This is a genomic window from Nocardioides epinepheli (assembly GCF_037936805.1).
Taxonomy (GTDB): domain Bacteria; phylum Actinomycetota; class Actinomycetes; order Propionibacteriales; family Nocardioidaceae; genus Nocardioides.
Genome location: NZ_JBBMMC010000018.1, coordinates 1 through 57671 on the forward strand (window position 1 = coordinate 1; position 57671 = coordinate 57671).

Sequence of the window (57671 nt, forward strand, 5' to 3'; positions counted from 1 at the left end):
ACACACCGAACACGCGGAAAGGCCCTCTACCCACCCCGCCACGCCGAGCTGTCACCAACCTCCCTACCCACAACAGCTGGCGCTCGCTTGCTCAACCTCCGGCGGTGGCTGGCGCTCGCTTGCTCAACCTCCGGCCAGCCCGAGTCCTCGGAGGTTGAGCAAGCCGGGTGGGCGAGGAACGAGCCCGGCCGGCGCCGACGAAACCTCGGGACCGTCCTCGGAAACGCTGGCAGCGACGGTCGCCGGGGTTTCGTCAGCGCTCGCTGGCGCTCGCTTGCTCAACCTCCGGCGGCGAGGGAGGTCCAGCTCGACAGGTCGAGACCCCAGTCGCGGGCGAGGCGGTCGGCCTGGGGTTGGTAGAGGGTGCGGAGGGTGTCGCGCAGGCCGGGGGTCCAGTCCCAGTCGGCACGCGAGCTCGAGCTCGACTCCTCCTCCACGTCGTGCAGCGGTACCGGATCGAGGCCGAGCAGCCTCCACAGTCGGTCGAGGGTGGCCTGGGGGTCCTCGCGGACCTGCTCGAACACCAGCACCTGCATCCGCTCCCGGCCTACCGCGGCCGCCCACATGTCGAGCTGGTCGGCGTAGCAGCCGGTCCAGGTCTGCACGGTGATCGGCACCGGATAGGGCCACGACCTGCCCCGCGTGGCGGCCAGCCGCATCGCGGAGCGGAAGCGCTCCACGGGGTCGCGCAGCACGACGAGCACGGGCACCTCGGGCAGCAGCCGGGCCGCGGCCGCCGGTGTCGAGGCGTGGCGCAGGTACTGAGGCGTCCACTCGCCGCGGCGGACGCCGTCGGCGGGGAACAGGTCGAGGTACTCCACCTGCGGCACCAGGCCGTCGCCGACCTTGTGGAGCAGGTGCTGCTCCTTCTTGCCATTGGTACCCAGCCCGACCCCCGGATGCTGGACCAGCAGGTCGGTCAGCCAGGTGGTGCCGCTGCGCTGCGCGCCGATCCCGAGCCATGACGGGCCAGCAGGCGCGCGCCGGGGACGGGGGAATCTCACGCGGGCGAGCGTAGTCGGTGCGATAACGACTGGACGCAGGCATTAGGTTCGGCCGCATGAGTGGTCTCGATCCGAGCTTCACCGCCCTGCCCTATCGCAGCCTGGGGGACGCCGCCCTGGCGCGCGCCCGCGAGCTCGGCGTGAGCCACGCCGACTTCCGCTTCGAGCGGGTCCGCTACCAGAACCTCGCGGTGCGCGACGGCGTCCTCCAGGACGCCAGCGACAGCGAGGACCTCGGCTTCGCCGTGCGGGTGGTCCATCGCGGCTCGTGGGGATTCGCCTCCGGCGTCGTCCTCACCACCGACGAGGCGGTCCGGGTCGCCGAGGCCGCCGTGGCGGTGGCCGAGGTCGCGGCCGCGATGACCAGCCGGCCGGTCGAGCTGGCGGCCGAGCCGGTCTACGACGACGTCACCTGGATCAGCGCCTACGACCTCAACCCCCTCGAGGTGCCGGTGGCCGACAAGGCCGCGGTGCTCATCGACTGGACCGAGCGGCTGCGGGCCGGCGCCGCCGTCGACCACGCCTCGGCGTTCCTCGCCCAGGTGCAGGAGAACAAGTACTACGCCGACCTGGCGGGCACTCGCACGACCCAGCAACGCGTCCGGATGATGCCCGGCTTCGAGGCGATGGGGGCAGGTGCCGACACGTTCGACTCGATGGCGAGCATCGCTCCCCCGGTCGGGCGTGGCTGGGAGTACGTCGCCGGCGACGCCGCCCAGGGGGCCTGGGACTGGGACGCCGAGCTGGCCGAGGTACCGGAGCTGCTGGCAGAGAAGCTCAAGGCGCCGAGCGTCGAGGCGGGCACCTACGACCTGGTGATCCACCCGAGCAACCTGTGGCTCACGATCCACGAGTCGATCGGCCACGCCACCGAGCTCGACCGCGCGCTCGGCTACGAGGCGAACTACGCCGGGACGTCGTTCGCCACCACCGACCAGCTCGGCGTGCTGCAGTACGGCTCCGCGGTGATGAACGTGACCGGCGATCGCACCATCCCCCACGGCCTGGCCACGATCGGCTACGACGACGAGGGCGTGAAGACCCAGGAGTGGGACATCGTCGACGACGGCGTCCTGGTCGGCTACCAGCTCGACCGGCCGATGGGCGTGATGCTGCCCGAGCTCAACCCCGGACCCGACGGCGCCGGCCGCTCCAACGGCTGCGCCTATGCCGACTCCCCCGGCCACATCCCGATCCAGCGGATGGCCAACGTGTCGCTCCAACCCGATCCGAGCCCGGACGCACCGAGCACCGACGACCTCATCGGCCGGGTCGAGCGCGGCCTGTACGTCGTCGGCGACAAGTCGTGGTCGATCGACATGCAGCGCTTCAACTTCCAGTTCACCGGGCAGCGGTTCTACGCCATCAAGGACGGCGAGCTGTCCGGCCAGGTCCGCGACGTCGCCTACCAGGCGACGACCACCGAGTTCTGGAACTCCATGGAGGCCGTCGGCAGTCGAGACACCTGGGTGCTCGGCGGCGCTTTCAACTGCGGCAAGGCCCAGCCCGGGCAGGTCGCGGCCGTCAGCCACGGCTGCCCGACGTCCCTGTTCCGCGACATCCGGATCCTCAACACCCTCGAGGAGGGCGGCCAGTGAGTCAGGTCAATCCGCAGAGTCTGGTCGAGCAGGCCCTGGTCACCTCGACCGCCGACGACTGCATCGTGATCGTGCGCGACCACACCAGCGCCAACCTGCGCTGGGCCAACAACACCCTCACCACCAACGGGGTGATGCACGGCGTCGACGTCACGGTCATCTCCTTCGTCGGCGCGGCGTTCGCCTCGGTCAGCGGCAGCGCGACCACCCAGGCCCAGGTGGCCGAGCTGGTGACCGCCGCCGACACCGCCGCCCGTGCCGCCTCGCCCGCGGAGGACGCGAACCCGCTTATCGACGACGTCGCGGCCAGCCCGGACTGGGACGACGCGCCGGTCGCCACCGACATCCACGTCTACGACTCCTTCGCCCCCGCGCTCGGTGAGGCGTTCGGGATCGCCGAGGGCGCCGGCCGCGTGCTCTACGGGTTCGTCAGCCACGAGATCACCACGACCTATCTCGGCTCCACCACCGGGCTTCGGCTGCGGCACGTGCAGCCCACGGGGCACTACGGATGCACCGGCAAGACCCGTGCCGCCGACGGCTCGCTCACCGAGAGCGCCTGGGTGGGTGGCGCGACCCGCGACTTCGCCGACGTCGACGCGCTGGCCATGGAGTCGGAGGTGGCGCGCCGACTCGCGTGGGGGGCGCGGCGCATCGACCTGCCGGCCGGACGCTACGACACGATCCTGCCGCCCACGGCGGTGGCCGACCTGATGATCGATGCCTACTGGTACGCCGGCGCGCGCGACGCGTGGGAGGGTCAGTCGGTCTACAGCAAGCGGCCCAGCGGCACCCGCATCGGCGAGCGGCTCGCCAACCCGGGCGTCAACCTCTACAGCGACCCGAGCTACGACCGGCTCCAGTGCGCGCCGTTCAACGTCGCGGGCTCCTCGGGCGACACCTCGTCGGTCTTCGACAACGGGATGCCGCTGGGGCGCACCGACTGGATCCGCGACGGCGTCCTGACCAGCCTGCTGCAGACCCGGCATTCGGCGGCGATGACCTCGCAGCCGGTGACGCCGGCGATCGACAACCTGATCTTGAGCATCGACGGTGCGACCGGCTCGATCGACGACCTGGTCGCGGGCACCGAGCGCGGACTGCTGCTCACCTGCCTGTGGTACATCCGCGAGGTCGACCCGCAGTCGCTGCTGCTCACCGGCCTGACCCGCGACGGCGTCTACCTGGTGGAGAACGGCGAGATCACCGGCTCGGTGAACAACTTCCGCTTCAACGAGAGCCCGGTCGACCTGCTGCGTCGCTTCACCCACGCCTCGGCCACCGTGCCGAGCTTCAGCCGGGAGTGGGGCGACGACTACTTCTCCCGCACGGCCACGCCCGCGCTGCGGGTGCCCGACTTCAACATGTCGAGCGTGTCGCAGGCGACCTAGTCCGGGTCCTGGTCCAGCTCCTCCCACACAGCGGCCGCCTCGGACTCCAGCTGTGCGGCTCGGGCCTCCTCGCGCGCATGGAGGACGCCGTAGGTGAACGCGCTCTCACCGGCGGCACTGGCCTCCGCGGCGAGGCGACGCAGCTCGGCGCGGGTGAGCGCGGTGTCCTGGCGCTCGCCGAGCAGCTGGGTCAGCCGCTTCGCGTCGCGACGCAGCGCCTTCGCGTCCCGGTCACCGAGCGGCTTGAGGGTCTCACCGGCGTAGCGCAGCCGCTTGGCTGCCTTGCGGACGTCGTGCCGTGCCGCATCGAGGCGGGACCCCGGCCCTTCGGCGGCCTCGATCTCCGCCGCAGCGACGACCCGGGCGCGCAGCCGGTCGCGGTCTCGGTGGAGGCGACGCAGCAGCACCCGTCCGGCGGGGCGCTCGGCCTTCGCGGTCCACGGCGGATCGGCGGCGAGCTGCTCGAGCCTGGCCAGGAGACGGAGATAGCGCGGCGAGTCCAGGACCTCGAGAGCCGCGGTAGCGGTGGCACGCCGTCCCTCGGCGCGGGCCCGGGTGAGCCGGCGGCGTACCGGCCCGTGCACCTGGTCGGCCGGCAACCGGTCGACCAGGCCTGGCAGGCGCTCCTGCGCCACCTCGACGTCCCTGCTCGCTCCGAGGGAGCGCGCCACCCAGCGCAGCTCGGCGCGGATCGGGTCGGTGACAGCGCGGTCGAACAGCGGGCGGAAGGTCACCAGCGCACCTCGGAGGCGTCGGCACACGACCCGGAGCCGGTGGACGCCGTCGGGTGCACCGCGACGCGCATCGAAGTCCGCGCGCAGCAGCGCGTCGAGCTGGTCCTGCAGTCGCCGGTGCAGGACTCGCGAGGCCGGGCGCATCGGCCCGAGCCTGCCGGGTGACGGCACCGCGCCGAGCCGGTCGGCGAGCACGCTGCCGACCTTGCGCTGTTCGGCGCGCGGCTCGATGCCGTGCTCGGCGAGGAGCCGGTCGACGTCGTCGAGGAACTCCGGTGCGGCACCGACGAGCTCGACCTCCACCTCCCGCCACCTGCGCCACCCGGCGTCTCCCGCACTGCCCTCCGCGGCGTCGGGCGGCGGCAGCACCCGGCCTGCGACCCGGTCATCGGCCACCTCGGCCACCACGACGCCGTCGGCGTCGCGAAGGTCGAAGGTGGTGCGCTCGGTCTCGATCTCGGCGACCGGACGCAGTTCGCGGCCGCGCGACCATCCCCGCACCTGCCGCGCCAGCCCGACCGGGACGACGTCGTCGCGCTTCCCGAGCCGGTGATGCACCTCCACGCGACCGATCGCGGCGGGCACCTTCAGATGCCAGCCCTCGTCGGGCCCGCCCGTGCGGCGTCTCAGGCTGACCCCGTGGCGCACGAGTGCGAGGTCGTCGGTGTCGAAGTAGCGGGCTACCAGCACCGTCGTCCGCGGCGGCCCGATCGTGACGACGCCCGGCACCGCCGACAGGTCGGGAAGCTCCTCGCCGACCTCGATCGCATAGGCCCGCTCGACCTCCAGGTGTGCGCTCACCCGACACTTCTAGCGGATCCGGGCGTCTGCGTGAAGTGGGACGGGCGTCGGCAGGCTCGCATGTTACTGACCGTCGTCACCTCTGACCTGCGCTTACAAGAGCAGGTCAGAGGTAACAACGGTCAGTAACATGCCAGACCGGCCGGCTACGGCCCGAGCGGTGCCGGCGGCCCACCCGGGATCGGCGCGGCGGGATCGTAGGGCGTGCGGGTGTAGACGAACGTGGCGCACTCCAGGTGGGTGGGGTGCACGTGCAGGGTCTCGCCGCGGTGGTAGCCAGAGGCGCCGGCCAGGGCTCCGTCCGGTCGCAGCTCGAACGTCGAGCCGATCGATCCGTCCTGCATCGAGCGGGTCTCGATCCGGCCGTTGTGCCAGCGCAGCTCGGTGGCCGAATTGCCCCAGAACCACACGCCGAGAAGGTCCTCCACCGCTGCGGGCACCGAGGCGCTCGGGACCCAGGCAGGGACGGCGTCGGGCTCGGGCCCGCGCAGGAGAGCCGACGGCGCGCCGTCGGTGTCGAGGCCGGTGGTGGCGTTGGCGAGCACGATCGCGCCGGCGCCGGTGGCCGGAGCGACGAAGAGACTGGCGAGGAAGCCGGGCATCGAGCCGGTATGGCCGACGAGCCGGACGCCGTCCAGATCGAGGACGCGCAGCCCGAGGCCGTAGGACGGGTCGAGCCTCGGGGTCCCCATCTCGGCCAGGGTCTCGGCGGAGAGGACGTCGGGGCGCCGTCCGGCGAGGAAGCCGGCCCACAGCGCGAGGTCGGCGATCGTGCTCCACGCCTGCCCGGCGGGCGCCATCGCGCCGGTGTCGGTGTGCGGCTCCTGGACCAGGCGGCCGGTGAAGTGCTCGACGCTGTGGCCCTGCGCGTGGGCGCCCGCGGGCGGCCCGTAGGTGGTGTGCGCCATGCCCAGCGGGTCCAGCAGGCGGTCCTCGACGACGTCCCACCAGGAGGCGCCGCGCAGCCGCGCGACCAGCTCGCCCAGCCAGCCGTAGCCGAGGTTGGAGTAGTGGTAGAACTCGCCGACGCCGGCCACGGCGCGGGTGCCGTCGTTCTTGGCCGCCAGTGCGGCGAAGTCGCCTCCCTGGGTGCGCTCCCACCAGGGGCCGCCCGGCTCGCTCTGCAGGCCACCGGTGTGGCCGAGGAGATCGGCGATGCTCACCTCGGCGTACCCGATGCCCGGCAGATGCCGGCCGACCGGGTCGGACAGCGCCAGGGCGCCCTCGTCGCGCAGCTGCAGCACCAGGGCCGCGGTGAGGGTCTTGGTGATCGACCCGATGCGGTAAGCGGTGGCGGGGTCCGCGCCGATGCCGGCGGCCTCGGCCAGGACGCCGTCGCGCAGGGTGCCGCCGACCACCGACGGCAGCCGGCCGGTCGCCTGGAGCCGGCCGAGGCGGGTCTCGAGGCTCACTCGGCGAAGGCCTCCGGCGGCGGGCAGGCGCAGACCAGGTTGCGGTCGCCGTAGGCCTGGTCGACGCGGGCGACCGGCGGCCAGTACTTGTCAGGGTCGATACCGGCGGGGAAGACGGCCAGCTCGCGGGAGTAGCCCCGGTCCCAGTCGCCCACCAGAGACCGCGAGGTGTGCGGGGCGCCGCGCAGCGGTGAGTCCTCCGCTGCCCACTCCCCCGCCGCGACCCGGTCGATCTCGGCTCGGATCGCGATCATCGCCTCGCAGAACCGGTCGATCTCGGCCAGGTCCTCGGACTCGGTGGGCTCGACCATCAAGGTGCCGGCCACCGGGAACGACATCGTCGGTGCGTGGAAGCCGTAGTCGATGAGCCGCTTGGCGACGTCGTCGACGCTCACGCCGGTCTGCTTGGTGAGCTCGCGGACGTCGAGGATGCACTCGTGGGCGACCAGGCCGCCGTGGCCCTTGTAGAGAACCGGGAAGTGCTCGCCGAGACGGTGGGCGATGTAGTTGGCGGCCAGGACGGCGTTCACCGTGGCGCGGGTCAGGCCGGTGGCACCCATCAGCCGGATGTAGGCCCAGGTGATCGGCAGGATCCCGGCGGAGCCGTACGGCGCCGCGCTGATCGGGCCGATGCCGTCGCGCTTGGCGTCGTCGGGGTGCATGGCGTGGGAGGGCAGGTACGGCGCGAGGTGCTCGCGCACCGCCACCGGACCGACTCCCGGGCCGCCGCCGCCGTGCGGGATGCAGAAGGTCTTGTGGAGGTTCAGGTGTGAGACGTCGCCGCCGAACTCGCCCGGCTTGGCGAAGCCGAGCAGCGCGTTGAGGTTCGCGCCGTCGACGTAGACCTGTCCGCCATGCTCGTGGACCAGGTCGCACAGGCGCCCGATGGTGTCCTCGTAGGCGCCGTGGGTGGAGGGGTAGGTGACCATGATCGCCGCGAGCGTGGCGGCGTGCTCCTCGCACTTGGCCTCGAGGTCGGCGAGGTCGATCGCGCCGTCGTCGGCGGCCTTCACGACCACGACCCGCATGCCGGCCATCACCGCCGAGGCGGCGTTGGTGCCGTGGGCCGAGCTCGGGATCAGGCACACGTCGCGCTGGTCGTCGCCGTTGGCGCGGTGGTAGGCGCGGATCGCGAGCAGCCCGGCGAGCTCGCCCTGGGAGCCGGCGTTCGGCTGGATCGAGACCCGGTCGTAGCCGGTGACCTCGGCCAGCCAGCCTTCGAGCTCCTCCACCAGGCGGCGGTAGCCGGCGGCGTCTGCGGCGGGCGCGAAGGGGTGCAGGTCGGCGAAGCCGGGCAGCGAGATCGGCTCCATCTCGGTGGTGGCGTTCAGCTTCATGGTGCACGAGCCGAGCGGGATCATCCCTCGGTCGAGGGCGTAGTCGCGGGCCGAGAGCCGGCGCAGGTAGCGCAGCATCTGGGTCTCGCTGTGGTGGGTGCGGAAGACCTCGTGGGTGAGGAAGTCGGTGGTGCGGCGCAGGTCGACGGGCAGCGCGTCGCCGGTGGCCTGGTCGAGCGCCTCCAGGTCGACCTCGGCGGTGGCGATGCCGAACGCCTTGAGGACGGCCTCCACGGTCGAGCGGGTGGTCAGCTCCGAGGTGGAGATGCCGACCGTCTCGGCGTCGACCAGCCGCAGCTGGAGGCCCAGCGCGCGAGCCGACTCCACGACGTCTGCAGCGCCGGCGACGGGAACGGTGAGGGTGTCGAAGAACTGCTCATGGCGCGGCGGGAACCCGGCCGCGGTCAGTGCCTGGGCCAGGACGGCGGCGTACCGGTGGGTGCGCGTCGCGATCGCGCGGAGCCCGTCGGGGCCGTGGTAGACGGCGTACATCGAGGCGACGACGGCCAGCAGGACCTGGGCGGTGCAGATGTTGGAGGTCGCCTTGTCGCGGCGGATGTGCTGCTCGCGGGTCTGCAGCGCGAGCCGGTAGGCGGGGCGCCCCTCGGCGTCGACGCTCACCCCGACCAGCCGGCCGGGAAGGTGGCGCTCGAGGCCGGCGGCGACCGACATGTACCCGGCGTGCGGGCCGCCGTAGAACAGCGGGACGCCGAAGCGCTGGCTGGAGCCGACCACGACGTCGGCGCCCAGCGTTCCGGGGGCCTCCAGCACGGTCAGGGCGAGCAGGTCGGCGGCCACCACGGCCAGCGCATTGCGCTCGTGCGCGGCCTCGATGATCGGTCGCGGGTCGAGGATCCGGCCCGAGGCACCGGGGTACTGCACCAGAACGCCGCACAGCTCGCCGTCGGGGAGGTCGGCGGGGAGCCCGTCGGCGAGATCGGCGACCACGACGTCGATGCCCATCGCCTCGGCGCGGGTGCGGACGACGTCGATCGTCTGCGGGAGGGCGTCGGAGTCCACGACGAACGGCCCGGATGCCTTGCGGTTGGCCCGGCGCACCAGCGTCATCGCCTCGGCGACCGCGGTGCCCTCGTCGAGCAGGCTCGCGTTGGCGGTGGGCAGACCGGTGAGGTCGCCGATGACGGTCTGGAAGTTCAGCAGCGCCTCGAGCCGGCCCTGGCTGATCTCGGGCTGGTAGGGCGTGTAGGCGGTGTACCAGCTGGGGTCCTCCAGCACGTTGCGCCGGATCACCGGCGGGGTGATCGTGGCGTGGTAGCCCAGCCCGATCATCGCCTCACCGGGCCGGTTCGAGGCCGCGATCTTGCGCAGCTCGCGCGCGGCGGCGTCCTCCGACAACGGCGCCGGGAGGTCGAGCGGGGCGGTGATCCGGATGCTGTCGGGCAGCGCGGCGTACATGAGGTCGTCGAGCGAGTCGTAGCCGAGCGCGGCCAGCATCGTGTCGACGTCGTCGGCGCTCAGGCCGAGGTGCCGCTCGGCGAAGGGGCCGGCGGCGTCGAGTTCGGCCAGGCTGGGGTGGTCGGACACGGGGGCTCCTGATCGTTGGAGATGACCTCGGGGGTCGATCGAACCGGTCGAGTGGTGCCCTCCCCCTCTGTCGCACCTCGGCCGGGGCCCGGTGCTCCACAGGTGCCTGCTCCACGCGGTCCTGGTGCCTGAGAGGTTCCGGGGAGGAATTGCCCCTTCGGCGCCGCGCCCGTCCGCCGAGGTGCGTCGAGGATCGGGCGAAGTCTCTCCCGCGCGGGATCGACAGCACCCTCAATCTACCAACCCCGTCCGTCCGAGCCGAGTCGGCGCAGCTAGACCCCGAGGCAGCGCGGATCGGGCGGGAAATGACGTCCGCCCCGCGGCCTTCGAGCAGCCACGAGGCGGACGGACAATCGGGAGGCGCCCGGACGGCGGGAGCCAGGCTGGCCGGGTCAGCCGATCTTGCGGGCCTGACGACGCGCGGCGAGCTCGTCGTTGGCCGAGGGCGCCGCAGCGGCGGGCTCGTCGGCGCGCTCGCTGGGGAGCTCGGCCAGGGTGCCCTCGATCTCGCGCCACACACCGCCGATGGCGATGCCGAAGACGCCCTGACCTCCCTGGAGCAGGTCGATGACCTCGTCGTTGGAGGTGCACTCATAGACCGAGGCACCGTCGCTCATCAGCGTGACCTGGGTGAGGTCGTCGGTGCCGCGCTCGCGCAGGTGGGAGACCGCGGTGCGGATCTGCTGCAGGGAGATCCCGGCGTCGAGCAGGCGCTTGATGACCTTGAGGATCAAGATGTCGCGGAAGGAGTAGAGCCGCTGCGAGCCCGAACCCTTGGCGCCGCGCACGGTGGGCTCGATGAGGCCGGTCCGCGCCCAGTAGTCGAGCTGGCGGTAGGTGATGCCGGCGGCGTTGCAGGCGGTCGGACCGCGGTAGCCCAGATCGCTGGGGAGCGGCGAGACGTCGTCGGTGAACAGCAGCCCTTGCTCCTCGGCCGCCTCGCGCGCCATCTCGGAGGCCGGGTCGGCGGCCGGATCGCTCCCGGGTCGGGGGTTCTGCTCGTTCACACGGTCCTCCGCAGGTCTACTTCGCAGTCTGCAACTCGAGGGAAGGATGCCGTGCTGACACCGATGGAGTTACAACGAAGACACTTCAAGGTACGGCGGTCGGCGCGGCCGGTCAAAGAACCACACGGCGTGTCGCAACCCTCAATCTCTACCTGAGGCTCACCCGGCCCCTGACTCTCATCCTCGACTTGAGGCTCACTGGCCGGCCTCGAAGTCCTCCGGCGTGACGTGGTCGAGGAACTCGCGGAACTTCTCCACCTCGTCCTCCTGCTCGGCCGGAACGGCCAAGCCGGCCTCGTCGAGCACCGCCTCGGCGCAGACGATCTTCGTGCCGGTGCGCAGGGCCAGGGCGATGGAGTCGGAGGGACGGGCACTGACCTCGACCCCGGACCCGAAGACCAAGGTGGCGTAGAAGACGCCGTCTTGGACGTCGGTGATCTGCACCTCGGTCAGGTCGTTGCCGGTGGCCTCGAGCACATCCTTGAACAGGTCGTGGGTCAGCGGCCGGGGCGGCACGACGCCCTGCTGGGCGAAGGCGATCGCGGTGGCCTCGACCGCGCCGATCCAGATCGGCAGGTACCGCTCGCCCGACACCTCGCGGAGCAGGACGATCGGTTGGTTTGCGGGCATCTCGACCCGGACACCCATGACATCGACCTCACGCACGCGACAACCCTACGCTCCCGGCGAGCACTCGTCAGGACCGGCCGAGTCCCGCCTTGACCAAAGTCGCGTGCAGGCGCACCGAGAGGGCCGCGATCTCGTTGACGGTCTCGTCGGCGCGGGCGCGCGCGGCGGCGTCGCGAGCTCCGCGAATGGGTGCCACGACCTGTTCGACCATCCCGACCTCACGGTCGGCTGCGGCCCGGAAGGCCCGCAGGTGGCGCGGCTCGAGGCCGAACGCGGCCAGCTCGTGAGCGGTCTTGGCGATGACGAGGGCGTCGGTGTCGTAGTGCTGGGTGCCGGTGCGGGGCGCGACGAGGCCGTACTCCTCGAGCTCCTCGAGCATCGCCTCGTCGATCTCGGCGACCTTGATCAGCTCGCGTCGGGACAGCCGCAGCTGGTCGCGGCGGGCGAAGGACTCGGCGGCCGGCATGCCGTCGCCGCTGAGCGCGACCGTGGGAACGGTGGGGACCGTCGGCTCGATCGGCGGCGGCTCCAGGCCGCGGTCGATGGCGTCGAGGTGCTCGCCGATCACCTTCAGCGGCAGGTAGTGGTCGCGTTGCATCGTCAGCACGTAGCGCAGCCGCTCGACGTCGGCCGGGGCGAACTTGCGGTACCCCGACGCGGTGCGTTCGGGCTTGATCAGCCCCTTGTCCTCCAGGAACCTGATCTTCGGGATCGTGATGGACGCGAAGTCCGGGCGCAGCAGATCCAGCACCTGGCCGATGGTGAGTCGCTCGGCGCCTTGGGAGGCGCCTGGATCTTCGGCGGGGGTGCTCCCCGAGAGTGCGCTCGGCATGACCACCTTTCTGTGCTTTCTGTGCGTGTCGTCGCGGACGGTTCAGCCTGCGGTGCCCGAGAGGCCGGGGTCAGGATGCCTCGTGGCCGGAGAAGAAGACGAGCCGGTACTTGCCGATCTGGACTTCGTCGCCGTCTTGGAGGAGCACCTTCTCTATCCGGTCGCGGTTGACGTAGGTGCCGTTGAGGCTGCCTGCGTCGGCGACGGTGAAGGAGTCACCGGAGCGCTCGAAGTGGGCATGCCGGCGCGACACGGTGACGTCGTCGAGGAAGATCTCGCTGTCGGGATGCCGACCGGCCTGCACCTCGTCGGCGTCGAGGAGGAACCGGCTGCCTGCCCCCGGGCCCTTCTGGACCACGAGCAGCGCGTGTCCGAGGGGCAGTGCGTCGACGGCGGCGGCGTCGACCGGGTTCAGCGCGCGGTCGGAGGTCTCGGACTTGTCGGTGCCCACCCCGATCTGGATGGTGGCCGTGGACTCCCCGACCGGGTCTGCCGGGTCCGCCGGGTCGGGCGTCGGCAGTGCCGGATCGAGCGCGAGCAGACGGGTGCCGCACTGGGCGCAGAACCGGGCGTCGTCCGGGTTCTGCCGGCCGCAGTTCGTACAGAACGGCATCGAGTGTTTCCTTCGTTCGTGGTCCCTGAACCCTCAACGCCACGCTGAGGTTGACGGTTCACTCGAACGTACCAGTTGGACCCGAGACGCGAGACCTCATCACCTACTTCGGTCCACCGACCGCGCGGGCGTCTCAGGCCTCCAGCGTCGCGACGTAGGCATCCACCTCGAGCAGGCCGCCCATGTCGTCGAGGTCGGCCGGCACCACCTCGAAGAGCCAGCCCTCGCCGTAGGGGTCGTTGTTGACCAGCTCGGGGGTGGCGTCGAGCGCCTCGTTGCGGGCCACGACCTCGCCCGCGAGCGGGGCGTAGAGGTCGCTGACCGACTTGGTCGACTCCAACTCGCCGCAGGTGCTGCCGGCCTCCACCCGCTCGCCGACCTCCGGAAGTGACACGTAGACGATGTCGCCGAGGGCGTCTTGGGCGTAGTCGGTGATGCCGATGCGCACCGACCCCTCGTGGGCACCGGGGCTACGCACCCACTCGTGCTCAGCGGTGTACTTCAGATCCTCGGGATACACAGAGCCCCTCCTGGCTGAACTGGCTGAACCGGCTGCGACTCCTCGACGACCTGCCAGGAGCGCCCAAGCAGGCTAGCGCCTCCCCATCGACGGGGGTAAGCACGCCCTAGGGAATCACTGATCGATGTGGGTGGATGCCAGCGTCGTCCGGGTGGTGGCCTGGCAAGGCGCCGGCGCGCAGGCAGACAGGTCGTCTTTCAAGCGTCCGGCAACGCCGCCAGGGTGTCGCCCGGGCGGCGCTGGCGCCGTCCCGGCATTGATCAGTGGTTCCCTAGATCAGTCCGGTTCGGCGTACTTCGGATCGACGGGCTCGCGGACAGCGTCGATGTCGAGCGAGCCGAGCTCCTCCACCGCCACCTCTCCCCCGTCCTTGCGGATCGCATCCCCGGGCCCCAGCGCGAATCGGATCGCGCCGGCCAGCGTGCTGGAGTCACCGATCGCATCGATCACGTAGGGCGGCTCGACCAGGGTGTCGTCGACCTCGATCCCACCCACACCCTCCTGGAAGGAGGACTGCGCGACGATCCGCACCTCGCCGTTGATCTGGATCGCCTCGGCGCCGACCGAGCGCAGCTCCTGGATCACGTCGAGCATGCTCGAGACCTTCACGGTCCCGTCGACCTCGGTGATGGTGATCCGCACGCCAGGACCCGTGACCGGCACCAGGCCGGCCAGCACCTGCAGGCTGTCGACCTCCGTTCGGGCCCGGTCGAGAGCGGCCTGGCGCTGGGTGGTGGTCGACTGGAGCGCCTCACGATCCTGGGTGAGGCGGTCGATCTCCTCGCGCGTGCGCTGGGTCGTCCCCGCGAGACCGTTGAGGATGTCGATCAGGTCCTGCTCGCGCAGTCCCGCGTAGGTGGAGTCCTGCTCGGTGGTGCGGATCTGGGTGACTGCCGCGAAGCCGACCAGGGCGAGCAGGACGGCGACGATGAGCTGCGTCCGCGAGACGGTGAGCAGGGATCGGCGCAGCCGCTCGCGGCCGGTGATGCGCGGGGTGAGCACCGGCGCCGGCTCCGGCGGCAGCTCCCCGCCGGGCCGGTCGTTCTCCGGCGGCGTCTCGGGCGCCTGCTCGCGCCGTCCCTCGTGGTCGTCGCTCATCGGCTCACGCATGGAAGAGGTGGCGCCGGATGGCGGCGACGTTGGAGAAGATCCGGATGCCGAGGACGACGATGACGCCGGTCGAGAGCTGCCCACCGACGCCGAGGCGGTCGCCGAGGTAGGTGATCCCGGCTGCGATGACCACGTTGCTGACGAACGAGACCACGAACACCTTGTCGTCGAAGATCCCGTCGAGGTAGGCCCGCAACCCTCCGAAGACGGCGTCCAGGGCGGCCACGACCGCGATCGGGAGGTAGGGCTCGAGGCCGATGGGCACCTCGGGCCGGAAGATGAGGCCGAGGACCACGCCGACGAGCAGGCCGAGGGCGGCGATCATGGTTGGGTCTCTCCCGGTGAGTCGTCGAACGGTCTGCCCTGACCGCCGGGCTGGCGGACCGACCGGAGGTTCCGGACGGCAGCCGGAGCTGCGGGCAGGGATAGGTCCTGCACATTGTCGTCCACGTCGTAGGTGAATCCGTACACCTGGGAGGTGGAAACGAAGGTCAGTCCGGTGGTGGTGTCGAAGAGGCGGGCCGCCAGCACGCGCGTGTCCCCGATCGCCTCGACGGTGTAGGGCGAGTTCACACCCACGCCGTTGATCCGGATCGCCACGCCGCTGGTGCGGATCGCACTGACCGCGGTCAGCCGCTGGCCGTTGATCGCGATCGCCTCCGCTCCGGACTCCCACAGGCCGTTGACCAACAAGCCGAGGTCGCGGTCCTTGACCTCGCCGTCCTCGCCGCCGCCGACCGAGTCCTTCACCGTGATCCGGATCCCCTCGCCCTTCACCGCGATGAAGCCGGTGCGGATCTCGAGCCGTCGAAGGGCCACCTCGATGGTCTGGCTGTCATCGGCCAGGCCGCTCGCCGCGTCCTCGAGGCCGGCGTTCTCCTTGCGCAGATCGGCGACCTGCTCCTCCTGAGCGGCCACCCGGTCGCGTCGGGCCTCGATCCGTGAGATGAGGCTCTCGCGGCTGGCGTCCTGGACCGGGGCGTTGCGGGTGGTCTGGACGAAGGCGGTCGCGACCAGGAGACCGAAGACGCCGATCACGACGGCGGCCGTGCGCGGCGGCCGCCCCTTCGGCGGACGCGGGCCGCCGGCCGCCTTGCGCTCGGCGGCGTGCTGATAGTCCTCGTCGAGCGACTGCTGGGTGATGAGGGTGAGCAGCGGCAGCCGCACGCGCTCGGAGACCGGCGTCGAGGCTCCGGCCGTCTCGCGGTACTCCTCCCGGTCAGGCATGTCCGGCAGGCCGCCGCTCGGTCGTCTGAAGCAGTCGGTGGACCTGCCAGGCGTAGAGCAGGCCGACCCACCAGTACAGCCCGATCCCCCAGATCGCGAACGCCCAGCCGAACACCTCGGCAAGAGTGGCGATCGTGCCGTTGCCGTCGCCGAGCAGGAGCAGCGGGAAGGCGTAGAGCAGGTTGAAGGTGGCGGCCTTGCCCAGGAAGTGCACCGGCAGCGCGCTGTAGCCACGGGTGCGCAGCAGCGGTACGAGGCCCCACATCAACAGATCACGCAGCGGCAGCAGGATCGCCATCCACCACGGGATGATGTCGCGGAGTGCCAGGCCGACCACCACGGCGAGGATGTAGAGCCGGTCAGCCACCGGATCGAGGATCTGCCCGAGCACCGACTGCTGGTCCAGCCTGCGCGCCAACCAGCCGTCGAGATAGTCGGTGACGCCGGAGACCATCAGCACCGCGAGGGCCCAGGCGTCCTCCTCGGGGACCAGGACGAGCCACAGGAACAGGGGGATGCCGAGCAGCCGCAGCGCGCTGAGGGCGTTGGGAATCGTCCACACGAGCGCGCGCGGCTCGTCGGTCCCCGCCGTCTTGCCCGCCACGGCACCAACCCTAACGGCGGGTAGGTCCGTCCCTGCCGGAGGTTGAGCAAGCGAGCGACAGCGAGCGCCGACGAAACCCCGGCAACCCCGACCCGCCCGCCGCCGGAGGTTGAGCAAGCGAGCCCCAGCGAGCGCCGACGAAACCCCGGCAACCCCGACCCGCCCACCGCCGGAGGTTGAGCAAGCGAGCCCCAGCGAGCGCCGACGAAACCCCGGCAACCGTCCCACCCAACGTCCCCGAGGACGCTCACCGGATCTCGACGCGCCGGTTCACGCGCTTCGCGGGCTCAGCGCGTGACGGCTTGCTCGATCACCATCGATCGCGACCTCGCTTCGCTCGGCTGCGATCAGGCGTCCTCGAGGTGGGCGGCGTCGCGGATCTCGCCGACGAGCTCCTCGATCACGTCCTCGAGGGTGGCCACGCCGAGGACCCGACCGCTGGAGTCGACGACCCGGGCCATGTGGGCGCCACGGCGCTGCAGACCCTCCAGGGCCTCGTGCAGGGGCGAGTCGTCGACGACGGTGCCCAGCGGACGGATCCGCTTGTTGTCGATGGGCGCCTCGCGACGATCCTCGTCGGTCTCCAAGACGTCCTTGAGGTGGACGTAGCCGGTCAGGTCGCCGTCGGCGTCGGCGACCGGGAACCGGCTGAACCCGGTGCTGGCGCACAGGGCCTCGACGTCGGCGGGGGTCGCGCCGGGGCCGAGGGTCGTGAGGGTCTCGGTGGGGAGGCAGACCAGGTCGACCGACTTCTCGGTGAAGCCGAGGGCTCCGGCGAGTCGGTCGTACTCGTCGTCGGCGATCAGGCCCTCGCCGCGCGACTCCTCGACCAGGGCGGCGACCTCCTCGCGGGTGTAGGTGGAGCTCACCTCGTCCTTGGGCTCGACCCGCATCAGTCGCAGGACGGCGTTGGCCACCGCGTTGAGCGCCACGATGAGGGGGCGGAGGACGGTGACGACACCGACCAGGATCGGGCCGAGGATCAGCGCCGAGCGCTCGGGGCCGGCGATCGCGATGTTCTTCGGCACCATCTCGCCCAGGACGACGTGGGCCGAGACCACGATGATCAACGCGATCGTGAACGCGACCGGGTGGACGAAGCCGGTCGGGACGCCGGCCTTCTCGAACAGTGGCTCGATCAGATGGGCGAGCGCAGGCTCTCCGACGGCACCGAGCCCGACCGAGCAGATGGTGATGCCCAGCTGGGCCCCCGCCATCATCAAGGAGACGTGCTCCATGGCGTGCAGCGTCGTGCGGGCCATCCGCGACCCGGCCTGGGCGCGCGGCTCGATCTGGCTGCGCCGGGCCGAGATCAGGGCGAACTCGGCGCCGACGAAGAAGGCGTTGAAGCCGAGCAGGAGCACGGCGACGAACAGGGCGGTGTAGTCGCTCACTTCGCACCACCCTCCGTCGGGACCGATGAGGCGTGGGCGCCGGAGTGCTCTTCCTCGGAGTCCAGGGGGACGTCGTAGAGCCGCAGCGCCACGCGGTCGATGCGCAGGCCGTCCATCCGCTCCACGGTGAGCACTGCCAGCCGCTCGCGCGGGGCGCCGTTCTGGGCCGCCTCGCTGCGGTCGGGTACCGGGACCTCCGCGACGTCGTCGACGACGGGGATCCGGCCGAGCACCTGGAGCACCAGACCGGCGATGGTGTCGTAGTCCTCGCTCTCGGGGAGCTCGACGCCGGTGAGGTCCTCGACCTCGTCGGGGCGAAGCAGCCCGGACAGCGACCACGAGCCGTCGCGACGCTCGCGGCCGCGGCTGCCCAGGCGGTCGTGCTCGTCGGAGATGTCGCCCACGATCTCCTCGATGACGTCCTCGAGGGTGACGATGCCGGCGTGCCCGCCGTACTCGTCGAGGACCACGGCGAGCTGGAAGCCGTCGGCCTTCAGCAGCGCCATGAGGGGGTCGAGCCGCAGCGAGTCGGGAACGACGATGGGACGCACCATGAGGTGCTTGACCTTGGTGGTGGCCCGCTCGTGCAGCGGCAGCGCGACGGCGTTCTTCACGTGCACGGTGCCGACCACGTCGTCGCCGTCCAGCACCGGGAATCGGGAGTGCCCCGTGGCCCGGGCGAGGTCGATGACGGCGCTGGCCCGGTCGTTGACGTCGAGGGAGTGGGTCCGCACGCGAGGGGTCATGATCTCGCCGGCGGTGCGGGTGCCGAACTCCACCGAGCGCTCCATCAGCTCGGCGGTGTCGGCGTCGAGGGTGCCCTCGTCGGCCGACCTCTGGATGAGGGAGGCGAGCTCGGTGGAGCTGCGCGCGGATCGCAGCTCCTCCTGCGGCTCGATGCCGAGACGGCGCACGATCGCGTTCGCGGAGCCGTTGAGGACCTTGATCGGGCCACGCATGAACGCGGTGAAGGCTCGCATCGGCAGCTGGGTTGCGCGCGAGGTCGCCATCGGCAGGGCGATCGCGAGGTTCTTCGGCACCAGCTCCCCGAACAGCATGGTGAGCACCGTGCTGACCACGAAGCCGATCGCCACGGCCACCGGACGCAGGCCGCCGTCGGGGACGCCGACGGCCTCGAGCGGGCCGCGGATCAGCTCCGAGATCGCCGGCTCGGCGAGATAGCCGATGCCGAGGTTGGTCACGGTGATGCCGACCTGGGCACCGGAGAGCTGGGTCGAGAGCGAGCGCAGCGCCGACTGCACGCCGCGGGCCTTCGCGTCACCCTCGGCGGCAGCCCGGTCGACCGCGCCGCGGTCGACGGTGACGAAGGCGAACTCCGCCGCGACGAACAGGCCGCAGGCGGCGATCAGCAGGAGCGCGACGCCGAGCAGGATCCAGGGGGTCATCGGTGAGCCCCCCGCTGGATCACGCGCGGGGCACTGCTGCCCATCGGGCCGAGGGGGCCGGGACGATCAGCGCGGGCGCTGGACTGACAGGGTGACTCGGTACTTTGAGAGCCGTCCATCGGGCGGTTCGTGATCCTTCGGGTCGTGGTCAGGAGGCGCCAGTCTAGAGCCTGGGCAAAGGCCGGCGCACGTCGTCGCGTGGGCGGCCGCCGCCGAGCCTGTCGCTGACCTGGCGCTCGTCGAGGACGCGGTACGGCGCGGCCGAGGTCGTCGCGCTGCGTTGGAGTGCCTCCAGTGGCACCCGCTCCCCCGCGACCAGCAGGAGATTGCCGGGCCGTCGACCGCGCAGGGTCGCCGGCTCCGCGCTCACCGCGATGCTCGCGTGTGCAGCACGCAGCCCGGCGACGACGTCGCGGGCCAGTCCGAACGGAGCGCGGTCGGCCAGGTTGTAGAGCACGACGCCATCGGCGGTGAGCACGCGCGCCAGGTCGGCCAGGAACGACGCCGTCGCGAGCTCGGCCGGCACCTCGCCGTCGGTGTAGGCATCGACGACCACCACGTCGGCGTAGTCGGCGTGCAGCGACGCGACGCCGGCGCGGCCGTCGACCGGTCGGATCCGGATCCCGCTGCGTGGGGGAAGCGGCAGGGCCGTCCGCACCAGATCGGTGAGCTCCTCGTCGGGCTCGAGCACGATCTGGCGCGAGCGGGGCCGGGTGGCCGCGACGTAGCGGGGCAGGGTCAGGCCGGCGCCGCCGACGTGCACCGCCCGCAGCGGCTCCCCCGGCGTGCCGAGGGCATCGAGGACGTCGCCCATTCGCCGCACGTAGTCGAAGCTCAGCCGGGTCGGGTCGTCGGGGAAGACCAACGACTGGTCGCGACCGTCGACCTGCACCAAGAACCCGCCCGGTGCGCCCGAGGAGTCGCTCGGAAGGACCGCACGCTGGATCACCGCCCCCATCATGCCGGGAACGATGTCAGGGTGTCGGGCATGACGGCGTACTGGATGAGCTCCTATCTCGAGGTCCGCGACGAGGACCGCATGCGGGCCTACGCGGCGCTGGCCGGTCCGGCGCTCGTGGCGGCCGGCGGTCGCTTCCTGGCCCGGTCCACCGCCGAGGCCGCCTACGAGGCCGGGCGGCTCGCGCGGTGCGTGCTGATCGAGTTCCCCAGCGTCGAGGCGGCCGTCGCGGCCCACGAGAGCGCGGCCTACCAGGAGGCGCTGGCTGCTCTCGGGGACGGCGCCGTCCGCGACCTGCGGATCGTGCCCGGGGTGGAGGCCACGGCGTGACCGGTGCGTTCGGCGAGAGCGAGATCCTCAGCGCCCGGCGCGACGGCGCCGTCTCGATCCTGACGCTGCGCCGTCCCGAGCGCCGCAACGCCCTCGACCTCGCGCTGTGCCGGGCGATCCCCATCGCCGCTGCCGAGGAGGTCGAGGCAGGCGCCCGGGTGCTGGTGGTGACCGGTGAGGGAACCTCCTTCTGCGCCGGTGCCGACCTGAACGGGGTCTACGGCGAGGAGTTCCTCGAGGCGCTCTACGGCATGCTGCACGGTCCGCGCGGGCTCACCTCGTTGCCCGTTCCGGTCATCGCCGCCGTCAACGGTCCCGCCATCGGCGGCGGGACCCAGCTGGCGATGGCCTGCGACCTGCGCGTGGCCGACCAGGGTGCGCGCTTCGGCGTCCCGACACCGCGCAATGCGATGGCCGTCGACGCCTGGACGATCCGCACCCTCGCCTCCCTCGCCGGCGGTGGCGCCGCGCGCCGGATGCTCATCGCCGCCGAGACCCTCGACGTCGACGCCGCGCTGGCCTGCGGGCTCGCCGACCGCAGCGGCACCCTGTCCGACGCGATCGCCTGGGCCCACGAGCTCGCCACGCTGGCCCCGCTCTCGATCGCCCACAACAAGGCGGTCCTCAACGGCGCCGACGACGCCACCGCCGAGGCCGGCTTCGCGGCCTGCTGGGCCAGTGACGACGTCCGCGAGAGCGGCGCGGCGCGCGCCGAACGCCGCGCGCCGGTGTTCACCGGGCGCTGAACACCAGACTCGGTGGGCAGGGCGAGTTGCCGGGGTTTCGTCGGCGCTCGCTTGCGCTCGCTTGCTCAACCTCCGGCCTCGGAGGTTGAGCAAGCTGGAGGGCGAGGAACGAGCCCGACAGCGCCGACGAAACCTCCCAACCAACCTCGGGAACGCGGGCAGCGACGGTCGCCGGGGTTCCGCGTCGGTGCTGGACACTCCCGCCTGGAGCGAGCAAGGTGGAGCGGAGCCGTCTCGGGCTCAGGTCTCAGGAGGAATCTGTTGGGTATCAACCTCTCCCGTCGTCATTTCATACTCACCTCGGGGGTCGCCGCCGCGACCGCCCCGCTCGTCGGCGGGCTCACCGCCGAGACGTCGCGGGCCGAGGCGCCGAGCCGGGTGCGGGTCGACACGCACCCCGCCTTCGAGCGTGCCGGGCGCGCCTACGGCGTGCCACCGGCGCTGCTCGCGGCGCTGAGTCATGCCCAGACGCGCTGGCAGCACCATGACGGGCGGCCCAGCTCCGCTCTCGGCTACGGGCCCATGCACCTGGTCGACGGCGCGGCTGCCGCGCAGGCGCGCGCCCGCATCGGCAAGGACGACTTCCCGGGTGTCCTGGACACCCTCGGTGACGCCGCCCGCGCCTCGGGCATCGGCGCCGACGCGATCCGGACCGACCCCACCGCCAACGTCCGCGCGGCGGCCGCCCTGCTCGCGCGCCGCCAGCGCCAGGCCGGACGACCCGTCGGCGTCCACACCGACCCGGCGACCTGGTTCGGCACCGTCGCCGCCGTGAGCGGCCTGGCCACCGCCGCCGGACAGCTCGACGTCGCCGACAGCACGATGGCCACGCTGCGCGAGGGCGGCGACGTCCGGCTCGCGGACGGCTCCCTGCTGCATCTTCCCGCCAGGCGCGCCACGATCGTGCCCGCGCGCCAGCGCGAGCCGCTGCAACGGCGCGCGGTGCGGTCGCGACGCCTGCGCCAGGGCCAGCAGGGCACCGAGTCCCCGCGCGGCCTCGACGTCGAGTGGATCCCCGCGCCGTACGAGCAGTACGGCCCGAACCCGGGCGACTACGGCAACCACGACCTGGCCTTCCGGCCGCGCTCCCCCGAGATCACCCACATCGTGATCCACAACACCGAGGGCTACTGGGAAGGCGTGCTCGACCTGGTCCAGGACCCGACCTACGTGTCGTGGCAGTACTCGCTGCGCTCGGCCGACGGGCACATCGCCCAACACGTCCTGGCCAAGGACGTCGCGTGGCATGCCGGCAACTGGTACATCAACATGCACTCGATCGGCCTCGAGCACGAGGGCTTCGCGGCCCAGGGCGCACCCTGGTACTCCGAGGCGATGTACCGCTCCTCGGCGAAGCTGGTGCGCTACCTGGCCCAGCGCCACGACATCCCGCTCGACCGCGCCCACATCATCGGTCACGACCAGGTGCCCGGCACCACGACCGCGACGATCCCCGGCATGCACTGGGACCCGGGCCCGTTCTGGGACTGGGAGCACTACTTCGACCTGCTCCGGGCGCCCCTGACCCGCGGCACCAACCGGCGCCCGGTGCGCCGGGGCGACATCGTCCGGATCCTGCCGGGGTTCGCCGGCAATGTGCAGCCCGTCACCGGGTGCGAGACCGCCGGCGACTCCTGCGGCGGCCCACGCGACACCAACTTCGTGACCCTGCGCGTGTCCGCGTCCGACGACGCGGCGCTGGTCAACGACCTCGGCCTGCACCAGAAGGGGCAACCGGCCACCACCGAGGTCGCCGACATCAGTGCTCGGGCCACCGCCGGCACCGAGTACGTCGTCGCCGACGTGCAAGGTGACTGGACCGCGATCTACTTCGTGGGCACCGTCGGCTGGTTCCGCAACCCGCGTCGGCGCCCGACCGCGCGCGTGGTGACCCGGCCGGCTGGTCGGGTGCGGGCCAAGCGCGGCACCGTCGCGAAGGTCTACGGCCGCGCGTATCCGGAAGCCTCGGCCTATGCCGACCCGGCCGACGTCCAGGCGATCTCGCCCCTGCCGTACACGATCGCCGAGGACCAGTCCTACGCCATCGGCGACCTCGACCCGGTCACCGACTACTACAAGGCCAAGACGTTCTCCCTCGACACCCCCGGCGACCACATCAACACCGTGGGCAAGGACAGGTACGTCCAGATCTACCTGGGCCACCGGGTCGGCTACGTGCGCCGGGCCGAGGTCGACGTCCTGCGCTGAGATCTGTCGTCCTGGACCCCGCGATCCGGGATAGTCCCGGGCGATCGGGTTGCTCTGAGCCACGCGAAGCAACCGTTTCGCCCGGGACTATCCCGGCCAATGCCCCGCCCCCTTCGGGTGAGTCGCTAGTTTTGCCCGATGCGCAAGGCACTGGACGTCGCGCGGCGACTGGGCGTGAGTGTCCTGGTCGCCGGGGTACTCGGCCTGCCCTTGGCGCTGGCGTGGGCGACCACCCACACCGAGGTCACCGAGAAGATCGGGACGTCGCCGACGACGTTCACCCTCACCACGCAAGGCCACAGCGAGCTGCGGCTGGGCATCGCAGGCACGGTGTACCTGCCGATCTCCAAGGGTCCGCTCGGGATCATCGCGACCCTCGACGGTCCCGGCGATCCCGGAGCCGGAGACGGTGACCTGGCGGCGTACGTGCGCCCGGAGATGCTGGAGCTCTACACCGGCTTGTTCCACGACCCGAAGGCTGCGGTCGACGAGTACGTCTCCTTGGTCGAGGCGGAGTTCCGCCATCAGCTGATCCGCTCGATCCTGGTCGTCGCCGGAGTCGGAGGCCTGGCGCTGTTCGCGCTGCACGAGCTGCTCCCACTGCGGCTGACCCGAGACACCCGGCGCGACGCGATCCGCCTCGGCCTGTCCGGCGTCCTCGTCCTCGGCCTCACCTCCGGTATCGCCTGGGTCCAGGTGCAAGGTGGCGAGATCGGACGGCCGATGTCGGACGGCACCTACCCACTGACCGCACTCGACGGGTCCGCGGCCGCCGGGGCGACCACCGACAGCCCGGTACTGCGGGTCCTGCTGGGCGGCGCGATCTCGAAGGCACAGGTGCTCATCGACCGGCAGGAGGCCGACGAGCGCAACTACCGGGAGACCGCCGAGGCCGGTCTGGCCGCGCAGGCAGATCTCATGGAAGGGCCCCGCGAGGGCGAGCTGGCGGTGATGATGCAGTCCGACATGCACTGCATCACCACGATGATCGAGCTGCAGAAGCGTGTGTTCTCGATGCTGTCGGACGCCGACGGCACCTCCGAGCGTCCGGTCCCCTCGCTCCTGGCGATCGCCGGCGACCTCACCACCAATGGCACCGCGGCCGAAGGCGTGTGCATCCGCGACGAGGCCGCGATCGCCGATGGCGCACCGATCGCGGCGATCTCGGGCAACCACGAGTCGGCGGTCAGCGAGGAGCAGATGGCCGACGCCGGCATGACGGTGCTCGACGGATCGGTGCAGGAGATCGGTGGATTCAAGATGCTCGGCGACGGCGACCCGTCACGCACGGAGCTGTTCGGCGCCACCCAGCAGCGCGGCGAGGAGAGCCAGGCCGACCAGGGCCGGCGGCTTCGCGACGTCGCCGAACGCGATCGTCCCGACCTCGTCCTGATGCACGAGGGATACGCCGTCCAGTCCTTCCTCGGCATCGACTCGGTGACCCGGTTCCTCGACGAGGCCGAGCAGCACGGGCGCGACCCGAGGACCCGGGTCGACGACGGCATCCCCGATGTCCCGGCGTCCGCGGTCTTCTACGGGCACTGGCACCGATCAAGGGACCCCCAGGTGATCTGGAACGACGACGGCACCTGGACCTTGATGATGGAGCTCGACACCAGTGGCGGAGCGGTGGCGACCCCCACTCTCAACAACTTCTCCACGCCGTGGTCGAGCCCGCAGCAGGCCGCGTCCTTCCCCGTGCTCTTCATGGATCAGGACAGCCGGCTGATCACCGGCTACCAGCTCTACCGGTTCGCCACCGACGGCACCGTCACCGTCGAGCCGCGCGTCGACGTCGGCGAGTAGCTCGCCCACGCCGACTAGGTTCGCTAGGTCGGCAGCCAGGAGACGTGGCCGGCCAAGGCGGCGTAGCCGACGAAGGCGCCGACGTCGAGCAGGGTGTGGGCGACCACGAGCGGTGTGACGCGACCCCAACGCCGATAGAGCCAGCCGAACAGCAGGCCCATCACGAAGTTGCCGACGAAGCCGCCGATGCCCTGGTAGAGGTGGTAGCTGCCCCGCAGGACGGCGGCCGCGACGATCGCGGTGGACTCGCGGCAGCCCAGCTGCCTCAACCGCACGATCACGTAGCCCAGGACGATGAATTCCTCGAGGACGGCGTTCTCGAGCGCCGAGAGAACCAGCACCGGCACGTGCCACCACACCGAGGTGTCCAGGCCGGAGGCTGCGACGGTGAGGTTGAGGCCGAGGGCGTGCATCAGCAGGTAGAACGCCAGGCCGGTGGAGCCCACCACCGCAGCGACCGCGGCCCCGCGCGGCAGGTCGCCCCATCCCGCACCGCGGAACCAGACGTCGCGAAGGCGGATGCCTGACCGCACCAGCAGGTAGCCGGCCAACGCCACGGGCACCACCGCGAAGCCGATGCCCAGCAGCTGATAGGTGAGGTCGAGCCACGGCCGGTCGGGGGCGTAGGAGGAGTTCAGCGTCGTCGTCTGACCGGAGATCCCGCCCGGCGCCGTGGCCGCCGCGATCAGGCGGACCGCCGAATAGATGCCCGACTTGCCCAACGAGACCGCGAGCACGATCGCCAGCTCGATCACCAGCAGCCGCCTGCTCGGCATCAGACCGACGCCGGGGATGGCCGGCTCGGTTCCCGGGCTCGTCGACTGGCTCGTCACGGGCGCCATTGTCCCCCGCGTGCCCTCGGGCGTGTCTTCCTATTGCTGGTGGATGCCGGCGTCGTCCAGGTCGTGCGATGACGGTGCCGCAGGTACGTCGGCATACCGGGCGTATTCAAAGCAGCTGCGGTGTCCGTCAGCGTGCGGACTGGGCGGCGTCCGGCGCCGCCATGAATTGGGAGACAGGCCCGGTCCTGGGTGAGCAGCCGATGAGCGCTTGCTGAGCCTCCGGCGTCCTACGCGGGATGCCGGGAACGGCCGCAACCGAGTGCGCAGGAGACCGAGCGCGGCTCGCCGAGTCTTGGGGACTCGGGTGGACTAGACAGCCTCCGTTCCTGAGAAGCGATTTGACGTCTTGTTGACGTTCGGTTCGCGGGTCGGGGCTGTGATTCTCGGGAGCTTCCGGGGGGTTGCATGAGCATTGTCTGGGCGAACCACGCCTTCACCAGCAAAGGATGGGGATCGGGACCCACTGCACTACTCGCACGTGACACCGCGCGCCGGGTCGGCGCATACCTACGCCGACTCGGGCCTGCCGCGCCTGTCGCGACAGCCGGTGACAGCGACGTCGACCTGCTGCGCGCGCGCCTGGATCGCGAGCAGGAGAGGCTGCACGAGCTGCGGGCGACCGTCGCCGGTCTCGTCGCGACCCATCGTCTGCTGCGTGACGACGGCGGCCCGGCTCTCCCCGCGGAGACGGTGGCGCGGCTGAGCCGGATGTACGACAGCGAGTTGAGCCGCCTCGAACGGCTTCTCACTGCGCAGGACGACGGCGCGACGCCTGCCGAGACCGATCTCGGCGAGGTCATCGAGCCGCTCGTCACCAGCCTGGTGGCGCGCGGCCACGCCGTGCGCTGGGACCCGATGCCCGCACAGGTCGCCGCGCCCCGGGACCACGTCGCGGAGATCGTTCACATCCTCTTGGAGAACGCCGTCCGCCACGGTGGGGGCAACGCGGTCTCGATCGAGGTGCGCCCCGACGGACAGCGGGTGCGGATCGTCGTCAGCGACGAGGGCGCCGGCGTCGACCCTCGACTGGCTCGCACGCTGTTCGAGCGCGGACGACGTCGCGCCGACTCCCCCGGACAGGGACTCGGCCTGCACATCGCACGCCGGCTTGCCCAGGAGTGCGACGGCCGGCTCGTCCACGAGTCCAGCACCACCGGTGCGCGATTCGCGGTCGATCTGAGGCAGGTGAGCACATGCCCCGCGCTCTCGGCCTGACTCGGATAGTCCTCATCGAGGACCATGCGCTCTTCGCCGAGGCGCTCGACGTCGCCCTGACGCTCGAAGGCCACGAGGTGCGCCGAGTCTCGCCGTCGGACCCGCCCATGACCCACGCGCAGGTGCTGGCAGCCGCGGTGCGGGGGCGACCCCGGATCGCGCTGCTCGACCTCGACCTCGGACTCGGCGGAGATGGCGTCGCGCTGGTGGCCCCGCTGGTCGAGGCGGGCGTTGCTGTCGTCGTCGTCACCGGGTCGACCGATCGAGCCAGGTGGGGCGACTGCCTGCGCCGCGGCGCCCGCACGGTGCTGTCCAAGTCGACGCCGCTCAACACCATCCTCGCCACGATCCGACGCATCGTCGATGGCCAGCGTGTCCTGCCCCGCGAGGAGCGCGACCGGCTGATCGCGATCTTCCACGAGGAGAACCGCTGGCACCAGGAGACCAGGCAGCGCCTGGACTCGCTGACCACCCGTGAACGCGAGGTGCTCGCCCGGCTGATGGCGGGCAAGACCGTGCGCGAGATCGCCCGGGAGTCCTACGTGGCCGAGGCGACGGTGCGGACCCAGGTGAAGTCGATCCTCGCCAAGCTCGAGGTCTCCTCCCAGTTGGCGGCGGTCGGCACGGCGATGCGCGCCCGGTGGCGCGCGCCGGTGCTTCGCGAACTGCATTGAGTCCGGCCTGCCCGAGCCGCGCGCGTGCCGGGTTGTCGTCACTCCGTTTGGGGATGCGCCGCGGCTTCGCGAGGTGAAGGCTGATGCGTGCATGCGGTAGGTGGTCCGATCCCCCGCGGACCCCCGATCAGCCGTGGTGCGCCGGGGCCTGCCGTACCGAAGTCCACCACGGCGCCGGGCCGGCAGGCCCCCGGTCCACTTTGTGCTGTCGACGTGCGTCAGGAGCGCTACGGCGCTCCACTACGATCGACTTGCGGCCCACCGTGAGCCGCCCGGTGGTCGCCGCTGTAGGGAGTCCGGGGAGGGCTCGTGCACCTCATCATGATCCGGATGCTCGGCGGCCTGGAGGTCCTGCGTCCTGATGGCACCCTCGTCGAGCCCCGCGCCTGGCGCACCGGCAAGACCTCCGACCTACTGCGCCTCCTCGCACTGGACCACGGCCGCCCGGTGCGCAGCGAGGGCCTCCTAGCCACCTTGTGGCCCGACGTGCCGCCCGAGCGCGCACGAGGCAGCCTGCGCACCGCCAGCAGCCAGATCCGCAAGGTGATCGGCACGCCGTGCGTAGTGCGCCAACCGGGCGCGCTCGTCCTGGAAGGTGCCTGGGTCGACGTCGGGCACTACCACCGCAACGGCGCCGAGGCGGCCGCGGCCTTCCGCGCCGGCGACATGGAACGGGTGATCGCGTTGACCCGGATCGCAGAACGCCACTACCGGGGCGACTTCCACGCCTACGACGACCAGGCCCCCTGGGCCGTCGCCGAGCGCGAACGGCTCGCGCTGCGCCGTCACGAGATGCTCTGCGACGCCGCCGAGGCCGCCCTTCACATCGGTCGCGCCCGCGACGGCCTGGAGTTCGCCGGTACCGCCGCCCGCGTCGACCCCTCGTCCGAGACCGCCCACCGCCTGCTCATGCGCGCCCACGCCGACCTCGGCGAGACCGGGAGCGCGCTGCGGGTCTACGAGGCCTACCGTCGCTATCTGGCCGACGAGCTCGGAGCCGACCCGTCCGAACAGACCCGTGCCCTCCACCTCCAGCTGCTCCGTGGATCGGGCTGAGCAGAGCGGGTCGACGAGCCCCCGGACCGACCTCGATGCGGACCCCGCTCAGGGGCTGAGGTAGTGTGCACTCGCCCCGTTCGCGGGGCTTCGGGCTGTAGCGCAGCTTGGTAGCGCACTTGACTGGGGGTCAAGGGGTCGCAGGTTCAAATCCTGTCAGCCCGACCGAAGACCTACGGGCCGCCACCTTCGCAGGTGGCGGCCCGGAGTCGTCTTCGAGGAGTTTGCGGCTCGCGACGCCGTGCAGTGTGCGCGCATGTCCGATGACTGGAAGATCCTGACCGACACCAATCCCCGGTTGCTGCGCGGGGGGAACGAGATCGAGGTCGGCCAGCCGCACTCGTGGACGCGCCCCCTGACCGACGAGCTGACCGGCGAACTGCCGGTGTTCACCGGGTTGCTCGCCAGTGCCGAGGTCACCGACGTCACCGTCGACGGGCAATCCCACGAGCTGCTGGGCTGGGGGCCGGAGCAGTCCCAGTCCCGCCGCCTCTGGCTGTGCCCGAGCCCGCCGACCGACGTACCCGAGCGGCTGCCGGCCGTGCAGGCCGCACTGTTCGGCGTCTTCGGCGGCATCGGCATCACCGCGAACGGTCCCGAGGAGGGCGCCGGCGGCGAAGACGCTCGGCTGCTCAACAGCACCGGCGCACTCACCGCCGCCCTGGCCCGCTCTCCGATCTTCCGCGACAGCGTCGATGACTACCGCTGGATCTGGGAGGACGACGGCCTCGACGTCCCGATCGACCCCGACGACTACGTGACGATCGACCGCGAGGCGAACGGGAACCTCACTGTGGCCCACCGCGAGACCGGGGCCGTGCTGCTGTTCCTGCCCGACCACGCCCGCGGCGACGTCGAGGTGCTCGACGGGTGCCCCGAGATGTCGCTGTACACGGCCGCGGAGACGCCGGACCTGACGACGTGGATCGAGACGCTGGCGGCGGAGTGGAGCGGCGACGCCGAGGCCTGAGTGGCGGATCGCCGGGACACCCCACCAGGGCGGATGTCCCGGCCAGGTCGAGCCATTAGGCCCTGTGCCTCCTTCGGGACCCTACGGAGGATGGATGTGAAGCATCCATCCCCGATCGAGGAGGCCACGATGACCACCAATCCCCTTCGAGACCAACCAGTTGCCGACGTCGTCGTCGGTGTCGACGGGTCTCCCGCGAGCGTGAACGCGGTTCGGTACGGGTTGAGGGAGGCCAAGCGCCTCGGCGCCCGGCTCCGTGTGGTCCACGTGACGCCGGAGTATGAGACCTTCGCCTACCCGTTCGTCATCCCCGACGTCGAGCTGCTCGACACCGGACGCGCCATCGTCAAGGACGTCTGCGAGCGGGCGGACGCGCCGGACTCGGGGGTCGAGATCGACGTGGTCGTGCGCCGTGGGCCGCGGGTCGCGACGCTGAACGGCCTGGCCCGCAATGCCTCCATCCTCGTCGTCGGTGCCGACCGTCAGTCGATGCCCGCCCGCATCATCACCGGCAACATCACCGCCGGCGTCGCCGCGAGCTCGGCGGCCCCCGTGGTCGTCGTACCCGAGACGTGGCGGGCTGAGGAAGCGAGCAAGGGCAAGGTTCTGGTCGGCATGAAGGCCGGCGCCCAAGGCCATGAGCTGCTCGGCGAGGGCTTCACCCTCGCCGATGCGCGGGACGCCCGGCTGGTCCTGCTGCACGCCTGGAAGCTCCCCTCCGGATACGACGACGTGGTCTCCGACCCCGTGTCGGTCGCCGATTGGGAGACGCGGGCTCGCGGCGAGATGAGCGACCTCGCCGTCGACTGGGAAGCGGCGTTCCCCGCCGTGCCCGTCGACCTCCAGGTGGCTCACGACCAGGCAGCGCACGCCCTGATCGAGGCCTCTCGGACGGCCGACGAGCTCGTCCTGGCTCGGCGGGCTCGCGGGATCACCGCGGCGCTGCACCTCGGTGCCACCGCCCGCGCGGTCCTCCGCGGCGCCCAGTGCCCCGTCCGCATCGTCCCCCCGGGCCACGCGGTGAGCATGCCCGACCTGGTGCTGGAGTCCTCCGGCGCCGCGACGAAGTGAAGTAGCGGCCGCGTCCCACCCATTCGACGCTGACCCGTCCGCTATAGCGGACGGGTCAGCGTCGAATTTGCGGTGAGCCGTCCGCTATAGCTGACGGGTCGGCGTGCAGGAGGGTTGCTTACCCGCGCAGTCGAGCGCCGCCGGCGGCCGGAGGACCGTCGTAGAACCCGGAGGCGGTCACGATGGTGCCGGCGCGGCCGGCGAGCATGTCCTGGACGTCGTCGAGGGCACCGATCCCGGCGACGCCCCCGGTGAGCTCGACGAAGCGGCACACGGCGTCGACCTTGGGGCCCATCGACCCGGCGGGGAAGTCGATGGCCCGCAGGCCTCCCGGCGTCTCACGGTGGATCGGCGCCGCCTCGGCCGTGCCGTAGCCGCGCATCACCGCGGGGACGTCGGTGAGCACCAGCAGGGCGTCGGCGTCGAGGGCCTCGGCCAGCACGGCGCTGGCCAGGTCCTTGTCGACGACGGCCTCCACCCCGCGCAGCTCGCCGAGCTCGCCCCGGACGACGGGCACCCCGCCGCCCCCGGCGCAGACCACCACGGCGCCGCTCTGCAGCAGCAACCGGATGAGCCGGGTCTCGACGATCCGCTGCGGCCGGGGCGACCCCACCACGCGCCGCCAGCCGTCGCCGTCGGGTCGTACCGTCCACGAACGCTCGGCCGCGAGGGCGCGCGCGGTCCGCTCGTCGTACATCTCCCCGACGAACTTGGTCGGGTTGTCGAAGGCCGGATCGGCCGACTCGACCAGGGTCTGGTTGATGATCGCGGCGACCTGCCGGCCCGGCAGCTGATTCTGCATCGCCTGCAGCAGCCAGTACCCGATCATACCCTGCGTCTGCGCGCCGAGCACGTCGAACGGGTACGGCGTCGTCAGGTGCGGGTCCGAGGCACTCTGGAGCGCGAGGACCCCGACCTGGGGCCCGTTCCCGTGCGTGACCACCAGCTCGTGCTCGGCGGCCAACGGAGCCAGCGCCGCCACCGCCCGCCGCACGTTGGCCTCCTGGACCGAGGCATCCGGGCTCTGGCCCCGTTGGAGCAGGGCGTTGCCTCCCAAGGCGACGACGACGCGCACCTCAGCCTCCCAGGGTCGCCACGAGCACGGCCTTGATGGTGTGCATGCGGTTCTCGGCCTGGTCGAAGACGATCGAGTGGCGCGACTCGAAGACCTCGTCGGTCACCTCGAGGGCCGACATGCCGGTCTGCTGGAAGATCTCCTCCCCCACCGTGGTCTCGCGGTCGTGGAAGCCGGGCAGGCAGTGCATGAACCTCACGTGCGGGTTGCCGGTGGCCCTGATGGTGTCCATCGAGACCTGGTAGTCGCGCAGCAGCCCGATCCGCTCGTGCCAGGTCTCCTTCGGCTCGCCCATGGACACCCACACGTCGGTGTATAGGAAGTCGACGTCCTTGACGCCGGCATCGACGTCCTCGGTCAGCTCGATGCGTGCTCCGGTGTCCTCGGCGATCTTGCGGGCCGTCTCGACGATGTCGTCGTGGTTCCACAGCGCGCGCGGCGCGACCATGCGGACGTCCATCCCCAACATGGCGCCACCGATGAGGAGCGAGTTCCCGACGTTGTTTCGCGCGTCGCCGAGGTAGGCGAAGGCGATGTCGCGGTCCCGCTTCCCGGAGTACTCGCGCATGGTGAGTGTGTCGCACAGCGTCTGGGTCGGGTGCCACTCGTCGGTCAGTCCGTTCCACACCGGCACCCCTGAGTACTGGGCCAAGGTCTCGACGTTCTCCTGCGAGGACCCGCGGTACTCGATGCCGTCATACATCCGGCCGAGGACCCGTGCGGTGTCCTCCATCGACTCCTTGTGCCCGATCTGGGATCCGCTCGGGTCCAGGTAGGTGACCCGGGCACCCTGGTCGAAAGCCGCCACCTCGAAGGCGCACCTCGTGCGGGTAGAGGTCTTCTCGAAGATCAACGCGATGTTCTTGCCGGTCAGCCGTGGCTGCTCGGAGCCGGCGTACTTGGCCTGCTTGAGCTCGGCTGCGAGGTCAAGCAGGAAGCGCCACTCCTTCGGGGTGAAGTCGATCTCCTTGACGAAACTGCGATTGCGCAGGTTGAAGGCCATCGTGCTCAGATCCCTTCTCTCTCGATGGGGCAGGTCATGCAGCGCGGGCCGCCGCGGCCGCGCCCGAGCTCGCTGCCCTGGATGGTGATGACCTCGATGCCCTTCTTGCGTAGGTAGGTGTTGGTGGTGACGTTGCGCTCGTAGGCCATGACGACGCCGGGCTCGATGGCCAGCACATTGCAGCCGTCGTCCCACTGCTCGCGCTCGGCGGCTCGGACGTCCTGGGTGGGCGTGAGCACCCGGAGCTCGTCGATCCCCAGGGCTTCAGCGATGACGGCGTGCATCCGCTCGGGCTCGTGGCGGGTCACCTGGAGGTCCTCCCCCGAGCCCTTCTGGATGGTGTACGACGGCAGACCCCCGAGCCCGGCGTACTGCGTGATGGTGTGGTCGTCGACCATCGTCATCACCGTGTCGAGATGCATGAACGCGCGGCGCTGGGGCATCGAGAGGGCGACGATCGTCTGCGCACTGCCGTGGTCGAAGAGCCGTCGGGCCAGACGCTCGACGCCTTGGGGCGTGGTGCGCTCACTCATGCCGATCAGGACGACCCCGCGGCCGAGGACCAGGATGTCGCCGCCCTCGGTGGTGGCCGCACCATTGGCGGTGCCGTCCGCCCAGACGTCGAATCCGCCCCCGGCGAAGAGCGGGTGCCACCGGTAGATCGCCTCGTAGTGGACAGTCTCGCGCATCCGGGCCCGCTTGCGCATCGAGTTGATGGACACCCCGCCGTAGATCCAGGCGGAGGTGTCGCGGGTGAACAGGTGGTTGGGCAACGGTGCGAGCAGGAGGTCGTCCGGCTCGAGGGCCTCCACGACCACCGAAGAGATCGCGGGGATCCGCTCGAGCAACTCGCGCTTGGTCATGCCGCCGATGAGGAACTCGGTCAGCTCGGCGTCGGGCATCGCGGCGAACAGCTCTCGGAGCCGGTCGACGGCCAGCGGGCCGTAGACGCGCTCGGTGAGCGCACCCTCGAGGACGTGCTTGCGAGCCTCGGGGATGGCCAGGGTCTCGCGGAGCAGATCCTCGAGCAGGTGCACGGTGACACCTCGATCGCGCAGAGCACCGGCGAAGGCGTCGTGCTCCTGTTTGGCCCGTTGGACCCAGAGGACGTCGTCGAAGAGGTACTCGTCCTTGTTGGTCGGGGTAAGCCGCTTCAGCTCGAGGCCTGGGCGATGCAGGATCGCCTGCCTGAGCCGGCCCACTTCGGAGTTCACCTGGAGCGCCATTGCTCCTCCTTCTGCTCGGGTTTCCTGCCTTCAGCCAACCCCGGACGACGTCGATCGCGGAGGGCCGAAAGTCCCAAGCGTCGGGGTCGGTCGGCACCTCTCAGGAATCGGCGTCGAGTGGTTCGTTGGTATCGCTCAACGACGAGCGGAGAGGAAAGTCCCATGTCCATCATTCGCCGAGATCGTCCGCCCGTCGCGGACGGCCCTGCGGGAGAAACCCCGCAACCGAAGACCTTCCGGTTCCCGAGCGCGTTCACCGTGCTCGCCGGGGTCACCATCGCCGTCTGGCTCCTCGCCTTCGTCGTGCCGACCGGCGCGTACCAGGTCGACCCCGAGTCCGGACGCCCCGTTCCCGGCAGCTTCGAACACACCGACAAGGCGCTGTCCTTCGGGGACCGCCTGATGGAGCTGTTCCTGGCCCCGGTCAACGGTCTCTACGGAGTCATCAACCCCGACGGCTACATCGGTCCCTACGAGACGGGTGAGCTGTACGGCGCCGCCGGCGTCTTCCTCTTCGTGCTCGCCATCGGCGTGTTCATCACGATGGCGATGAAGACCGGCGCGATCGACAACGGGGTGGCACGGGTCGCGTCCCGGATGCGCGCTCACGGTCCGGTGCTGATCGCGGTGCTGATGGTGCTCTTCTCCATCGGCGGCACCACCGAGGGCATGGCCGAGGAGACGTTGGGCTTCTATGCACTGATCATCCCGCTGATGCTCGCGATGGGCTACGACCGGATGGTCGCTGCCGCCACGATCCTGGTCGGCGCCGGCATCGGCGTCCTCGCCTCGACGGTGAACCCGTTCGCCACCGGAGTCGCCTCCGGCGCGGCCGACATCTCCATCGGCGACGGCATCGCTTTCCGGCTCCTGATGTACGTGGTGTTGGTGCCGGTGGGCATCTGGTGGGTGCTGCGCTACGCCAAGCGGGTCCACGCGGAGCCCGGGCGCTCGCTGGTCGGTGCGGTCGAGGGCGACGACGAGCTCCGCGCGCAAGGCCTCAAGGAGGTCGGCCGGCTGCCGATCCGTGAGCGCCTCGTCCTGTCGGTGGTCGGTGTGACCTTCGCCTTCATGATCTTCGCGATCGTGCCGTGGGCCCAGGTCATCCACGGACCCGACGCCGAGAGCTTCGGCTGGCAGCTCGACTGGTACTTCCCCGAGCTCGCCGCGCTGTTCATCGTGATGTCGATCGTGGTCGGGCTGATCGGCGGGCTCGGCGAGAAGGGCGTGACCGACGCGGTCGTGCGGGGTGCCGGGGACTTCATCGGCGTCGGCCTGATCATCGTGCTGGCCCGCGGCGTCACGGTCATCATGAACAACGCCGAGATCACCGGGACGATCCTCCACTCGATGGAGAACGTCGTGAGCGACACCTCGTCGTGGATCTTCGGCGGACTGATGTTCCTCATCAACGTCCCCCTGGCGTTCCTGGTCCCGTCGACGTCCGGCCATGCCGCACTGGCCATGCCGATCCTCGCGCCGCTGGCCGACTTCGCCGGAGTCAACCGGGCCATGGTGGTCACCGCCTTCCAGTCGGCCTCGGGCGTCGTCAACCTGATCACGCCGACCTCGGCGGTCGTGATGGGCGGACTCGCACTGGCCAAGGTCCGCTACGACCAGTACCTGCGGTTTGTGCTGCCCCTGGTCGGGATCCTGCTGGTCCTGGGCACCGCGTTCGTGGCGATCGGTGCCGCGATCTCCTGAGTCGACGGCGGGCCGCCTCTCCGCGGAGGGGCGGCCCGCCCGTGGGCCTGCGTGGCCCGGACCACCGGCGACCTCCAGTGATCTAGCACGATCTGGCGAGGACGAAGGCCGGTTCGTCGGCGGGGTCGGTGCGGTCGCCCCCACCGACCAACCGACCAAGCGACCAAGCCACCAGGCGACCAGCATCCCCGCGATCAGGAGGTGGGCGGTCGATCGATCGGGGGCGGCGCGGCGTCGCCCCGAGCCTCGCCGATCCCGCGGCGGAGGCCCGTGCGCACGGCCAGCGCCGCCGCGAGGGCACTGAGAAGCCCGAGCTGGACCGCCCAGCCGATCCGTCCGACGCGCCGGTTGGTGCAGGCCGAGTCGAGCATGGTGTAGCTCTCACCGAAGGTCGATACCGTCGGCTCCCGGTCGAAGTCGATCGTGTCCGCGAAATCACCCGGATCGTAGGTGTCGCTCAGGACCGACTTGCAGGTCCCCTCGCCCGCCCAGCCGCTGCCCGAGAGCTGGACCGACGACGACGTCACCAACAAGACCATGGTGACGATCGCGAGGATCACCGAGATGGCGGCCAGGCTTCTGGCTAGGTTGCGCACTCGCGGGTGATGCCCCCCGGTCGTCACTCGAAACCTCCGGAGCCGTGCACCGACGTGCCTGCTCCGCAGACCTCGCCGCCGGGCCCACGGTGCTGCCCGGCGGCGAGATCCGCAGCGATCAGTCGGTCGACTGTGCGGCCCGGCCGAGCTGGTTGCTCAGCTGGCGAGCAGTCACCGGGTCACCGGCGCCGTTGTACATGGCATTGGTGACCATGGTCCATGCCGCGCGCGGCCAGGACCGGAAGGTGATGTGACCACCGGCGATCGTGGTCTGCCCGTCACCGACGTCGAAGGTGACCACGTTCGCCGCCGACGACAGCGCCTGGGTGCCCCTGGCGTAGCCACTGACCAGAAGGTTGTCGTCGGCCGGGTAGGACGCCGCCACGCGGCCCGGCCCGGTCAGCCGGAACGCCGGGTCGTTGTTGAACCAGATCGGCCAGTTGGCGGGCATCCCCCACGCGGTCGGCTGGGCCGGCTTGTAGGTCTGCTTCAGCAGCGCCCCCGGGGCCGTCATCGTGTTGCGATCGGACGGCGTCACGTTCTGCACCGGCAGGTTCAAGATCTCCTGCGCGGTCGTCGACGAGCTGCCCAGGGCCACCAGGTTGCCGCCGCCCTCGACGAAGGCCCGCAGCTTCGCGGGCGAGTCGGGGACGCCGCGGGCCCAGCCGAACCGCGGCGGGTACTTCGCCGGGTCGAGGCCCTCCGTCAGCCGCGCCCGGGTGATCCCCGGCGCCATCACGATGGTGTCGAACTGGCCCAGGTCGGCGTAGTCGTCGGCCTCGACGACCTCGTAGTCGACGCCGTTCTGCTCCAGCTGCCACATCATCCAGCCGCCCGGCATGTTGTTCGCCCCACGGATCAGCCCCACCTTCGTGGTGCTCTGCAGCTTGATCGCCTTCGACGACGGCAGCTTGAGTGCCGCATAGAACGGCAGCCCGGTTTCCCTGCTCACCGTAGTGAGCACCGCTCTCGCGGCGGGTGTCGACGGCACGAGGAGAGCCCCACGAGGCAGGGTCGTGCCCACGACGGGCGTGGTGTTCTCGGCGCGGTACATCGCGATTCCGGCCTCCTCCAACGCTGTGATGACCATGCCGAGTCCGTACGAGCGCGGGCCGACGACGTAGGCGCCGTTGCGCCCCGGGTTCTGCGGGAGGGTCACCGGCTGCGGGGCGACCTCCTCGACCACGGTCGTGGCGACGTCGGGCGCCTTCGCGGCGGCGTCGACGTCGACGCCGAGCAGGAGCGCGACGTTGTCGGTCGTCTCGCTGTAGGGCAGGATCAGCGGGCACGTCGAGCACTTGCGGGCCGACTCCGGGTACTTGTCGATCCGGAGCAGCTGTTCGACCCAGCGCCCCAGCGGCTGGTCGGTGCGCAGGATGTAGGAGCCCTTCGGGTAGCGGGTCCCGTCGACCGTGAACGCTCGGCTGGCCCGCTCGATGCCGACCTTGCCCCGCTCGAAGATGCGCAGGAAGTCGGTGAGGGCGTACGGATCGCGCTGGTTGGCACTGACGATGTACGCCGCCGCGCCGACCGGCGTCTCGCTGTGGCTGTTGACCAGGTACATGTTGTTGTACAGCCACTCCTGCGGGTTGCCGGCGACGCTGTCGAGCCCGGAGTAGAGCGCGGTCTCGCCGTACTCGACGACCTGCTTGAACGTCCAGGTGTCGGAGTCGTAGGCCATCGGCGAGCGCAGCGTCGCGACGGCCGGGTTGAGAGTCTGCTCTCCCTTGTAGGTGTAGGCGAGGTCGCGGGCCGCGGCCACCTCCGTGAGCCAGGTCGTGGTGCCCTGGAAGGTGCTGTAGCCCATGACGTCGGCGTTCCACATGATCCCGTAGGCGTCGTCGGTGGACGCACCGGCCTTGCCAGCCGCGATCAGGTCGCGATTCGCCTCCTGCCCGATGCTATTGGCCGAGGAGACCGTGAGCGGGTCGAGGACCGGAGTCATCGGCTCGTCCCACGGCGGCGACCAGATGCGCGGGCTGTTGGTCCCCGCCTGGTGCATGTAGTGCTGCACCGTGGGCCGGTACTGCTGCTCGAGGCCGACCCGGATCAGCGACTCGGCCTGGGTCATCATGAACCAGTCGCGGTTGTTGTCGTGGCCGACGTACTTCTGGTACAGGTCGGGGAAGGTCCGGTTGTAGTCGGTGCCGGCCGTCTCGTTGAAGTAGTCGATCACCCGGTTGTGACCGTCGGGGTTCTGCGAGGGCACGATGAGGACCACCAGCTCATCCAGGATCCGGTCCGCCCAGGCCGAGTCCTCGGTCGCGAGCCGGTGGACGGCGTTGATCACCGCCGGCGTCTGGCCGACCTCGGTGGAGTGGATGCCGGCCTCGATGTAGTAGACCGGCTTGCTGGTCTCGGCCAGCTGCTTGGCATAGGCGTCTCGATCCATCCCGGCCTCGGCGGCCTCGCGGGTCATCACCGCCGGATCGCTCAGGCGGGCGTTGATGTCGAGGATCTCGTCGAGTCGCTCGAGGTTCTCGGTGGAGGAGAACCGCACCACGGGGAACTCCTCCCCCTCGGTGGTCTCCCCTACAACCTCGTACTCCATCTCAGGCGACTTCTCCGCCAGGAGCTTGAGATAGTCCTTGATCGGGCCGAAAGCCGGCAGCCTGCCCTCATCGCCCATCGCGAAGCCGAAGAACTCCTCCGGCGTAGGAACGTCGATCCGTGGCTCCGCGGCCGCGACGGCGCGCGCCGATGGACCGCTCGCCTCGGATCCGGTCAGGCCCCCCACGCCGGTGACCGCCAAGGCTGCGGCGGCGACGACTGAGACCACTGCTCTTCGTGACATCGCTGGTGTCCGTCCTTTCCGTCCTGGCGGCCCAATCCGCCCTGATCAGCAGGTGCGCTCATCCTTGGACCCCCGATTCGACGGGGTCAACGACCACGGGGTGCGTCCTGGCAAATTGAGACGAACCGCGGTAAAGCCGGTCCGGACACGCTCATTCGTCCAGACCGGCGATCTGAATGGCAGCGCGGCCGAGACACGCGCGTGACCCGCTCTCGCGCGCTCACTCCTCGACCGGGGCGGTGCACCTGGCGCTGTGACACGGGACACTGACGCCGTGGTGGAGCAACCGGGAGCCCCCGTGGACACGATCGACCAGGCGATCCTGCGCGCACTCACCAAGGACGGTCGTGCCTCGATCCCCGAGCTGGCGCGCGACCTGCACATCTCCCGGGCCAACGCCTACGCCCGCGTGCAGCGCCTGGTCGACTCCCACGCCCTCGACCGGTTCACGATCGACGTCGATCCGGCCGCGCTCGGCCTGCGGGTCGCGGCCTACGTCGGCCTCAAGGTCGTCAACCACCACTGGCAGTCGATCTTCGACGAGCTCAGCACCATCGACGGCGTCGACCACGTCGCCCTGTGCACGGGAGAGGTCGACGTCATGGTCCTGCTGCGCGCCAGTGACGTCTCCACCCTGCGCGACCTCGTCCTGGAGCAGATCAGCCGCATCGAGGGCGTGCTGAGCACGCACACGACGTTGATCTTGGAGGAGCGTCGCTTCGGCGTCGTCCCGGCCGAGGAGTGACGAACCCGCTCCGGATCGGTCGCCAAGGTCCGTGGGATCGGCCAATAGCATCGCGGCGTGCTGAAGTTGAACCAGAAGACGGCGTCCGTGCTCGCCACTGTGGTGCTCGTCGCGACTTCCGGCTGCAGCGGGGACGACGACGCGCCGGATGCCCGGCCGACCGAGTTCTCCATCGCCGGCGGGCTGGCCGAGCTGCCGGCGCCCGAGGGCGACAGCGCGATCCTGGTGTCGGTGGCCGACCTGCCGGCGGTCGCCCGCGCCAACGGACTGGACCGACCCGACGACGAGGTGTCGGCGCAGTGGCTGGCCGGCATGACCGGAGGCGATGCCGACGCTGCGGCTGCCGTGGTGCTCCCCGGCGGCTGGGACGTCGTCGAGCCGAACGACTTCACCGAGGCGACCGGCTTCTCGTGGGCGGAGGCGGACCGGGTCGCCGCCTACTCGTCGCCGCCGCGAGCCTTCACCGTGTTCAGCGGTCACCTGGCCGAGGGCGACTTCGGATCCGAAGTCGCCGAGCTCGACGGCTCCGACGGGGTCTGGACGTTCGGCACCGGCGAGGACCTCGCCGCGAACCCGGACGGCGACCTGCGCGTCGACCGCCTCGGCAGGCCGGTCCGGCTCGCGCGGGACGGGGACGCCGTCGCCGTGTCGCTGACCACCGGCGCCGCCGAGCAGTGGCTGAGCGGCGACGGCGAGCGCCTCGAGGAGGATCCCTCTTTCAGCGCCATGGCGGATGCACTCGATGATGCCGGTGCGATGTCGGCGGTGCTGGCGGCGACGCCCGGAGGCTCCGACGGGCAGGCGGTCGGCTGGCTGGGCGAGCGACGCGCCGTCATCGTCCACGACACCGCGTCCGAGCACGACGCGGCCGCACTCGTGGCGCCACTGGAGCGCGCCTACGTCCGCGGGCGCAATCCGATCGACGGCACCCGCTACCGCAAGGTGCTCCAGACCGACGACGTCACGGCCGTCGGGCGCACCGTGGTCGTGACGGTCACCCTCCGGTCGCAGGTGCTCCTCCCCTACTCCCTGCTGCAGTCCCGCGCCCTGCCTGCTCCCGACTGACCGCTCACGCGACGGCGCACACCAGCCCCTCGGTGAGGTCGTGCCAGATCAGATCCACGTCGGCGAAGCCGGCCTCACGCAGCGCCTCGAGGTGGAAGGCGCGGCTGGGCGAGTCGGCCGAGACCCGGCCGGCGAAGATCGCGTCGTGGGCCGCGACCTCGCTGGCGAACTCGGGGGTGGCCCGCACCCGGTCCCACCATGTCTCCCAGTCCAGCGCGCCGTCCGCGACGGCGCGCTCCTCGCGGTCCTCGCCGATGCGGCGCACCAGGTCGGCGACGGCGCCGCCGGGACGGCGAGTGGGCAGGTAGTCGCCGTTGAGCAGAACCCCGCCGGGACGGAGCAGGGCGTGCGCCTGGGCGTAGACGGCGCTCAGCTCGGCGCCGGTGAGCCAGTGCAAGGCGGTGGTCGAGACGACCGCGTCGTAGGCCGCGTGCGGCAGCAGACCGGGCCAAGAGGGGTCGCGCAGGTCGCCGGTGAGCCAGGTCGGCCGACGTTCGGCGTCGGCGAGGTCGAGTCGTCCGAGCTCGACCAGCAGCGGATCGAGGTCGAGGGAGGTGACCTCCGCCCTCGGATAGCGGGCCAGGACGCGTCTGGTCGCCGATCCGGGGCCACAGGCCAGGTCGAGCACGCGCAACGACTCGCCCTGGTGTGGCCGCACTCGACCGAGCACCTCGACCATCAGGTCGAAGCGAGCCTCGCGCGCGGGGATGTAGACCTCCTGCTGGCGTTCCCAGGCGGCCACCAGGTCGCGGGCCAAGGCGGCGCGGTCCGAGACGGCTGCGTGGTCCTCCACGAGGTTCATGCGGGCACTCCGATCGGTGGGTTCTGGGCCGTCGAGGGGAACCTCGTGGCGGCTTCGAGCAGGCGGACGGTCTGAGGGTGCGACGGCGCGGTGAGGATCTGCTGAGCCGGTCCGCTCTCGACGAGGCGGCCCTCGTGCATGACCGCGATCCGGTCGGCGATCCGGGCGAGCACCGCGAGGTCGTGGGTGATGAACAGGCACCCGGTGCCCAGCCGGTCGCGCAGCTCGACGAGCAGGTCGAGCACCTTGGCCTGGACCGACAGGTCCAGCGCGGTGACCGGCTCGTCGCACACCAGCAGTCGTGGCTCCACCGCGAGGGCGCGCGCGATCGCCACGCGCTGGCACTGTCCGCCGCTGAGCTCTCGTGGGCGGCGACCGCGCACCGACGGGTCGAGGTGCACCAGCTCCAGCAGCTCGGTGACCCGCTCGGCCCGCTGGGTCCGCGGGACGGAGCGGGCGATCGCGAGGGCCTCGCCGATCGCGGAGCCCACCGACCGGTGCGGGTCCAGGGACCCGAACGGGTCCTGGAAGACCATCTGGGCGCGCCGCCGGTGTCGCCGCCGTTCGGAGGCGCCGAGCGCCGACAGGTCGACGTCGTCGAGACCGATCGTGCCCTCGTCGTGCCGGTGCAGGCCCACGACCGCGCGGGCCAGGCTCGACTTGCCGCAACCGGACTCGCCGACCAGGCCGACGATCTCGCCGGCGGCGACGGTGAGGCTGACGCCGTCGACGGCGGTGAGTGGTCCGCCCGAGCGGCGGCGGTAGCGCAGCGTGACGTCCTGGATCCTCAGCATCGGGCCTCCGTCGATCGTGTTGTTGCTCTGGTCCCGGCTCTGGTCTCGGGAAGTCGGGGTACGGCGTCGAGCAGGTCCCGGGTGCGTGGATGGGTGGCGTTCGGCAGCTGGTCGGCCGCGATCTCCTCGACTGCGACGCCGTCGTGCATCACCAGCACCCGGTCGGCCAGGTGCGCCACGACGCCCAGGTCGTGGCTGACCAGCACCAGGGCGAGTCCGCGCTCGCGCTGGAGCCGCCGCAGGAGCTCGATCACCTCGGCCTGGGTGGTCGCGTCGAGGGCGGTCGTTGGCTCGTCGGCGACGACGATGTCGGGATCGCCCGCGAGGGCGGCGGCCACCAGCACGCGTTGGCGCATGCCGCCCGAGAGCTCGTGCGGGTAGCGGTCCGCGACGTCCTCGGGGTGCGGGAGTCCCGCCGCCCGGAGGAGCTCGACGACGCGCTCGCGCGCCTGGTGTCCCTTCGCGGGCGGGCGGAGGCCGTCTGCCACCAGCGCCCCGACTCGGCGCAGCGGGTTGAGCGCGGCGTACGGGTTCTGGAACACGACCGCGATCTCGGCACCCCGCACTGCTCGCAGCGTGTCCTCTCCGGCGCCGACCAGCTCGGTCCCGGCCAACCGGGCGCTTCCGCGCACCGCGGCCCGGTCTCCCGCGAGGCCCAGCGGTGCGAGACAGGAGACGGTCTTGCCAGATCCGCTCTCACCCACGATCGCGAGCACCTCGCCGCGGTCGAGGGTGTAGTCCAGGCCCCGCACCGCCGCGACCGGGCCGTCCGGGGTGTCGAAGTCGACCCGCAGATCGCGCATCTCCCACAGCGGGACGGGTCGTCCGGTCTTGGCCGCTGTCTGCGCGCGGCCGCGCTTCGGGCTCGTCGACGGCGTCGGCCTGGGCCGGCGGATCCGCAGCCGGCGGAGCTCGGGAGCGACGCCCAGGTGCTCGCTGAGCAGGTTGCCGGACAGGGCGACCACGGTGATCGCGACACCCGGCGGCAGCCACAGCCACCAGGCTGTGGCCAGGTAGGGCCGGGACTCCACGAGCATCTGCCCCCACTCCGGGGTCGGCGGGGTGATGCCGAGTCCGAGGAAGCTCAGGCCCGCCGTGGCGAGCACCACGGCGCCGACGTCGGTGCTGGCGAAGACCAGGGCCGGTCGCGAGGCGGTGGGGATGACGTGGCCGAACAGGACGCGCAGCGGGTGGGCTCCGAGTCCGACCAGCGCCTCGGAGGCCGCGGAGCGGCGGTAGCCGAGGACGGCGCCCCGGGCGATCCGGGCATAGGGAGCCCACGCGACGATCGTCAGGGCGAGGATCAGGTTCGGCACGCTGTTGCCGCGGATCCCGATGATCGCCAGGGCGAGCAGCAGGGAGGGGACGCTGAGCGCCGCCTCCACCGCCCAGGTGACCAGGCGGTCCACGATCCCGCCCGCGAAGGCGCCCACCGCACCGATCGTCACGCCGACGACGAAGGCGAGCGTCATCACCACCGCCGCCACCGAGAGCGAGGTGCGGGCGGCGAACACGATCCGGCTGAGCTGGTCCCGGCCGAGCTGGTCGGTCCCGAGCCAGTGGCTCGTGCTCGGGCCCTCGAGGCTGGCGGAGAGGTCGGTCGCGCTCGGGCTGGCCGGGGCGAGCCACGGTGCGAGCGCCCCGACCACCGCGATCAGCACCAGCGGCAGGGCCAGCATCAGGGCGCGCGGAAGCCGGATGCCGGATGCGGCGGCGCCGGATGGGGCGGTGCCGGTCATGGCGTCTCCTCCCGGCGCAGCCGCGGGTCTCCGGCCACCTGCAGCAGGTCGGCGAGCCGGGTGATGAGGACGAACCCGATCGCGAACACCAGCACCGCGGCGAGGATCGACCAGTTGTCGCGGAACTTCACCGCATCGACGAACCAGGCGCCGAGCCCGGGCCAGGCGAAGACGGTCTCGACGATCACCGTCCCGGTGAGGATCATGCCGACCTGGAGCGCGGTGACGTGCAGCGTGGATCCCACCGCATTGGGCAGCGCATCGCGCCACACGACCGACCAGGTCGACCGGCCCCGCGCCCGCGCGGCGCCGACGTAGGGCTGAGCGAGGGCGTCGGCGAGGGCCACCGCCACCACCCTGCTGATGATCGCGCCGGCCGGGACGGCCAGGACCAGCCACGGCATCACCCAGGACGCCGGCCCGCTCTGGCCGGAGGTCGGCAGCAGATGCAGGCGCTCGGAGAGGAAGGCGATCAGCACGAAGGCCAGCCAGAACGGTGGAACCGACGCGCCGAGCAGGGCGCCGAGGCGAAGCAGCCCGGGCAACGGACCGCGCCGAACCACCGCCGAGACGATCCCGGCGCCGAGGCCCAGCAGGATCGCCAGCACCGCACTCCCCCCGGCCAGGAAGAGCGTGCGCGGCAGCCGGTCGGCGATCTCCTCGGCCACCGGCCGGCCGGTTCGCTCCGAGCGGCCCAGGTCGCCGGTGACGGCGCGGGAGAGCCACGCGCCGTACTGCACGACCAGCGAGTCGTCCAGGTGAAGCTCGTCGCGGATCCGGTCGATCTGCTCCTGGGTCGCCCCGGCCCCCGCCTGACGCACCGCGATGGAGGTGGCGCTGTTGCCGGGCGTCGCACGCACCAGCGCGAACGCGGCGAAGGTGACCACGAGCAGCACCACGACCGCCGACCCGAGGTGCCGGATCAGCGCCCGCCCCACGAGACCGACGCCGCGTGCGCGCTCGGTCCGGGCCGTCTGGCCGGCAGTGTCGGCGCGGGTCAACCGAGCGTCACGCCGGTCAGGTCGAGGTGGTACTCGTGCGGGGGGATCTCGAAGCCCTTCACGTCCGAGCGCACGGCGTAGTACCGGGGCGGGCTGGTGATCGGGACGAAGGCCACCTCCTCCTCGAGCTCGTCGTAGATCGCCTGGTAGGCGGCGTCGAGCTCGGCCGGCTCCTGCGCCGCGACCGCCGCGTCGACGAGCGGGTCGAGCTCTGCGGAGGTCCAGATCGGGATCTCCACGCCGGTCTTGAGGAAGGACAGCGCGGTGTTCGTCGGGTCGTAGGGCGCACCGTAGGTCGTGGCGAAGGTGAGGTCGTAGTTTCCGGCGGCCTGCTCGTCGAAGTAGGCGGCACCGTCGACCACGCGCAGCTCGACCTTCACCCCGATCTTGCCCAGTGCGTCCTGGAGCGCCTGGCCGGTCGTCCGAGCGTCCAAGGTGCCGTGCACCGGGTCGGAGACCAGCAGCAGCTCGAGCTCCAGCGGGGTCCCGTCCTTGGCGCGGGTCTCCCCCTCCAAGCGCCAGCCGTCGTCCTCGAGGGCCTGCGCGGCGGCCTCGGGGTCGTAGTCCCGCTCGACCCGGTCGCCTGCGTGCGGTACCGCGGGAGGGAACAGTCCGCGGGCGACGTGGTCGGTGCCGCCGTAGAGGACCTCGTTGATCGACTCGACGTCGGTGGCCAGCGAGATCGCCTCGCGCACGGCGCGGTCGGCGAGCGGTCCGCGGGGGTTGAAGATCAGCGACATCGTCGTGTCGGCATCGCCGCTCAGCAGCTCCAATGACGAGTCCGAGTCGATCTCCTGTGCCTCCACGGCGTTGATCGGCGAGAGATAGCCACCCCCGATGAGGTCGACCTCGCCGGCACGGAGGGCCGAGAGCCGGGTCTGGGAGTCCGGCATCACCCGCAGCTCGACGCGGGCAAGCTCCGGCTTCTCGCCCCAGTACTCCTCGTTGCGCACGAACGTGGCGCCGGTGTCGCTCTCGGAGTCCAGGACCCACGGCCCCGTGCCGATCGGCTCGGTGTACTTCCCCTCCGGCGCCGAGGCCGGGCTGACGAAGCGCACCGGCCGCACGAGGGATAGCTCGTGGAGCAGCGGCGGGTACGGGTGGGACAGCACGAGCTCGACCGTGCGCTGGTCCGGGGTGCGGATCTGCGAGATCGCCTCCGAGCTGCCGAGGAACGAGAACTCCTCGCGACCGGCCCATTGCTCGAGGTTGAACTTGGCGGCCGCGGCGTCGAACGGGGTGCCGTCGTGGAACCTGACGCCCGGACGCAGCGTGAAGGTCACGGTGCGTCCGTCCGGTGAGGTCTCCCACGACTCCGCGAGCGCGGGCTCCGGCTCGCCACCCTCCCCGTAGGCCACGAGCGGCTCGTAGACGAGATCCATGGCGTGGAACTGCCCGAGGAAGTCCCAGGGGTTCAGATCGCCGATCTCCTCGGCGACGGCGACCCGGATCGTGTCGCGATCCTCGTCGCCGCCGGCGGACGTCGAGCCGCACGCAGCGACCGTGAGCGCCAGGACGAGGACGGCGGCGATCGACCGGATCCGTCGTCGGCGAGGCGGCTGTCCGGTTCCCGGGCGCGGGCTGCTCCTCATGTCGGGAGGTGTCCTCTCGGCGTGATCGCTCTCGCAGATCAATCGTTATTGCATCTCTCATGCAATAACCCGAGTCTAGGCAGGGTCCTCCCGCGCCGGGAAGCCGGGGGCTACTGCCCGGCCTGGGGCGGACGCTTGTTGCGGTCCTTGAGCTTCTGCACCGCGGACTTGATCTTCGCCTGGTTCTGCGGCTTGCGCGCCTCACCGATCGCCTTCGCGGCGATCCCGGACGCGGCCAGCTTCTTGAAGATGCTCATGGGGAGAGGATAGTCAGCGGAAGTCGCGAGAGGACTGACGTGACTGGAGGACCGCCCCAGCGCCGGGAACGACGTCGTCGAGCGGGGAGACCCGGTCTGCGACCAGGTTCGTCACTCCCTCGGAGCGCTCCAGGATCCCGCGGACGACGACGGCGACCCGGTTGCGGGCGGCCTGGCGGTGGGTCCGCATCACTCCGGGCGAGCACACCACGTTGAGCATCCCGGTCTCGTCCTCGAGGTTGAGGAAGGTGACGCCCATGGCGGTGCCGGGGCGCTGACGGTGCGTGACCAGCCCTGCGACGTGCACCCGGCGCTGGGACTCCACCGCCTCCAGGTCGCCGATCGAGCGGATCCCGGCGCGGCGGATCTCCTCGCGCAGATGCGAGACGGGATGGCGCTCGGGCGAGATGCGGGTCGCCCACAGGTCGGCGAGGGTGAGGTCGACCTCGCTCATCCCCGGCAACGTCGGTGCGGCCGGTGCGGGGGTGGTGCCGGCGATCTGATCGCGCCGCTCGGCGAACCCCGCTGCCCACAAGGCCTGACGGCGGTCGAGCCCGAAGCACTCGAAGGCCCCCGCGGTGGCCAGTGCCTCCAGCTGAGAGGAGCTCAGGTCAGCACGGCGCGACAGGTCGGTGACATCGCCGAACGGCGCTTCGTCGCGCGCCGCCACGATCCGCTCGGCGACGTCGGTGCCGATCCCACGCACGGCGTCGAGCCCCAGGCGCACCGCCCACCGCTTGTCGCGGCGGTGGGCGCCGGTGGGGTCGGGAGTGCCCGGGCGCCACTCGACCCGCTCGAAGCGCGGTTGCAGACAGGCATCGAGGCCGGTCGGCCCCCGGTCGACGTCGGCGCCCTCACCTGGTGCCTCAGGCTCCAGCTCTGCCTGCGCCCCCGAACGCAGGACGTCGGGACGGCGCACGTCGACGCCGTGGCGCCGGGCGTCGCCTACCAGCGACTGCGGTGAGTAGAAGCCCATCGGCTGGTTGCGCAGCAGCCCGGCCAGGAACGCCGCCGGATAGTGCAGCTTGAACCACGAGGAGGCGTAGACGAGCAGGGCGAAGCTCAACGAGTGCGACTCGGCGAACCCGAAGTTCGCGAAGGAGAGGATCTTGGTGTAGATCCCGTCGGCCTTCTCCCCCACCAGCCCGCGGCGCGCCATCCCGGCGTACAGCTTCTCCTTGATCGACTCGATCCGCTCCACCCCTCGCTTGGAGCCCATCGCGCGGCGCAGCAGGTCGGCGTCGTCGCGCGAGCAGTCGCCGAGCGCCACCGCCATCGCCATCAGCTGCTCCTGGAACAGCGGCACGCCGCGGGTGCGCTCGAGAACCGGCACCAGATCGGGATGGTCGTAGACGACCTCCTCCTTGCCGGTGGCGCGACGCACGTAGGGATGGACGGCGCCGCCCTGGATCGGACCGGGCCGGATCAGGGCGATCTCGATGGCCAGGTCGTAGAACTCTCGCGGCCGCAGCCGCGGCAGGGTGCCGATCTGGGCACGGCTCTCGACCTGGAAGACCCCGATCGAGTCGGCGCGGCAGAGCATGTCGTAGACGGCCGGCTCCTCCTTGGGCATCGTCGCCAGCGTCCACGGCTCCCCCAGGCGCTCCTCGATCATCCGCATCATGTGATCAAGGGCCCCGAGCATCCCCAGCCCCAGCAGGTCGAACTTCACCAGCCCCATCGACTCGCAGGCGTCCTTGTCCCACTGCAAGACGGTGCGCCGGTCCATCCTGGCCCGCTCGATCGGGCACACCTCGCCGATCGGCCGCTCGGTGAGCACCATCCCGCCGGAGTGGATGCCCAGGTGGCGTGGGGCGCCGAGCAGTTCGTCGGCGAGCGCCAGCACCGGCGCCGGCACGTCGACGGCCTCGGCGCCACCATCGCCGACCACCGCGGCCGACCAGCCGTCGATCTGCTTGGACCAGGCATCCTGCTGCCCCTGGGAGTGACCGAGCGCCTTGGCGGCGTCGCGGACCGCCATCCGGGGGCGGTAGCCGATCACGTTGGCGACCTGGGCGGCGTTGCGACGGCCGTAGGTGTCATAGACCCACTGGATGACCTCCTCCCGGCGGTCGGAGTCGAAGTCGACGTCGATGTCGGGCTCCTCGTCGCGGTGGGCGGAGATGAACCGCTCGAACGGCAGGCGGTAGAAGACCGGGTCGACGGCGGTGATGCCCAGCGCGTAGCAGACCGCCGAGCTGGCCGCCGATCCCCTGCCCTGGCACAGGATCCTGCGCTTGCGGGCGAAGTCGACGATGTCGTGGACGATGACGAAGTAGCCGGCGAAGTCCTTCTCGGCGATCACCCGGAGCTCGTGCTCGAGCCGCGCCCGGGCCGCGGTCTCCTGCGGGGTGCCGGCGTAGCGCTCCTCGAAGCCGGCCAGGGAGAGCTCGCGCAGCCACGAGTCGGCGGTGTGCCCCTCGGGGATCCGGTGCTTGGGCAGCGACGGGGAGGCCTTGCGCAGGTCGAAGGCGAGCTCGTCGGCCAGGGACACGCTCCGAGCGACGGCGTCGGGATGGTCGGCCAGTGCCCGGGCCATCTCCGCCCCGCTGCGCAGATGCGCGGAGGCCGAGAGGTCGAGCCAGCCGTCGAGCTCGGCGAGGCTGCGCCTGGCGCGCACGGCGGCCATCGCCGAGGCGAGCCGGTGCCGCGCAGGTGTGGCGTGATGGACGTTGCCGGCCGCGACGACGTCGAGACCATGAGTCCGGGCCAACGCGGCGAGCGCGGCGTTGGTCTCCCCCGCACCCGGTCGCGGGGACAGCTCGACGAGGACGTGCTCGAGCCCGAAGAGCGCGGTGAGCCGGTCGAGCTCCGCCGCGGCGGCGCGGGGGCCACCGCGATCGAGAGCGGTGCGGATCGCTCCCTTGCGGCAGCCGGTGAGGATCGTCCAGTGCCCGCGGCCGATCTCGCCGAGTGCGGCGAGGTCGTAGACCGGCCGGCCCTTCTCATCGCCGGCCAGATGCGCCTCGGTGAGCGCCGAGGCGAGCCGGTGATAGCCCTCGACGCCGCGGGCGAGCACCAGCAGGTGGGTGCCCTCCGGGTCGGGGACGCCGTTCTGCGGGCCGCTCAGCCCGAGCGACAGCTCCGCGCCGTAGACGGTGAGCAGATCGTGGTCGGCCGCCGCCTCGGCGAGCATCGGGGCACCGTAGAAGCCGTCGTGGTCGGTGATCGCCAGCGCGTGCAGCCCCAGGCGCACCGCCTCCTCGACCAGGTCGGCCGGCGAGCTGGCGCCGTCGAGGAAGCTGTAATGGCTGTGGCAGTGCAGCTCGGCGTAGGGCGTGACGTCGGCGGGCCGCTCGATCGAGCGTCGGTTCGGCCGCGCCTTCTTGCGTCGCGAGATCGGTGCGTCCTCGGCGCCGCCGCGTCGCGGCTGACCGCTCAGCCGGCGTTCGAGCTCGGCCCAGGGCATCTCGGGGTTGTTCCAGCCCATCAGTCCCGGCCCATCAGTCGTAACCCGCCTCGACCGACCAGCCGTCCGCGCCGCACAGCAGCAGCCAGGCCTGTCCGTCGGCTCCGACCACCTGGAACCACGAGCGCAGCCCGGCACCGCCGGCCCACCAGGACTCATCCGCCGGCCACGGGCCGGCCCACGCCGCCACCGGCTGCCAGCCGGGACGCTGCCCTGCCCCCACGACCCGGAACCGGCGCGGCTCGGTGGTGACCGCCCCCCGCTCGGTGACCGAGACCACGTGGCCGACCTCGTCGACGACCTCTGCGCCGAGCGGGTCGGCGAAGACCCGCACCGGCGGCGGCCCAGGCACCCGGCCCGGCCACGGTCGGTCGCGCGGACGCAGCCCGACGGGACGCTCCCCCCACGGCACCGAGGTCTGCCGCGACGCCGGTCCGCGACCGCCCTGGAGGACCGGACGGCGCACGGCGTCGAAGCCGATCATCCCCTGGACCCGGGCGACCCCGCGCTCGACGAGGTCGTCGGAGCCACCGCCCCACAGTGCCTCGCCGTGCGCCGCGGCCGGCTCCACCGTCTCGGGCACGAACCGAACCCGCTCGATCGGCGCCCGGACGCCGCCTCCGCGTCCGGAGGTCTTGCGCGAACGCAGCCCGGCGTCGGGCTGGAGCTGCCAGTGCACCCGGTCGACCAGGTCGCGGGCGCCGAAGTAGCGCGGATGCAGCCAGGTGCGCGCCGAGACGATCGCACCGTCGGCCTCGGCCTCCACGCGGACGCCGGTGGCCACCAGCTGGCGTGAGCCGAGCTGGGTCACGAACCGCTCGGCGGTCGTGCGGACGCTGAAGGTCACCGCCTCGACCGACTCCAGCGGCGGCTCGAAGGCGACCTCCGCCTCTAGCTCGGGCGGCGGCGTGCGTGCGGCGAACACCGCCGCGTCCTCGCCGCGCGCCCGACGCCGCACGGTGGCGCCGTAGCGGCCGAGCCGGTGCTCGACGGCGTCGGCGGGCAGCGCGGCGAGGTCACCGAGGGTGGGCAGGCCGAGCCTCTTGAGCAGGCTCACGACCTCGCGGCCCTCGGGGCCGTCGGCCTCCAGGACGTCGACCGGCAGGCCGCGCAGGTAGGCCGCCGAGCCGCCCGGCGCGACGACCTCCCATCCCTGGAGCCGGGCGCGGCGCGCCGACTGCTCGGCGGTGAAGAGGTCGTCGGCGATCCCGATCCGCACATCCCAGACCGCGGACTCCACCAGCGCCTGGGACACCGTGGCCGCGGCGTTCTCCTCGGTGCCGAACCAGCTGCCCGGCGCCCGGACCGCAAGCAGCCCCGGTCGCAGCGCGGCCACGCCGGGGCGCAGGTCCTCCACGACGGCGAGCACCGGCTCGAACGCACGGGCGTCGCGGTCGGGGTTGTCGGCGAGCAGCACCAGCTCGGGGCAGCGCGCCTGGGCGTCGCGGCGACGCTGTCCGCGGCGGACCCCCTCGGCGCGGGCGGGCTGGTTGCAGGCCTCCACGATGTTCGCCGACAGCACCGCCGCCGACGTGTGCGCGGCGTGCTCTCCCTCGGCCAGCCCGGCGACGACCGGCCAGTCTGGGCACCACACGACCATCACCCGCATCGTGATCCTCCGGGTCGCACCGCGCTCATCCGGTGGCCTGCCGGATCACCTCGAGGTCGAGCACCTCGCCGGAATCCCCGGACTCACTGGGCTCCCCCACCGGCGCGAGCGCGACGTCGAGACCCGGAAGCCACAGATCTGCCCTGACCGGCGGGCGGGCGCCACGCCGGACGGCGACCCGGGCACGGCGTTCGCGCAGGCGCCCGCCGCCCGCGTCGGCACCGGACCAGTACGACTCCTCCATAGACAGCCTGGCCTCGCAGCGCGGCCACTCGCCCCACACGATCAGCGCCGAGGAGCGGTGCCGCAGCCGCGACTCCAAGATGCCGGCCGCCTTCTGGTCGACCCGCGCGGCAGGCGGCCGCAGGACGACCACGCGTAGCACGTCGATCAGTGCGGCGGTGACCTCCAGCCAGTGCTCACCCGGGTCGGGCACCAGCACCGTGCGGGAGAGCTCGACCCCGAGGTCTGCAGCCGCCTCGGCTCCGAAGTCGGGGCACCCGGCGAAGCCGACCCACTCACCTGCCTGCGAGGCCCCGGCGGCGAGGGCGAGACCGAGCGCCGCACTGTCGACGGAGTAGGCGGCGCCGGCGTACAGCGGGACGAGCTCGGCCAGCGCGGGAAGCGTGGCGATCGGCTGTCGTGCCGGCTGCCGTTCCATCGCCGCGACCTTCTCTCGCAGCTGCTCGAGGACCGAGCGAGAGGGATCGAGCGTGGACGTGAGGGGCACTCCGCCATGATCGAACACCTGTTCGAACAAATCAAGCGGAGGTGCAGGTGGACCGGTCTCGGAACCGGAGCGGTCTGGACCGCGTCCATCTTCCATGATCCATCGCTCGCGCAACGCCTCGGCCCCGGCACTCCTGTGCCTGCTCCTGCTCTCCGCCTGCGGCGGCGAGGGGGACGCGACCAGCGGTGACGACCGTCGTGATCGGGACGAATCACGTGTGCAGACCAGCGGCGACTTCGACCAGGTCGCCCTCGCGGTGAGCGTGGTCTCCGCCTTCCCCGATCCGGAGGTGCAGGAGGTCCCGACCCCGCCGTCGATCCGGATCACCGGCGACGGCTCCTTCCGCGCCTTCGACCACGTCGAGGGCGAGACCCGGCTGCTCACCGGGCAACTGGAGCAACCGGAGCTGAGCGACCTGCTCAGCGAGGCGGACGCCCTGGCCACCTCGGGATACGGCGACCCCGGACTCGACGGCAGCTTCACCACCGTGACTCTCGGCTCCGCCAGCGGCACGACACCGCGCGCGATCGAGGTGTGGGTGCCGGAGGCACAGGGCTACGAGGGCTCGGCCGCCGAGCGTCGCGGCGAGCTCGTCGCGTTCTTGGATCACGCCGCCGATGCCGTCCGCGAGGCCGGCCGGACCTGGGAGCCCGACCAGTGGTTCCTCATCAGCTCCGAGCAGTACGCGGGCCCCGGCGGGGAGCCGTTGCCCGTCTGGCCGCTCGACGACGTCGATCCACTCTCCGGCGAGGCCCTCTCGCACCGGCTCGGCTGCCAGGTGATCGACGCCGCCACCGCGAAGAGGGTCCGCGACGTGCTCGACACCCAGAGCTCCCCATCGGCTGGCCCATCTGGATGGACGATCGACGGTGTGCCCTACAGCCTTCGGATCGTCCCGGTCCTCACCAACGAGACCTGCGCCGAGCTCGAGCCGTACCGCTACCCGATCGAGTAGCGCTCACCTCTTGCGCCGCTCCCGCACCCGCTGGTTGATCACGATCGGGGTGCCGACGAAGCCGAACTCCTCGCGCAGCCGCCGCTCGATGAACCGCTCGTAGGATGCGTCGAGCTTCCCGGAGGTGAACAGCACGAACGTCGGCGGCTCGGTGCCCGCCTGGGTGCCGAACAGCACCTTGGGCTGCTTGCCGCTGCGGACCGGGTGCGGGTGCTCGGCGACGAGCCGGCCCAGGAAGGCGTTGAGGGCGCCGGTGCTGATCCGGGTCTCCCAGCCCTCCAGGGCCTTGTCGAGGGCGGGGACGAGGCGGTCGACGTGCCAGCCGGTGCGCGCGGTGATGTTGATCCGCGGCGCCCACTGCACCTGCACCAGGTCCCGCTCGATCTCGCGATCGAGGTAGTAGCGGCGCTCGTCGTCGACGAGGTCCCACTTGTTGAAGGCGATCACCAGCGCCCGTCCGGCCTCGCGCACGGTCTGGATGATCCGCAGGTCCTGCTCGGAGATCGACTCACCGCCGTCGATGACGAGGACGACCACCTCGGCCCGGTCGATGGCGGTGGTGGTGCGCAGCGAGGCGTAGTACTCGTGCCCGGACGCCTCCTTGACCCGCTTGCGGATGCCGGCGGTGTCGATGAAGCGCCAGGTGCGTCCGCCGAGCTCGATCAGCTCGTCGACCGGGTCGACGGTGGTGCCGGCGGCGTTGTCGACGACGACGCGCTCCTCCCCGGCGAGCTTGTTCAGCAGGGAGGACTTCCCGACGTTCGGCTTGCCGACGATCGCGACCCGGCGCGGGCCGCCGGGCTCCTTGTCACGCTCGGGCGGGGTCTCGGGCAGCGCGGCGAGGACGGCGTCGAGCAGGTCGCCCGATCCGCGGCCGTGCAGCGCCGAGACCGGCCACGGCTCCCCCAGCCCGAGGTTCCACAAGGAGTAGGCCTCGGCCTCGGTGCGCAGGTCGTCGACCTTGTTGGCCGCGAGCACCACCGGCTTGCCCGAGCGGCGCAGGATCTTGACGACCTCCTCGTCGGCGTCGGTGATGCCGACGGTCGCATCGACCACGAAGAGCACCGCGTCGGCCAGGGAGACCGCCACCTCGGCCTGGGCGGCGATACGCTGCGCGAGGCCGCGGGCATCGGGGTCCCAGCCGCCGGTGTCGACCACGGTGAACGCGCGTCCGTTCCAGTGGGCGTCGTAGGAGACCCGGTCGCGGGTGACGCCGGGGACGTCCTCGACGACCGCCTCGCGGCGTCCGATGATCCGGTTGACCAGCGTCGACTTGCCGACGTTGGGGCGGCCCACGACGGCCAGGATCGGCACCGGTCCGTCGGTCTCCTCGAGGGACCCGCCGTCGAAGGTGGGCTCCTCGCCCAGGTCGTGCTCGGTCATGCTGAACTCTCCGTGACGCCCCCGCCGGGGTCTGGTTCGCGCTGGTCCACAGGGAGCGGCCCGGGTAGAGAACGCCCGGTGCTGCGAATCGCTTCCTGAAGCTCGGCCCGCATCCGAGAGCGGAGCAGGCGTGAGGTCTTCGCGACATCCTCTCGCGTGCGCGGCCAGGGCACCGCATCGACGTCGATGGGCGCGCCGAGCACCAGGTCGATCCGTGCCTTGCGTGGCGGCAGGGACGAGCTGGCGCCACCGGGCTCGCGGGTGCCGAACATGAAGACCGGGACGACGGGCGCGCCGGTCACCATCGCGAGGTAGGCCGCGCCGCGGTGGAACCGGTCGAGGTCGCCGGCGCCGCGGGTGCCCTCGGGGAAGATCCCGACCACTCCGCCCTCGCGCAGCACCCTGAGCGCGGTGCGCACCGCGCGGGGGTCGGTGTGGAACCGGTCGAGCGGGATCTGCCCGGTCAGCCGGAGGAAGCCGCCGAGGAGGCCCTTGAACATCTCGATCTTGGTGAGCGCGTGGGCCGGACGCGGGGCGAAGATCGCCAGCAGCGGACCGTCGATCACCCCGATGTGGTTGGCGGCGAGCACGACCGGCCCCGTCGCCGGCATGTGCTCGGCGCCGAGCACGTGCACGTCGAAGCGACGCCGGATGAGCCACCTGGTCGTCGGGCGGCCGCCGTGCAGCAGCCAGCGCGTGGGGGTGCGCAGGTCGTCGGTGCGCGGCAGGTCCGCGCGCGCGGCCGACTCGCCCCTCATCGCGGGACGAGGCCGACGAGCAGGTCGATCACCTCGTCGAGGGTGCGCGTGGTGGTGTCGATCTCGACGGCGCCGTCGGCGCGCACCAGCGGTGCGGTCGCCCGGCCGGAGTCGATCCGGTCGCGGTCGCGGAGGATCTGCTCGGTCGCGGCGACGTCGCTGCCGCCCTCCTCGAGCGCCCGGCGCGCTGCCCGGGCGGCCGGGTCGGCGGTGAGGTAGACCTTCACCTCGGCCTGCGGCCACACCGTCGAGCCGATGTCGCGCCCCTCCACCACGATGCCCCCGGAGCCGATGATCTCGCGCTGCTGCTCCAGAAGCCTGCTGCGCACCGCGGGCACGGTGCTCACCGGCGAGACCGCCCGGTTCACCGCGTCGGTGCGGATCTGCACGCTCACGTCCTGGCCGTCCACCGCGATCGTCGGCCCGGTGGGGTCGGTGCCGGAGGCGAGCACCGGCTCCTCGGCCCGGGCCGCGATCGCCTCGGGATCGTGGACGTCGATGTCGTGCCGCAGCATCCACCAGGTGACCGCGCGGAACATCGCGCCGGTGTCGAGGTAGCGCAGCCCCAGGCGGGTCGCCACGCCCCGGCAGGTGCTCGACTTCCCCGATCCCGACGTCCCGTCGACGGCGATCACGATGGTGTCGAGCGATGCCTCATCCCCTGTCACGGGGCGTAATGCTACTGGTGCCGACCGGTGGGGCTACTGGTCGGGAACTGAGCGCACCCGGGTCAGGTCCGAGCGCAGCGCGGCGGCACCGTGCAGGTAGCAGTGGGTGATCTCGGCGCGCGGCAGGTCGGTCTCGACGTGCGCCATCATCCGCACCACCCGCGGCATGGAGCCCTCGATCTCCAGCTCGCGCGCGCAGATCAGCGGCACCTCGCCGAACCCGAGCTGCCGCGCGGCGTAGGCCGGGAACTCGCTGTGCAGGTCGCCGGTGGCGGTGAAGATGACCGAGATGAAGTCATCGACCCCCAGTCCGTTGGACGTCATCACGTCCAGCACCATCTCCGAGACCCGCTCCAGCATCTGGTCCCGGTCGTCGACGTCGAGCTGAGTCGCTCCTCGCACCGCACGCACTGCCATGGCTCCCACCCTAGTGAGCCCCGGCTCCGGCTCGCCTGGCCGCCCGGCTTGTTACTGACCGTTGCGACTTGTTACTGACCGTTGTGACCTCTGACCTGCGCTTACAAGAGCAGGTCAGAGGTCACAACGGTCAGTAACATGCCGCCGCCTGCCGCCGCCAGCAGCCCACGCCCCAGACAACCCTCCTCACCCACCCGGACCAGTACCGTGCGAGCCATGGACGACGGCGACGACAGCGCGGAGCTCGGCGGGTACATCGAGGTGTGGTGGCGCGGGATCGACGACTTCACCTCCCTGCTCGAGAAGCT

At 71.4% G+C, this 57671-nt stretch carries 51 protein-coding genes, 1 tRNA gene and 1 riboswitch (1 of these 53 running past the window's edge); of the genes, 17 read left to right on the top strand and 35 right to left on the bottom strand.

Annotation, left to right across the window (positions count from 1 at the left end; genetic code table 11):
* Positions 1-278: 278 nt before the first annotated feature.
* Positions 279-1004: a sulfotransferase family protein gene (locus WMR31_RS19690; protein WP_340540600.1), complete on the bottom strand. Its 726-nt coding sequence runs from the start codon at positions 1002-1004 to the stop codon at positions 279-281.
* A gap of 56 nt (positions 1005-1060) precedes the next feature.
* Between WMR31_RS19690 and WMR31_RS19695 the strand changes: the two genes are divergently transcribed.
* Both WMR31_RS19695 and WMR31_RS19700 read left to right on the top strand, forming a co-directional pair.
* Complete coding sequence (locus tag WMR31_RS19695; protein ID WP_340540601.1) at positions 1061-2602, top strand: TldD/PmbA family protein; 1542 nt, start codon at positions 1061-1063, stop codon at positions 2600-2602.
* Entirely contained in the window at positions 2599-3993 is a 1395-nt protein-coding gene (locus WMR31_RS19700) for a metallopeptidase TldD-related protein (RefSeq protein ID WP_340540602.1), read from the top strand. The genes WMR31_RS19695 and WMR31_RS19700 overlap by 4 nt, the downstream gene beginning before the upstream one ends.
* Here the strand turns inward: WMR31_RS19700 and WMR31_RS19705 are convergent.
* The 15 genes from WMR31_RS19705 to WMR31_RS19775 form a co-directional block, all read right to left on the bottom strand.
* Positions 3990-5528, bottom strand: coding sequence for a CYTH and CHAD domain-containing protein (locus WMR31_RS19705; protein ID WP_340540603.1), 1539 nt, complete (start codon positions 5526-5528; stop codon positions 3990-3992). The genes WMR31_RS19700 and WMR31_RS19705 overlap by 4 nt on opposite strands.
* 146 nt (positions 5529-5674) lie before the next feature.
* A complete protein-coding gene (locus WMR31_RS19710) occupies positions 5675-6940 on the bottom strand; it encodes a serine hydrolase domain-containing protein (protein ID WP_340540604.1) in 1266 nt (421 codons plus the stop codon).
* The gene (gene gcvP / locus WMR31_RS19715; protein ID WP_340540605.1) at positions 6937-9822 is read right to left on the bottom strand and encodes an aminomethyl-transferring glycine dehydrogenase; all 2886 of its coding nucleotides are present in this window, start codon (positions 9820-9822) and stop codon (positions 6937-6939) included. Before gcvP ends, WMR31_RS19710 begins: the two co-directional genes overlap by 4 nt.
* A gap of 106 nt (positions 9823-9928) precedes the next feature.
* Positions 9929-10044: riboswitch (glycine riboswitch) on the bottom strand.
* A gap of 170 nt (positions 10045-10214) precedes the next feature.
* Entirely contained in the window at positions 10215-10772 is a 558-nt protein-coding gene (locus WMR31_RS19720) for a MerR family transcriptional regulator (RefSeq protein ID WP_340540671.1), read from the bottom strand.
* A gap of 252 nt (positions 10773-11024) precedes the next feature.
* The gene (locus tag WMR31_RS19725; RefSeq protein ID WP_340540606.1) at positions 11025-11495 is read right to left on the bottom strand and encodes a bifunctional nuclease family protein; all 471 of its coding nucleotides are present in this window, start codon (positions 11493-11495) and stop codon (positions 11025-11027) included.
* Between the two features lie 31 nt (positions 11496-11526).
* Positions 11527-12291, bottom strand: a complete 765-nt coding sequence (gene ftsR, locus WMR31_RS19730; protein ID WP_340540607.1) for a transcriptional regulator FtsR — start codon at positions 12289-12291, stop codon at positions 11527-11529.
* Positions 12292-12361: 70 nt separating this feature from the next.
* Complete coding sequence (locus WMR31_RS19735; RefSeq protein ID WP_340540608.1) at positions 12362-12904, bottom strand: zinc-ribbon and FHA domain-containing protein; 543 nt, start codon at positions 12902-12904, stop codon at positions 12362-12364.
* A gap of 133 nt (positions 12905-13037) precedes the next feature.
* Positions 13038-13424 carry a glycine cleavage system protein GcvH gene (gene gcvH, locus WMR31_RS19740; protein ID WP_340540609.1) on the bottom strand — a complete coding sequence of 129 codons (387 nt, stop codon included), beginning with the start codon at positions 13422-13424 and terminating at the stop codon, positions 13038-13040.
* A 276-nt stretch (positions 13425-13700) separates the two neighbouring features.
* On the bottom strand, positions 13701-14522 hold the full coding sequence (locus WMR31_RS19745) for a DUF881 domain-containing protein (protein ID WP_340540610.1): 822 nt from the start codon (positions 14520-14522) through the stop codon (positions 13701-13703).
* Positions 14523-14526: 4 nt separating this feature from the next.
* Entirely contained in the window at positions 14527-14859 is a 333-nt protein-coding gene (locus WMR31_RS19750) for a small basic family protein (RefSeq protein WP_340540611.1), read from the bottom strand.
* Positions 14856-15761: a DUF881 domain-containing protein gene (locus WMR31_RS19755; RefSeq protein WP_340540612.1), complete on the bottom strand. Its 906-nt coding sequence runs from the start codon at positions 15759-15761 to the stop codon at positions 14856-14858. The genes WMR31_RS19750 and WMR31_RS19755 overlap by 4 nt, the downstream gene beginning before the upstream one ends.
* Positions 15754-16365, bottom strand: a complete 612-nt coding sequence (gene clsA / locus WMR31_RS19760) for a cardiolipin synthase ClsA (protein ID WP_340540613.1) — start codon at positions 16363-16365, stop codon at positions 15754-15756. The genes WMR31_RS19755 and clsA overlap by 8 nt, the downstream gene beginning before the upstream one ends.
* A gap of 347 nt (positions 16366-16712) precedes the next feature.
* On the bottom strand, positions 16713-17759 hold the full coding sequence (locus WMR31_RS19765) for a hemolysin family protein (RefSeq protein WP_340540614.1): 1047 nt from the start codon (positions 17757-17759) through the stop codon (positions 16713-16715).
* Positions 17756-19165: a hemolysin family protein gene (locus tag WMR31_RS19770; protein WP_340540615.1), complete on the bottom strand. Its 1410-nt coding sequence runs from the start codon at positions 19163-19165 to the stop codon at positions 17756-17758. Before WMR31_RS19770 ends, WMR31_RS19765 begins: the two co-directional genes overlap by 4 nt.
* Positions 19166-19328: 163 nt before the next feature.
* On the bottom strand, positions 19329-20114 hold the full coding sequence (locus WMR31_RS19775; protein WP_340540616.1) for a spermidine synthase: 786 nt from the start codon (positions 20112-20114) through the stop codon (positions 19329-19331).
* Between the two features lie 39 nt (positions 20115-20153).
* On the opposite strand from WMR31_RS19775, the gene WMR31_RS19780 reads away from it, so the two are divergent.
* The 4 genes from WMR31_RS19780 (at position 20154) to WMR31_RS19795 (ending at position 25213) form a co-directional block, all read left to right on the top strand.
* Positions 20154-20453, top strand: a complete 300-nt coding sequence (locus WMR31_RS19780; protein WP_340540617.1) for a DUF1330 domain-containing protein — start codon at positions 20154-20156, stop codon at positions 20451-20453.
* Positions 20450-21199, top strand: coding sequence for an enoyl-CoA hydratase (locus WMR31_RS19785; protein WP_340540618.1), 750 nt, complete (start codon positions 20450-20452; stop codon positions 21197-21199). Before WMR31_RS19780 ends, WMR31_RS19785 begins: the two co-directional genes overlap by 4 nt.
* 261 nt (positions 21200-21460) lie before the next feature.
* The gene (locus tag WMR31_RS19790) at positions 21461-23407 is read left to right on the top strand and encodes an N-acetylmuramoyl-L-alanine amidase (RefSeq protein WP_340540619.1); all 1947 of its coding nucleotides are present in this window, start codon (positions 21461-21463) and stop codon (positions 23405-23407) included.
* A gap of 138 nt (positions 23408-23545) precedes the next feature.
* A complete protein-coding gene (locus WMR31_RS19795) occupies positions 23546-25213 on the top strand; it encodes a metallophosphoesterase family protein (protein ID WP_340540620.1) in 1668 nt (555 codons plus the stop codon).
* 23 nt (positions 25214-25236) lie between these two features.
* Here the strand turns inward: WMR31_RS19795 and WMR31_RS19800 are convergent, their stop codons facing one another.
* Entirely contained in the window at positions 25237-26046 is an 810-nt protein-coding gene (locus tag WMR31_RS19800; RefSeq protein WP_340540621.1) for a CPBP family intramembrane glutamic endopeptidase, read from the bottom strand.
* A 414-nt stretch (positions 26047-26460) separates the two neighbouring features.
* Here WMR31_RS19800 and WMR31_RS19805 point away from each other — a divergent pair, with 414 nt between their 5' ends.
* From WMR31_RS19805 to WMR31_RS19830, 6 genes are all read left to right on the top strand, one after another.
* Positions 26461-27270, top strand: a complete 810-nt coding sequence (locus tag WMR31_RS19805; RefSeq protein ID WP_340540622.1) for a sensor histidine kinase — start codon at positions 26461-26463, stop codon at positions 27268-27270.
* Complete coding sequence (locus WMR31_RS19810; protein ID WP_340540623.1) at positions 27249-27944, top strand: helix-turn-helix transcriptional regulator; 696 nt, start codon at positions 27249-27251, stop codon at positions 27942-27944. Before WMR31_RS19805 ends, WMR31_RS19810 begins: the two co-directional genes overlap by 22 nt.
* A gap of 309 nt (positions 27945-28253) precedes the next feature.
* The gene (locus tag WMR31_RS19815) at positions 28254-29000 is read left to right on the top strand and encodes an AfsR/SARP family transcriptional regulator (RefSeq protein WP_340540624.1); all 747 of its coding nucleotides are present in this window, start codon (positions 28254-28256) and stop codon (positions 28998-29000) included.
* Positions 29001-29091: 91 nt separating this feature from the next.
* A tRNA-Pro gene (locus WMR31_RS19820) sits at positions 29092-29165 on the top strand.
* Positions 29166-29256: 91 nt separating this feature from the next.
* Positions 29257-29970: a hypothetical protein gene (locus tag WMR31_RS19825; protein WP_340540625.1), complete on the top strand. Its 714-nt coding sequence runs from the start codon at positions 29257-29259 to the stop codon at positions 29968-29970.
* A 129-nt stretch (positions 29971-30099) separates the two neighbouring features.
* Positions 30100-31041, top strand: coding sequence for a universal stress protein (locus WMR31_RS19830; protein WP_340540626.1), 942 nt, complete (start codon positions 30100-30102; stop codon positions 31039-31041).
* 118 nt (positions 31042-31159) lie between these two features.
* On the opposite strand, the gene WMR31_RS19835 is transcribed toward WMR31_RS19830, so the two are convergent.
* The 3 genes from WMR31_RS19835 to WMR31_RS19845 are packed head-to-tail and all read right to left on the bottom strand — an operon-like array spanning position 31160 to position 34345.
* Positions 31160-32116: a carbamate kinase gene (locus WMR31_RS19835; protein WP_340540627.1), complete on the bottom strand. Its 957-nt coding sequence runs from the start codon at positions 32114-32116 to the stop codon at positions 31160-31162.
* 1 nt (position 32117) lies between these two features.
* On the bottom strand, positions 32118-33119 hold the full coding sequence (argF, locus tag WMR31_RS19840; protein ID WP_340540628.1) for an ornithine carbamoyltransferase: 1002 nt from the start codon (positions 33117-33119) through the stop codon (positions 32118-32120).
* Positions 33120-33124: 5 nt separating this feature from the next.
* A complete protein-coding gene (locus WMR31_RS19845; protein ID WP_340540629.1) occupies positions 33125-34345 on the bottom strand; it encodes an arginine deiminase in 1221 nt (406 codons plus the stop codon).
* A 162-nt stretch (positions 34346-34507) separates the two neighbouring features.
* On the opposite strand from WMR31_RS19845, the gene WMR31_RS19850 reads away from it, so the two are divergent.
* Positions 34508-36049, top strand: coding sequence for a YfcC family protein (locus tag WMR31_RS19850; RefSeq protein WP_340540630.1), 1542 nt, complete (start codon positions 34508-34510; stop codon positions 36047-36049).
* A gap of 194 nt (positions 36050-36243) precedes the next feature.
* Here the strand turns inward: WMR31_RS19850 and WMR31_RS19855 are convergent, their stop codons facing one another.
* Both WMR31_RS19855 and WMR31_RS19860 read right to left on the bottom strand, forming a co-directional pair.
* Positions 36244-36645 carry a hypothetical protein gene (locus WMR31_RS19855; protein ID WP_340540631.1) on the bottom strand — a complete coding sequence of 134 codons (402 nt, stop codon included), beginning with the start codon at positions 36643-36645 and terminating at the stop codon, positions 36244-36246.
* Between the two features lie 118 nt (positions 36646-36763).
* Positions 36764-39439, bottom strand: a complete 2676-nt coding sequence (locus tag WMR31_RS19860) for a M14 family zinc carboxypeptidase (protein ID WP_340540632.1) — start codon at positions 39437-39439, stop codon at positions 36764-36766.
* A gap of 298 nt (positions 39440-39737) precedes the next feature.
* On the opposite strand from WMR31_RS19860, the gene WMR31_RS19865 reads away from it, so the two are divergent.
* Positions 39738-40184: an Lrp/AsnC family transcriptional regulator gene (locus WMR31_RS19865; protein ID WP_340540633.1), complete on the top strand. Its 447-nt coding sequence runs from the start codon at positions 39738-39740 to the stop codon at positions 40182-40184.
* Positions 40185-40241: 57 nt separating this feature from the next.
* Positions 40242-41249, top strand: a complete 1008-nt coding sequence (locus WMR31_RS19870; RefSeq protein ID WP_340540634.1) for a hypothetical protein — start codon at positions 40242-40244, stop codon at positions 41247-41249.
* 4 nt (positions 41250-41253) lie between these two features.
* Here WMR31_RS19870 and WMR31_RS19875 read toward each other — a convergent pair whose 3' ends face one another.
* From WMR31_RS19875 to imuA', 9 genes are all read right to left on the bottom strand, one after another.
* Complete coding sequence (locus WMR31_RS19875; protein ID WP_340540635.1) at positions 41254-42051, bottom strand: class I SAM-dependent methyltransferase; 798 nt, start codon at positions 42049-42051, stop codon at positions 41254-41256.
* Positions 42048-42845, bottom strand: a complete 798-nt coding sequence (locus WMR31_RS19880; RefSeq protein WP_340540636.1) for an ABC transporter ATP-binding protein — start codon at positions 42843-42845, stop codon at positions 42048-42050. Before WMR31_RS19880 ends, WMR31_RS19875 begins: the two co-directional genes overlap by 4 nt.
* Entirely contained in the window at positions 42839-44584 is a 1746-nt protein-coding gene (locus WMR31_RS19885) for a dipeptide/oligopeptide/nickel ABC transporter permease/ATP-binding protein (protein ID WP_340540637.1), read from the bottom strand. The genes WMR31_RS19880 and WMR31_RS19885 overlap by 7 nt, the downstream gene beginning before the upstream one ends.
* The gene (locus WMR31_RS19890; RefSeq protein WP_340540638.1) at positions 44581-45585 is read right to left on the bottom strand and encodes an ABC transporter permease; all 1005 of its coding nucleotides are present in this window, start codon (positions 45583-45585) and stop codon (positions 44581-44583) included. The genes WMR31_RS19885 and WMR31_RS19890 overlap by 4 nt, the downstream gene beginning before the upstream one ends.
* Positions 45582-47177 (bottom strand): ABC transporter substrate-binding protein, encoded by a 1596-nt coding sequence (locus WMR31_RS19895; protein ID WP_340540639.1) that lies wholly within the window; start codon positions 47175-47177, stop codon positions 45582-45584. The genes WMR31_RS19890 and WMR31_RS19895 overlap by 4 nt, the downstream gene beginning before the upstream one ends.
* A gap of 110 nt (positions 47178-47287) precedes the next feature.
* A complete protein-coding gene (locus WMR31_RS19900; RefSeq protein WP_340540640.1) occupies positions 47288-47434 on the bottom strand; it encodes a hypothetical protein in 147 nt (48 codons plus the stop codon).
* 13 nt (positions 47435-47447) lie between these two features.
* Positions 47448-50864: an error-prone DNA polymerase gene (locus tag WMR31_RS19905; protein ID WP_340540641.1), complete on the bottom strand. Its 3417-nt coding sequence runs from the start codon at positions 50862-50864 to the stop codon at positions 47448-47450.
* Positions 50865-50877: 13 nt separating this feature from the next.
* Positions 50878-52452, bottom strand: a complete 1575-nt coding sequence (locus tag WMR31_RS19910; RefSeq protein WP_340540642.1) for a Y-family DNA polymerase — start codon at positions 52450-52452, stop codon at positions 50878-50880.
* A 25-nt stretch (positions 52453-52477) separates the two neighbouring features.
* Positions 52478-53182 carry a DnaE2-dependent mutagenesis accessory factor ImuA' gene (gene imuA' / locus WMR31_RS19915; RefSeq protein WP_340540643.1) on the bottom strand — a complete coding sequence of 235 codons (705 nt, stop codon included), beginning with the start codon at positions 53180-53182 and terminating at the stop codon, positions 52478-52480.
* 94 nt (positions 53183-53276) lie between these two features.
* Between imuA' and WMR31_RS19920 the strand changes: the two genes are divergently transcribed.
* Entirely contained in the window at positions 53277-54137 is an 861-nt protein-coding gene (locus tag WMR31_RS19920; protein ID WP_340540644.1) for a hypothetical protein, read from the top strand.
* Between the two features lie 3 nt (positions 54138-54140).
* Here WMR31_RS19920 and der read toward each other — a convergent pair whose 3' ends face one another.
* From der to aroH, 4 genes are read right to left on the bottom strand one after another with little or no spacing between them, the layout of a single operon-like run.
* Entirely contained in the window at positions 54141-55520 is a 1380-nt protein-coding gene (gene der / locus WMR31_RS19925) for a ribosome biogenesis GTPase Der (protein WP_340540645.1), read from the bottom strand.
* Positions 55517-56278 carry a lysophospholipid acyltransferase family protein gene (locus WMR31_RS19930; protein ID WP_340540646.1) on the bottom strand — a complete coding sequence of 254 codons (762 nt, stop codon included), beginning with the start codon at positions 56276-56278 and terminating at the stop codon, positions 55517-55519. The genes der and WMR31_RS19930 overlap by 4 nt, the downstream gene beginning before the upstream one ends.
* Complete coding sequence (gene cmk / locus WMR31_RS19935; protein WP_340540647.1) at positions 56275-56946, bottom strand: (d)CMP kinase; 672 nt, start codon at positions 56944-56946, stop codon at positions 56275-56277. The genes WMR31_RS19930 and cmk overlap by 4 nt, the downstream gene beginning before the upstream one ends.
* 33 nt (positions 56947-56979) lie before the next feature.
* Positions 56980-57363 carry a chorismate mutase gene (aroH, locus tag WMR31_RS19940; protein WP_340540648.1) on the bottom strand — a complete coding sequence of 128 codons (384 nt, stop codon included), beginning with the start codon at positions 57361-57363 and terminating at the stop codon, positions 56980-56982.
* A 216-nt stretch (positions 57364-57579) separates the two neighbouring features.
* Here aroH and WMR31_RS19945 point away from each other — a divergent pair, with 216 nt between their 5' ends.
* A protein-coding gene (locus WMR31_RS19945; protein WP_340540649.1) for a maleylpyruvate isomerase family mycothiol-dependent enzyme crosses the window boundary here: on the top strand, positions 57580-57671 show its 5' portion. 745 nt of this gene lie beyond the right edge of the window; 92 of the gene's 837 nt are visible here — the first part of the coding sequence; the start codon lies at positions 57580-57582; the stop codon falls past the right edge of the window.

What these genes read in the sequence shown, in the direction of transcription:
- WMR31_RS19780 (WP_340540617.1), top strand. Translation starts at nt 20,154, where the DNA reads ATGACGGCGTACTGGATGAGCTCCTATCTCGAGGTCCGCGACGAGGAC.
- WMR31_RS19900 (WP_340540640.1), bottom strand. Translation starts at nt 47,434, where the DNA reads ATGAGCATCTTCAAGAAGCTGGCCGCGTCCGGGATCGCCGCGAAGGCG.
- WMR31_RS19920 (WP_340540644.1), top strand. Translation starts at nt 53,277, where the DNA reads ATGATCCATCGCTCGCGCAACGCCTCGGCCCCGGCACTCCTGTGCCTG.
- WMR31_RS19880 (WP_340540636.1), bottom strand. Translation starts at nt 42,845, where the DNA reads ATGCTGAGGATCCAGGACGTCACGCTGCGCTACCGCCGCCGCTCGGGC.
- aroH (WP_340540648.1), bottom strand. Translation starts at nt 57,363, where the DNA reads ATGGCAGTGCGTGCGGTGCGAGGAGCGACTCAGCTCGACGTCGACGAC.
- WMR31_RS19905 (WP_340540641.1), bottom strand. Translation starts at nt 50,864, where the DNA reads ATGGGCTGGAACAACCCCGAGATGCCCTGGGCCGAGCTCGAACGCCGG.
- WMR31_RS19895 (WP_340540639.1), bottom strand. Translation starts at nt 47,177, where the DNA reads ATGAGGAGCAGCCCGCGCCCGGGAACCGGACAGCCGCCTCGCCGACGA.
- WMR31_RS19910 (WP_340540642.1), bottom strand. Translation starts at nt 52,452, where the DNA reads ATGCGGGTGATGGTCGTGTGGTGCCCAGACTGGCCGGTCGTCGCCGGG.
- WMR31_RS19885 (WP_340540637.1), bottom strand. Translation starts at nt 44,584, where the DNA reads ATGACCGGCACCGCCCCATCCGGCGCCGCCGCATCCGGCATCCGGCTT.
- WMR31_RS19805 (WP_340540622.1), top strand. Translation starts at nt 26,461, where the DNA reads ATGAGCATTGTCTGGGCGAACCACGCCTTCACCAGCAAAGGATGGGGA.
- der (WP_340540645.1), bottom strand. Translation starts at nt 55,520, where the DNA reads ATGACCGAGCACGACCTGGGCGAGGAGCCCACCTTCGACGGCGGGTCC.
- WMR31_RS19750 (WP_340540611.1), bottom strand. Translation starts at nt 14,859, where the DNA reads ATGATCGCCGCCCTCGGCCTGCTCGTCGGCGTGGTCCTCGGCCTCATC.
- WMR31_RS19850 (WP_340540630.1), top strand. Translation starts at nt 34,508, where the DNA reads ATGTCCATCATTCGCCGAGATCGTCCGCCCGTCGCGGACGGCCCTGCG.
- WMR31_RS19720 (WP_340540671.1), bottom strand. Translation starts at nt 10,772, where the DNA reads ATGGCGCGCGAGGCGGCCGAGGAGCAAGGGCTGCTGTTCACCGACGAC.
- WMR31_RS19875 (WP_340540635.1), bottom strand. Translation starts at nt 42,051, where the DNA reads ATGAACCTCGTGGAGGACCACGCAGCCGTCTCGGACCGCGCCGCCTTG.
- WMR31_RS19845 (WP_340540629.1), bottom strand. Translation starts at nt 34,345, where the DNA reads ATGGCGCTCCAGGTGAACTCCGAAGTGGGCCGGCTCAGGCAGGCGATC.
- WMR31_RS19810 (WP_340540623.1), top strand. Translation starts at nt 27,249, where the DNA reads ATGCCCCGCGCTCTCGGCCTGACTCGGATAGTCCTCATCGAGGACCAT.
- WMR31_RS19860 (WP_340540632.1), bottom strand. Translation starts at nt 39,439, where the DNA reads ATGTCACGAAGAGCAGTGGTCTCAGTCGTCGCCGCCGCAGCCTTGGCG.
- WMR31_RS19755 (WP_340540612.1), bottom strand. Translation starts at nt 15,761, where the DNA reads ATGCCTGACCGGGAGGAGTACCGCGAGACGGCCGGAGCCTCGACGCCG.
- ftsR (WP_340540607.1), bottom strand. Translation starts at nt 12,291, where the DNA reads ATGCCGAGCGCACTCTCGGGGAGCACCCCCGCCGAAGATCCAGGCGCC.
- WMR31_RS19735 (WP_340540608.1), bottom strand. Translation starts at nt 12,904, where the DNA reads ATGCCGTTCTGTACGAACTGCGGCCGGCAGAACCCGGACGACGCCCGG.
- argF (WP_340540628.1), bottom strand. Translation starts at nt 33,119, where the DNA reads ATGGCCTTCAACCTGCGCAATCGCAGTTTCGTCAAGGAGATCGACTTC.
- WMR31_RS19745 (WP_340540610.1), bottom strand. Translation starts at nt 14,522, where the DNA reads ATGAGCGACGACCACGAGGGACGGCGCGAGCAGGCGCCCGAGACGCCG.
- WMR31_RS19795 (WP_340540620.1), top strand. Translation starts at nt 23,546, where the DNA reads ATGCGCAAGGCACTGGACGTCGCGCGGCGACTGGGCGTGAGTGTCCTG.
- WMR31_RS19930 (WP_340540646.1), bottom strand. Translation starts at nt 56,278, where the DNA reads ATGAGGGGCGAGTCGGCCGCGCGCGCGGACCTGCCGCGCACCGACGAC.
- WMR31_RS19825 (WP_340540625.1), top strand. Translation starts at nt 29,257, where the DNA reads ATGTCCGATGACTGGAAGATCCTGACCGACACCAATCCCCGGTTGCTG.
- WMR31_RS19770 (WP_340540615.1), bottom strand. Translation starts at nt 19,165, where the DNA reads ATGACCCCCTGGATCCTGCTCGGCGTCGCGCTCCTGCTGATCGCCGCC.
- WMR31_RS19695 (WP_340540601.1), top strand. Translation starts at nt 1,061, where the DNA reads ATGAGTGGTCTCGATCCGAGCTTCACCGCCCTGCCCTATCGCAGCCTG.
- WMR31_RS19830 (WP_340540626.1), top strand. Translation starts at nt 30,100, where the DNA reads ATGACCACCAATCCCCTTCGAGACCAACCAGTTGCCGACGTCGTCGTC.